Origin of the sequence: Mycobacterium celatum, from assembly GCF_002101595.1 — a bacterium.
In the GTDB taxonomy this organism is placed as follows: domain Bacteria; phylum Actinomycetota; class Actinomycetes; order Mycobacteriales; family Mycobacteriaceae; genus Mycobacterium; species Mycobacterium celatum.
The window spans coordinates 1-55,477 of record NZ_LQOM01000035.1 but is presented as its reverse complement, the minus strand read 5'-3'; the positions used below and the strand labels follow the sequence as shown (position 1 = coordinate 55,477).

At 68.0% G+C, this 55,477-nt stretch carries 58 protein-coding genes and 1 pseudogene (1 of these 59 cut by a window edge); 39 read left to right on the top strand and 20 right to left on the bottom strand.

The genetic code is table 11. From position 1 onward, the window contains the following. The 8 genes from AWB95_RS15595 to AWB95_RS15560 form a co-directional block, all read right to left on the bottom strand. Positions 1-798: the 5' portion of a hypothetical protein gene (locus AWB95_RS15595; RefSeq protein ID WP_062541117.1), read on the bottom strand. The gene continues 555 nt to the left of window position 1, outside the view; 798 of the gene's 1,353 nt are visible here — the first part of the coding sequence; the start codon lies at positions 796-798; the stop codon falls past the left edge of the window. Beyond that, positions 795-1,442, bottom strand: coding sequence for a DUF6084 family protein (locus AWB95_RS15590; protein WP_062541116.1), 648 nt, complete (start codon positions 1,440-1,442; stop codon positions 795-797). The genes AWB95_RS15595 and AWB95_RS15590 overlap by 4 nt, the downstream gene beginning before the upstream one ends. Beyond that, positions 1,439-2,065: a DUF5947 family protein gene (locus AWB95_RS15585; protein WP_062541115.1), complete on the bottom strand. Its 627-nt coding sequence runs from the start codon at positions 2,063-2,065 to the stop codon at positions 1,439-1,441. The genes AWB95_RS15590 and AWB95_RS15585 overlap by 4 nt, the downstream gene beginning before the upstream one ends. Next, positions 2,062-2,946, bottom strand: coding sequence for a NifU family protein (locus tag AWB95_RS15580; RefSeq protein ID WP_085168379.1), 885 nt, complete (start codon positions 2,944-2,946; stop codon positions 2,062-2,064). The genes AWB95_RS15585 and AWB95_RS15580 overlap by 4 nt, the downstream gene beginning before the upstream one ends. Positions 2,947-2,949: 3 nt before the next feature. Next, positions 2,950-4,743 carry a nickel-dependent hydrogenase large subunit gene (locus AWB95_RS15575; RefSeq protein WP_085168378.1) on the bottom strand — a complete coding sequence of 598 codons (1,794 nt, stop codon included), beginning with the start codon at positions 4,741-4,743 and terminating at the stop codon, positions 2,950-2,952. Positions 4,744-4,782: 39 nt separating this feature from the next. Then, positions 4,783-5,838 carry an NADH-quinone oxidoreductase subunit B family protein gene (locus AWB95_RS15570; RefSeq protein WP_062541074.1) on the bottom strand — a complete coding sequence of 352 codons (1,056 nt, stop codon included), beginning with the start codon at positions 5,836-5,838 and terminating at the stop codon, positions 4,783-4,785. 338 nt (positions 5,839-6,176) lie between these two features. Next, a complete protein-coding gene (hypB, locus tag AWB95_RS15565) occupies positions 6,177-6,950 on the bottom strand; it encodes a hydrogenase nickel incorporation protein HypB (RefSeq protein WP_062541075.1) in 774 nt (257 codons plus the stop codon). A gap of 12 nt (positions 6,951-6,962) precedes the next feature. After that, complete coding sequence (locus AWB95_RS15560) at positions 6,963-7,298, bottom strand: hydrogenase maturation nickel metallochaperone HypA/HybF (RefSeq protein ID WP_062541076.1); 336 nt, start codon at positions 7,296-7,298, stop codon at positions 6,963-6,965. Between the two features lie 158 nt (positions 7,299-7,456). Between AWB95_RS15560 and AWB95_RS15555 the strand changes: the two genes are divergently transcribed. The 4 genes from AWB95_RS15555 to AWB95_RS15540 all read left to right on the top strand — a co-directional run bounded on the left by AWB95_RS15555 (position 7,457) and on the right by AWB95_RS15540 (position 9,404). Continuing rightward, entirely contained in the window at positions 7,457-7,762 is a 306-nt protein-coding gene (locus AWB95_RS15555) for a hypothetical protein (protein WP_062541077.1), read from the top strand. A 117-nt stretch (positions 7,763-7,879) separates the two neighbouring features. Continuing rightward, positions 7,880-8,839, top strand: coding sequence for a hypothetical protein (locus AWB95_RS15550; RefSeq protein WP_085168377.1), 960 nt, complete (start codon positions 7,880-7,882; stop codon positions 8,837-8,839). A gap of 114 nt (positions 8,840-8,953) precedes the next feature. Next, positions 8,954-9,196, top strand: coding sequence for a DUF6400 family protein (locus AWB95_RS15545; RefSeq protein WP_085168376.1), 243 nt, complete (start codon positions 8,954-8,956; stop codon positions 9,194-9,196). Next, positions 9,183-9,404, top strand: a complete 222-nt coding sequence (locus AWB95_RS15540; RefSeq protein ID WP_062541079.1) for a hypothetical protein — start codon at positions 9,183-9,185, stop codon at positions 9,402-9,404. The genes AWB95_RS15545 and AWB95_RS15540 overlap by 14 nt, the downstream gene beginning before the upstream one ends. 7 nt (positions 9,405-9,411) lie before the next feature. Here AWB95_RS15540 and AWB95_RS15535 read toward each other — a convergent pair whose 3' ends face one another. Then, the gene (locus AWB95_RS15535) at positions 9,412-10,584 is read right to left on the bottom strand and encodes an alkaline phosphatase family protein (protein WP_085168375.1); all 1,173 of its coding nucleotides are present in this window, start codon (positions 10,582-10,584) and stop codon (positions 9,412-9,414) included. A gap of 48 nt (positions 10,585-10,632) precedes the next feature. On the opposite strand from AWB95_RS15535, the gene AWB95_RS15530 reads away from it, so the two are divergent. Then, positions 10,633-11,109, top strand: coding sequence for a Fur family transcriptional regulator (locus AWB95_RS15530; RefSeq protein WP_062540048.1), 477 nt, complete (start codon positions 10,633-10,635; stop codon positions 11,107-11,109). Here AWB95_RS15530 and mtr read toward each other — a convergent pair. Both mtr and AWB95_RS15520 read right to left on the bottom strand, forming a co-directional pair. Continuing rightward, the gene (gene mtr, locus AWB95_RS15525) at positions 11,092-12,471 is read right to left on the bottom strand and encodes a mycothione reductase (RefSeq protein WP_062540049.1); all 1,380 of its coding nucleotides are present in this window, start codon (positions 12,469-12,471) and stop codon (positions 11,092-11,094) included. The two genes, AWB95_RS15530 and mtr, sit on opposite strands and share 18 nt — an antisense overlap. Before the next feature lie 2 nt (positions 12,472-12,473). After that, positions 12,474-13,478 carry an alpha/beta hydrolase gene (locus tag AWB95_RS15520; protein ID WP_085168374.1) on the bottom strand — a complete coding sequence of 335 codons (1,005 nt, stop codon included), beginning with the start codon at positions 13,476-13,478 and terminating at the stop codon, positions 12,474-12,476. 60 nt (positions 13,479-13,538) lie between these two features. Here AWB95_RS15520 and mqo point away from each other — a divergent pair, with 60 nt between their 5' ends. The 8 genes from mqo (at position 13,539) to AWB95_RS15480 (ending at position 24,135) form a co-directional block, all read left to right on the top strand. Continuing rightward, positions 13,539-14,996 (top strand): malate dehydrogenase (quinone), encoded by a 1,458-nt coding sequence (gene mqo, locus AWB95_RS15515; protein ID WP_062538987.1) that lies wholly within the window; start codon positions 13,539-13,541, stop codon positions 14,994-14,996. Continuing rightward, the gene (locus tag AWB95_RS15510) at positions 14,993-15,520 is read left to right on the top strand and encodes a GNAT family N-acetyltransferase (protein WP_062538986.1); all 528 of its coding nucleotides are present in this window, start codon (positions 14,993-14,995) and stop codon (positions 15,518-15,520) included. Before mqo ends, AWB95_RS15510 begins: the two co-directional genes overlap by 4 nt. Further along, positions 15,517-17,322 (top strand): magnesium chelatase subunit D family protein, encoded by a 1,806-nt coding sequence (locus AWB95_RS15505; protein ID WP_062538985.1) that lies wholly within the window; start codon positions 15,517-15,519, stop codon positions 17,320-17,322. Before AWB95_RS15510 ends, AWB95_RS15505 begins: the two co-directional genes overlap by 4 nt. A 20-nt stretch (positions 17,323-17,342) precedes the next feature. Further along, a complete protein-coding gene (cobO, locus tag AWB95_RS15500; RefSeq protein WP_062538984.1) occupies positions 17,343-17,957 on the top strand; it encodes a cob(I)yrinic acid a,c-diamide adenosyltransferase in 615 nt (204 codons plus the stop codon). A gap of 88 nt (positions 17,958-18,045) precedes the next feature. After that, positions 18,046-19,407: a cobyrinic acid a,c-diamide synthase CobB gene (locus tag AWB95_RS15495; protein ID WP_085168373.1), complete on the top strand. Its 1,362-nt coding sequence runs from the start codon at positions 18,046-18,048 to the stop codon at positions 19,405-19,407. After that, entirely contained in the window at positions 19,404-20,600 is a 1,197-nt protein-coding gene (cobA, locus tag AWB95_RS15490; protein WP_062538983.1) for a uroporphyrinogen-III C-methyltransferase, read from the top strand. The genes AWB95_RS15495 and cobA overlap by 4 nt, the downstream gene beginning before the upstream one ends. A 33-nt stretch (positions 20,601-20,633) precedes the next feature. After that, complete coding sequence (locus AWB95_RS15485) at positions 20,634-22,229, top strand: MFS transporter (RefSeq protein WP_062538982.1); 1,596 nt, start codon at positions 20,634-20,636, stop codon at positions 22,227-22,229. Positions 22,230-22,386: 157 nt separating this feature from the next. Then, the gene (locus AWB95_RS15480) at positions 22,387-24,135 is read left to right on the top strand and encodes a proline--tRNA ligase (protein WP_062538981.1); all 1,749 of its coding nucleotides are present in this window, start codon (positions 22,387-22,389) and stop codon (positions 24,133-24,135) included. Positions 24,136-24,141: 6 nt separating this feature from the next. On the opposite strand, the gene AWB95_RS15475 is transcribed toward AWB95_RS15480, so the two are convergent. Together AWB95_RS15475 and AWB95_RS15470 are read right to left on the bottom strand one after the other, a co-directional pair. Beyond that, the gene (locus tag AWB95_RS15475; protein ID WP_062538980.1) at positions 24,142-24,576 is read right to left on the bottom strand and encodes a ferritin-like domain-containing protein; all 435 of its coding nucleotides are present in this window, start codon (positions 24,574-24,576) and stop codon (positions 24,142-24,144) included. Continuing rightward, positions 24,573-25,088, bottom strand: a complete 516-nt coding sequence (locus AWB95_RS15470; protein ID WP_084706967.1) for a hypothetical protein — start codon at positions 25,086-25,088, stop codon at positions 24,573-24,575. The genes AWB95_RS15475 and AWB95_RS15470 overlap by 4 nt, the downstream gene beginning before the upstream one ends. 148 nt (positions 25,089-25,236) lie before the next feature. Here AWB95_RS15470 and rimP point away from each other — a divergent pair, with 148 nt between their 5' ends. The 8 genes from rimP (at position 25,237) to AWB95_RS15430 (ending at position 33,378) form a co-directional block, all read left to right on the top strand. Beyond that, a complete protein-coding gene (rimP, locus tag AWB95_RS15465; protein ID WP_062538989.1) occupies positions 25,237-25,797 on the top strand; it encodes a ribosome maturation factor RimP in 561 nt (186 codons plus the stop codon). After that, positions 25,797-26,840, top strand: coding sequence for a transcription termination factor NusA (gene nusA, locus AWB95_RS15460; protein WP_062538978.1), 1,044 nt, complete (start codon positions 25,797-25,799; stop codon positions 26,838-26,840). Before rimP ends, nusA begins: the two co-directional genes overlap by 1 nt. Before the next feature lie 147 nt (positions 26,841-26,987). Continuing rightward, entirely contained in the window at positions 26,988-27,266 is a 279-nt protein-coding gene (locus tag AWB95_RS15455; protein WP_420799440.1) for a YlxR family protein, read from the top strand. Positions 27,267-27,334: 68 nt separating this feature from the next. Next, positions 27,335-30,025 (top strand): translation initiation factor IF-2, encoded by a 2,691-nt coding sequence (gene infB / locus AWB95_RS15450; RefSeq protein WP_085168372.1) that lies wholly within the window; start codon positions 27,335-27,337, stop codon positions 30,023-30,025. A 2-nt stretch (positions 30,026-30,027) separates the two neighbouring features. Then, positions 30,028-30,510, top strand: a complete 483-nt coding sequence (gene rbfA, locus AWB95_RS15445; protein ID WP_085168371.1) for a 30S ribosome-binding factor RbfA — start codon at positions 30,028-30,030, stop codon at positions 30,508-30,510. Further along, entirely contained in the window at positions 30,485-31,486 is a 1,002-nt protein-coding gene (locus tag AWB95_RS15440) for a DHH family phosphoesterase (RefSeq protein WP_062540815.1), read from the top strand. Before rbfA ends, AWB95_RS15440 begins: the two co-directional genes overlap by 26 nt. Continuing rightward, positions 31,483-32,802: an MATE family efflux transporter gene (locus tag AWB95_RS15435; RefSeq protein WP_085168370.1), complete on the top strand. Its 1,320-nt coding sequence runs from the start codon at positions 31,483-31,485 to the stop codon at positions 32,800-32,802. The genes AWB95_RS15440 and AWB95_RS15435 overlap by 4 nt, the downstream gene beginning before the upstream one ends. Before the next feature lie 6 nt (positions 32,803-32,808). After that, a complete protein-coding gene (locus AWB95_RS15430; protein ID WP_062540087.1) occupies positions 32,809-33,378 on the top strand; it encodes a sugar O-acetyltransferase in 570 nt (189 codons plus the stop codon). A gap of 10 nt (positions 33,379-33,388) precedes the next feature. Here the strand turns inward: AWB95_RS15430 and AWB95_RS15425 are convergent, their stop codons facing one another. Beyond that, the gene (locus tag AWB95_RS15425; RefSeq protein ID WP_062540086.1) at positions 33,389-33,715 is read right to left on the bottom strand and encodes a hypothetical protein; all 327 of its coding nucleotides are present in this window, start codon (positions 33,713-33,715) and stop codon (positions 33,389-33,391) included. Positions 33,716-34,173: 458 nt separating this feature from the next. On the opposite strand from AWB95_RS15425, the gene AWB95_RS15420 reads away from it, so the two are divergent. Continuing rightward, entirely contained in the window at positions 34,174-34,428 is a 255-nt protein-coding gene (locus AWB95_RS15420; protein WP_062540085.1) for a hypothetical protein, read from the top strand. Positions 34,429-34,548: 120 nt separating this feature from the next. Next, positions 34,549-35,265 carry a DUF5642 family protein gene (locus AWB95_RS15415; RefSeq protein WP_169714687.1) on the top strand — a complete coding sequence of 239 codons (717 nt, stop codon included), beginning with the start codon at positions 34,549-34,551 and terminating at the stop codon, positions 35,263-35,265. Positions 35,266-35,305: 40 nt separating this feature from the next. Here AWB95_RS15415 and AWB95_RS15410 read toward each other — a convergent pair whose 3' ends face one another. Then, positions 35,306-36,052, bottom strand: coding sequence for an enoyl-CoA hydratase (locus AWB95_RS15410; RefSeq protein ID WP_062540084.1), 747 nt, complete (start codon positions 36,050-36,052; stop codon positions 35,306-35,308). A gap of 36 nt (positions 36,053-36,088) precedes the next feature. On the opposite strand from AWB95_RS15410, the gene AWB95_RS15405 reads away from it, so the two are divergent. Next, positions 36,089-36,337, top strand: coding sequence for a DUF2277 domain-containing protein (locus tag AWB95_RS15405; RefSeq protein ID WP_062540083.1), 249 nt, complete (start codon positions 36,089-36,091; stop codon positions 36,335-36,337). After that, complete coding sequence (locus AWB95_RS15400) at positions 36,334-36,894, top strand: DUF1802 family protein (protein WP_062540082.1); 561 nt, start codon at positions 36,334-36,336, stop codon at positions 36,892-36,894. The genes AWB95_RS15405 and AWB95_RS15400 overlap by 4 nt, the downstream gene beginning before the upstream one ends. Here the strand turns inward: AWB95_RS15400 and AWB95_RS15395 are convergent. Both AWB95_RS15395 and AWB95_RS15390 read right to left on the bottom strand, forming a co-directional pair. Continuing rightward, positions 36,853-38,511 carry a CocE/NonD family hydrolase gene (locus AWB95_RS15395; protein ID WP_099539625.1) on the bottom strand — a complete coding sequence of 553 codons (1,659 nt, stop codon included), beginning with the start codon at positions 38,509-38,511 and terminating at the stop codon, positions 36,853-36,855. The genes AWB95_RS15400 and AWB95_RS15395 overlap by 42 nt on opposite strands. Before the next feature lie 37 nt (positions 38,512-38,548). Then, a complete protein-coding gene (locus AWB95_RS15390; protein ID WP_062541296.1) occupies positions 38,549-39,121 on the bottom strand; it encodes a DUF3558 domain-containing protein in 573 nt (190 codons plus the stop codon). Positions 39,122-39,208: 87 nt separating this feature from the next. Between AWB95_RS15390 and AWB95_RS15385 the strand changes: the two genes are divergently transcribed. Genes AWB95_RS15385 through AWB95_RS15370 form a run of 4 tightly spaced genes read left to right on the top strand, consistent with a single transcriptional unit; the run spans position 39,209 to position 42,936 of the window. Further along, positions 39,209-40,168 (top strand): metallophosphoesterase family protein, encoded by a 960-nt coding sequence (locus tag AWB95_RS15385; RefSeq protein ID WP_062541294.1) that lies wholly within the window; start codon positions 39,209-39,211, stop codon positions 40,166-40,168. Then, positions 40,165-40,839, top strand: a complete 675-nt coding sequence (gene pptT / locus AWB95_RS15380) for a 4'-phosphopantetheinyl transferase PptT (RefSeq protein ID WP_062541293.1) — start codon at positions 40,165-40,167, stop codon at positions 40,837-40,839. The genes AWB95_RS15385 and pptT overlap by 4 nt, the downstream gene beginning before the upstream one ends. After that, positions 40,836-41,714 carry a tRNA pseudouridine(55) synthase TruB gene (gene truB / locus AWB95_RS15375; protein WP_085168368.1) on the top strand — a complete coding sequence of 293 codons (879 nt, stop codon included), beginning with the start codon at positions 40,836-40,838 and terminating at the stop codon, positions 41,712-41,714. Before pptT ends, truB begins: the two co-directional genes overlap by 4 nt. A 31-nt stretch (positions 41,715-41,745) precedes the next feature. Further along, positions 41,746-42,936 carry a lipid-transfer protein gene (locus tag AWB95_RS15370; RefSeq protein ID WP_062541291.1) on the top strand — a complete coding sequence of 397 codons (1,191 nt, stop codon included), beginning with the start codon at positions 41,746-41,748 and terminating at the stop codon, positions 42,934-42,936. Positions 42,937-42,995: 59 nt separating this feature from the next. Here AWB95_RS15370 and mntR read toward each other — a convergent pair whose 3' ends face one another. Beyond that, on the bottom strand, positions 42,996-43,685 hold the full coding sequence (mntR, locus tag AWB95_RS15365) for a manganese-binding transcriptional regulator MntR (protein ID WP_062541290.1): 690 nt from the start codon (positions 43,683-43,685) through the stop codon (positions 42,996-42,998). Between the two features lie 38 nt (positions 43,686-43,723). Here mntR and AWB95_RS15360 point away from each other — a divergent pair, with 38 nt between their 5' ends. The 6 genes from AWB95_RS15360 (at position 43,724) to AWB95_RS15335 (ending at position 50,514) form a co-directional block, all read left to right on the top strand. Further along, a complete protein-coding gene (locus AWB95_RS15360; protein ID WP_062541289.1) occupies positions 43,724-44,704 on the top strand; it encodes a bifunctional riboflavin kinase/FAD synthetase in 981 nt (326 codons plus the stop codon). A 144-nt stretch (positions 44,705-44,848) separates the two neighbouring features. Further along, positions 44,849-45,118: a 30S ribosomal protein S15 gene (gene rpsO / locus AWB95_RS15355; RefSeq protein ID WP_062541288.1), complete on the top strand. Its 270-nt coding sequence runs from the start codon at positions 44,849-44,851 to the stop codon at positions 45,116-45,118. A gap of 13 nt (positions 45,119-45,131) precedes the next feature. Next, positions 45,132-45,638, top strand: a complete 507-nt coding sequence (gene lppU, locus AWB95_RS15350) for an LppU family putative lipoprotein (protein ID WP_062541287.1) — start codon at positions 45,132-45,134, stop codon at positions 45,636-45,638. Between the two features lie 272 nt (positions 45,639-45,910). Next, the gene (locus AWB95_RS15345) at positions 45,911-48,172 is read left to right on the top strand and encodes a polyribonucleotide nucleotidyltransferase (protein ID WP_084707299.1); all 2,262 of its coding nucleotides are present in this window, start codon (positions 45,911-45,913) and stop codon (positions 48,170-48,172) included. After that, positions 48,150-49,496: a M16 family metallopeptidase gene (locus AWB95_RS15340; RefSeq protein ID WP_062541285.1), complete on the top strand. Its 1,347-nt coding sequence runs from the start codon at positions 48,150-48,152 to the stop codon at positions 49,494-49,496. The genes AWB95_RS15345 and AWB95_RS15340 overlap by 23 nt, the downstream gene beginning before the upstream one ends. Positions 49,497-49,500: 4 nt before the next feature. Next, positions 49,501-50,514 carry a nitronate monooxygenase gene (locus AWB95_RS15335; RefSeq protein ID WP_085168367.1) on the top strand — a complete coding sequence of 338 codons (1,014 nt, stop codon included), beginning with the start codon at positions 49,501-49,503 and terminating at the stop codon, positions 50,512-50,514. On the opposite strand, the gene ald is transcribed toward AWB95_RS15335, so the two are convergent. Beyond that, positions 50,503-51,621 carry an alanine dehydrogenase gene (gene ald, locus AWB95_RS15330; protein WP_062538171.1) on the bottom strand — a complete coding sequence of 373 codons (1,119 nt, stop codon included), beginning with the start codon at positions 51,619-51,621 and terminating at the stop codon, positions 50,503-50,505. The genes AWB95_RS15335 and ald overlap by 12 nt on opposite strands. Before the next feature lie 80 nt (positions 51,622-51,701). On the opposite strand from ald, the gene aldR reads away from it, so the two are divergent. Genes aldR through AWB95_RS15310 form a run of 4 tightly spaced genes read left to right on the top strand, consistent with a single transcriptional unit; the run spans position 51,702 to position 54,588 of the window. Then, positions 51,702-52,217 (top strand): HTH-type transcriptional regulator AldR, encoded by a 516-nt coding sequence (gene aldR / locus AWB95_RS15325; protein WP_062538170.1) that lies wholly within the window; start codon positions 51,702-51,704, stop codon positions 52,215-52,217. A 5-nt stretch (positions 52,218-52,222) separates the two neighbouring features. Continuing rightward, positions 52,223-53,836, top strand: a complete 1,614-nt coding sequence (locus AWB95_RS15320; RefSeq protein WP_062538169.1) for an AMP-binding protein — start codon at positions 52,223-52,225, stop codon at positions 53,834-53,836. Positions 53,837-53,843: 7 nt separating this feature from the next. Next, positions 53,844-54,314 (top strand): SRPBCC family protein, encoded by a 471-nt coding sequence (locus tag AWB95_RS15315; RefSeq protein WP_062538168.1) that lies wholly within the window; start codon positions 53,844-53,846, stop codon positions 54,312-54,314. Positions 54,315-54,369: 55 nt separating this feature from the next. Continuing rightward, complete coding sequence (locus AWB95_RS15310; RefSeq protein WP_084706880.1) at positions 54,370-54,588, top strand: hypothetical protein; 219 nt, start codon at positions 54,370-54,372, stop codon at positions 54,586-54,588. 243 nt (positions 54,589-54,831) lie between these two features. On the opposite strand, the pseudogene AWB95_RS15300 reads toward AWB95_RS15310, so the two are convergent. Further along, positions 54,832-55,477 (bottom strand): annotated as a pseudogene (locus tag AWB95_RS15300) (HNH endonuclease signature motif containing protein); the annotation flags it as partial.

Genomic DNA, 55,477 nt, shown 5'->3' with positions numbered 1-55,477 from the left:
GAGTGCGCCTTCGCTCTGCTCGGCGATCTCGGGGTGGTCGTAGAGGATGATCGGCGAGATCAGCAGCAGGTCGTGCTCGCCGGGTGGGCCCGCCAGCACCGGAAAGCACCGGTGTTGCCGGCAGCGCGCGGCGGCGACCGAGGCGGATTCCGGTGGCTCCAGCAACGAAACAAATTCTCCGCCAACGGCGTCGACGATCAGGTGAGTGCCGATCAGCGATCTGGCGATGGCGTCGTGCTTGTCGGTCGCTGCGGTGCCGCCGTTGCGCACAGACACCGTGACTCGGTCCAGGCCGTGGTCACGCTCGACGTCGACGGTCAGCGACGCGCGTACTTCTTGGCGGGTGCGCACCAGCCTGCCACCTGGGACCGCCTCGATGTCGGTTCCCGACGACACCGTCACCGGCAACGTCCATCGACGGTCCGGCTCGTCGAGTTCGAAAGGCCCGAAAGACAACTCACGTTCGACAGCCTCATCCCAGGAAAGCCAGCGGCCGGACGGCGTGCTCAGCTCGTCGACCGGTCGGTAGCGCCCACCGCCCGTGTCTTGTTCGGCTCCCCGGTGCTGAAGGTGAAGGAAGCGCAGCACCAGCGTGATGGCATCGGCGGCCACCAGGAATTGCGCCGAGAGCCCGTCGTCCTCGCCGACGCCCGCCTCGACCGCACCCGGTGGGCCCAGAACGCCCCACTGCCAACGTGATTGGTTCCTGCTCGACGAGGCGCGGTACGGGTAGAGCAGGTAACCCTCGTAGAGCACCGCGTCGGCAACCGCGCGGGCCCGGTCCCAACCGGTGCTCATGGGACCTCCTGGCGAGCCGTTGCCAGCAGCGCGGTGATGGCGTCGTCGATCGACAACAGGCCGTGCACCGACTTGTAGGCGGCCAGCGCCGTCGCCGTGTCGTGGCCCAGCCGCACCCACCCGCTGTCGGGGTAGTGCTGCCGGATGAGATCCCGCCACACCGCCACCGGCATGTCGTAGCGGCCTTCGCAGTCCCACGGCACCTGCTGGACGGACAAGCCACGCGTGCCGGCCCTGAACACCGTTCCGCTGAACAGGAAAAGCAGCGGCACGGCGCCGTCCCGTAACGCGTGGAAGTACTTGGCCGCGGCGACCTCGAAGTCGTATGTGCACGGCAACGAGAGCGTTACGTCGGTGGCACCGGTGAACCCCGGCACCATCGCGGTGCAGTGCTGCCAGAGGAATGTGCGCTGGGTGGTTGCCCAGCGCTCCCGGGGCCCGAACAGATCGGTCAGTCCGGCAGCCTCGTCATCGGAATAGCCGCGCCGCAAGGGCTCGATCCGTACCTGGCAGCGCAGTGCGATCGCGTGCACCTGTTCCTGCGTGGACGTCGAAACGTCGACACGCGCAGTCAGCGCAGGGGTGACGGCGTATGGTTCCGGGGCGACGTCGACGACGGCGAACGCCAGATCTGCTGCGCTCATCGTCGTCGCTCCACACTGCGCGAGGCCAGCGTCGCGAAGAATTCGTCGATGTACTCGCGAGCCTCCTGCCCACCGTCGAAGCCGCGCCACAACTTTCGCAACCGGCCCACGAATTCGTAGCAGGCATCGATCGGGACCAGATAGCACAGGGGCGGTCCCTCCTCGGGCACGCGCACCAGCAGAGCCTCGACGTCGTCGGCGACCAGGCTCACTCGAGGTTCGGCGGCACTGATCGCGGTCCACGCGTCGAGGTCGAGTTCGGATTCGCATGCTCCCGCCGGCCCCGGATAGAACGCAACAGTGCGGTCCAGCGCCGAGTTGCGGAAGAAGAACGCCAGCCCCACGGGAATCTGCAGCGCCTCCCACGCGCGGCGATCCAGCGCGAAGTCCGGGAAAGCCAGATACCGGTCGGGCACTGCACGGTAGCGCAGCTCGGCCTGGGAGTCGGTGAACAACAGATAGCACCCGCGGCAGACGCACATCAGCTGGCGGGCAGCAATGTTCACGACGTGCTGATGCGCATCGGCGATGCACTCCGAGCACATCTCGCACCGCTGACCCGCAGGCTCGGGCGCACGGCGGTTGCCGCTGATGCGGGCCAAGACGTCGTAGGGACTGGTCATGCCGACACACCCGTCGACTCGGCGGGAGCCGCTAGCGACAACACCCCGTCACGCACCAGGAGTGGGATGGGATCCAGGTGTGCTGTCGTGTCGTCCAGCCCGGCACCCGCGTGCACGACGTCGAAACGGGCGTGACAGCGGGGGCACCGCAACAGTGCGTCCTGCAGTTGCGCGCCCGCGAGCGAACCTTCGCAGCCCGGGCAGTGGTCGCGGTAGGCGTAGAGCCGGTCACCTACCCGGCATGCCAGCACCGGCACCCCGGCGACCACGAAGCCGCCGATTTCGCCGGGCGCGAGCTCGGCAAAGCCGGGCACCGGATGCCACTGCGGCCCACTGCCGTTGGAATGGACCTTGGTCAGCAGGGACTCCGCCGGGATCACCGCGTCGGCATCGGCGGCGATGACTTCGATCGACGAAACTTCGGGTGCCGCAGCGCGAATCGCGTCCTCGACGGCCAACTCCAGCGTCACCGCCGACGACGGACAACTCTTGCAGCTGCCCGAGAACTGAAGGCGCACCGTATCGCCGACGATCTCGAGCAGGTGCACGTCCCCGCCGTGCGACCCCAGGTATGGACGCACCCGGTCCAGCGCATCGGAGATTCGGCGGTGCACGTCGTGCGGGTGCAGCCCGTGCACCAGCAGCAGACTGGCCACCAAGTCGTCGCCGGCCAGCCGTTCGATCACCGCCGCGTCCGCGACCAGATCCACGATCCGCGACAGGGCCGCACCGTAGAGTCCGACTACCTCGCGGACCAGTTGTTCGGCGCGCTCACGCGCGGCCACCCCGCCCGTCGAGGTCGCGTCCAGCAGCGTCTGGATCCGATCGCCCGCCGTGCGCCATTGCGCGTCCCCCTGTGACTGCTCGGGGCGATCTGCCATGCATCACTCCGTCGCTTGGGTCGGCGAGTGCAACCGCTCCAGCGTCTTGCCCTTGCCCAAATACATGTGCACCCCGCAGGGCAGACACGGGTCGAAGCTGCGCACCGTGCGCATGATGTCGATGCCCTTGAAGTGCTCTCGGTCGTTCTCCTCGAAGATCGGCTGGCCCTGTACCGCATCCTCGTACGGTCCCGGCGTGCCGTAGACATCGCGCGGGTTGGCGTTCCACGGCGTGGGCGGGTAGGGGTGGTAGTTGGCGATCTTGCCGTCGCGAATCACCATGTGATGGCTCAGTACTCCGCGCACCGCCTCGGTGAACCCGCAGCCGATGCCTTCCTTGGGCACCTCGAAGCGCTCCCAGGTCTTGGTGCGGCCGGCCCGGATCTCGCCGAGTGCCTGCTCGCAGAAGTGCAGTGCGCAGGCCGCCGAATAGGCCTGGAAGTAGGTCCGCGCCCGGTCGCGCTCGATCGTGTTGGACCCGTGCCGCGGGATCTTCCACTCCAGTTCGACGGGTCCCTTGAGCGCGGTCTTGGGCAGGTTGATCTGCACGCTCTGTCCGGTCGACTTGACGTAGCCGATGTCGACCAAGCCGGCCAGCGCGGTTGCCCACAGCCGGGCCAGCGGCCCGCCGCCGGTGTCCAGCGCGAGGTGGTCTTTGCCGTCGAACCAGCGCGGGGACATCACCCAGCTGTAGTTGCCGCCGTCCATGTCCCGCTTCTGCGGGTGGGGGTTGGTGTGCTGGTTCCAAGGATGACGACGATCCACCGGATTGCCCAGCGGGTCGGTCTTGACGAACATCTCCTGGTCGGTCCAGTCGTCGTAATACGAACTGCCCAAGAGGATCCGGATGCCGAGGTTGATGTCGACCAGCGATGTGGTGACCAGCTTGCCGTCGACGACCACCCCGGGCGTGACGAACATCTTGCGGCCCCACGACTCCATGTCCTTGTAGGAGAAGTTGCAGTACTCAGGATCCTGGAAAGAACCCCAGCAACCCAGCAGCGTGCGGCGCAGGCCGACTTTCTCGTAACCGGGGATCGCTTCGTAGAAGAAGTCGAACAGGTCGTCGTGCATGGGAACGACCTTCTTCATGAACTCGACGTAGCGCATGAGCCGGGTCATGTAGTCGGTCATCAGTTGAACTGTCGCGACGGTGCCGACCCCGCCGGGGTACAGCGTGGAGGGGTGGACGTGCCTGCCCTCCATCAGACAGAACATTTCCCGGGTGTAGCGGCTGGTTTGCAGCGCTTCGCGGTAGAACTCGCCGGAAAACGGGTTGAGCGACCGCATGATGTCGGCGATCGTCTTGTAGCCGTGCATGTCGGCGTGCGGCGCCGGGGTGTTCTCGGCCTTGCTCAGCACGCCCGGATTGGTTTCGGAGACCATTTTTTCGCAGAAGTCCACGCCGACCAGGTTCTCCTGGAAGATGTTGTGGTCGAACATGTATTCCGCGGCCTCGCCGAGGTTGACGATCCACTCGGCCAAATGCGGCGGCTTGACCCCGTAGGCCATGTTCTGGGTGTAACACGAGCATGTGCAGTGGTTGTCACCGCAGATCCCGCAGATGCGGCTGGTGATGAAGTGCGCGTCGCGAGGATCCTTGCCCTTCATGAACAATGAGTAGCCACGGAAGATCGACGACGTGCTGTGGCATTCGACTACTTCTTTGTTGTCGAAGTCGATCTTGGTGTAGATGCCCAGGCTGCCGACGATCCGGGTAATGGGGTCCCAGGCCATCTCCACCAGTTGGCCGGGTTCGCGCTTGGCCTGGGACGGCTCGGGGATGATCGTTGTCATCGAAATTCACTCTCTAATCTGTGGTGAGCGTTTGGGCCGCTACCAGGTGCGCCGGGCGCCCGTGGTGAGTTCGGTGCCCTTGTGCCGCCAGCGCGGCTCCTTGTCGACGGTGCGCCCGGTGATGCCGCGCAGGTTGCGGATCAGCGAGCCGTAAAGCCCAGACGCGGTTGTCGAAACTTTGCCGCCCGGCGGCTCGTCCATGAACGGCATGAACTTGTCCGGGAATCCCGGCATGGTGCATCCGATGCAGATGCCACCGACGTTGGGGCAACCGCCAATACCGTTGATCCAGCCGCGTTTGGGTACGTTGCATTTGACGACTGGACCCCAACATCCAAGCTTCACAATGCATTTGGGAGATCCGTACTCGGTGGCGAAGTCGCCCTGCTCGTAGTAGCCGGCCCGGTCGCAACCTTCGTGCACGGTGTGGCCGAACAGCCACTGCGGCCGCAGCGCGTCGTCGAGCGGGATCATCGGCGCCTGTCCGGTGGCCATGTACAGCAGGTAAGTCAGCGTTTCGGACAGGTTGTCCGGATGGATCGGGCAGCCCGGGACGCAGACGATCGGGATTCCCGCCTTGCTCTTCCAGTCCCACCCGAGGTAGTCCGGTACACCCATCGCCCCGGTGGGGTTGCCGGCCATCGCATGAATGCCGCCATAGGTGGCGCAGGTCCCTACCGCGACCACCGCGGTCGCCTTGGGCGTAAGCCGGTCCAGCCACTCGCTGGTGGTCATCGGTTGTCCCGTCGCGGGGTTGTTCCCGAACCCGCACCAATAGCCTTCGCTCTTGATGGCCTCGTTGGGGATCGATCCCTCGACGACCAAGACGAATGGTTCAAGTTCGCCGCGATCGGCTTTGAAGAACCACTCGAGGAAATCGTCGGCCCCACCGGTGGGCCCACATTCGAAATCGATCAGTGGCCAGTGGACGGCGATCTTGGGCAGACCGGGGAGGGCGCCCAGCGCGATCTCCTCGACGCTGGGCTGGGTGGCGGCAGTCAACGCCACCGAATCGCCATCGCAACTCAGACCCGCGTTGATCCACAGGACGTGGATCAATGTTTCTTCTGCCTTGACTGCTGCTTCCGTTGGCATACCGCAGCTTTCCGGGGCCAGGGGGCTCTGGGCTGTGGCCCCTGACACCGCCGGGGTCGACGGTCGGCCCGCTTACGCGGCGCTAATTTTCGGGTCTACTCCCGTCTAGTTGCATTGTCAACGGCTTTCGGCAATCGTGAAAACCTTTGATGGGCTTATCGAATTCGCCGTATCTCGCCGCGGGACAGGGTATCCTGAACGCACATCATCAGCGGCGGGGCGCTGCTTTTCACGTGTCAAATTAATCGGGTCGTTCCGTGGTCCTGCGAATCGATTGCATCTGAAAAGGTAATCGAGTCATTCCCTTTCACCGGTCACGAACTCTGGGACCCGCCCCGTCACCCCGCCACGAATCGCCGCAGCCAGCCGAACCATGCCGGCATGCCGGCGCCCGTGCGGGCGCTGACCGGCAGAACCGTCGCAGTCGGGTTGACCTCGCGGACGCGGGCGATATACGTGTCGACATCGACGTCCAGATACGGGACCAGATCGATCTTGTTGAGTAGCACCACATCCACGGCGCGGAACATCACCGGATACTTCAGTGGCTTGTCGTCACCTTCGGTCACCGAGTAGACCATGGCTTTGGCATGCTCGCCGACGTCGAACTCTGCCGGGCACACCAGATTCCCGACGTTTTCGATGATCACCAGATCCAGCGTGCCCAGGTCCAGACCCTGCAGCGCGCGGTTGACCATCGGCGCGTCGAGGTGGCATTCACCGCCGAATCCGTTGCCGGTGTTCAGCAGCGATATCTGAGCGCCGCGGCCACCGAGCTTGGCCGCGTCGAGGTCGGTGGCGATGTCGCCTTCGATCACCCCGACCGCGAACTCGCCGGCGAGTTCGTCGAGGGTGGCTTCCAAGATCGTCGTCTTGCCCGAGCCAGGTGAGCTCATCAGGTTGAGGGCTCGAACCCCGTTGCGCTCGAACGCCTCCCGGTTATAGCCGGCGCGGATGTCGTTTTCGGCGAAGATCGACTCCAGCACGTCGATGCGCTGCGTGCCGGTGTCGTAGCCGCTGTGGTCCCCGTGGTCGTGCTCGTGGGTGTGCGGCGCGTCGTCGTGGTCGTGGGTGTGCACGGTTCCGTCGTCGTGGCGATGAAACCTACCCATGGTGAGCGCCTTTCATGAAACGTCCAGTGAGGTCACCAAAAACTCGTCACCGCGCAGCACCTCGACGTCCCCACTCTCGCAGAGCGGGCACAACAAACACCACTGCGAGGCAACCGTCGAGCGCCGTCCGCATGACCGGCAGTGCACCTCCGCGGCGACGAACTCCAGCTCCAGCTCGGCGTCGGGCATGTCCTCGAAATCGCGGACAAGCGTCCAGCAGAACGACAGCGATTCGGGAACCACCTGACGCAGGGCGCCGATCCGCACACGGACGACGTCGACATGGCGGCCGTCGGCATACGGTTTGACCACCCCTGCAATGGCCTGACACAGCGACAGCTCATGCACGGTGACTCACCGCCATTCCCACAGAGCCTTGATCGCCGGCAGGCCCATGAACACCGTTCTACACCTGGCAGCTCGTCGCCGGAGGCCAACTATCCGCAACGGCTTGCCACGCGATCTGGCGGAATGGCAGCGCTATCCTGAACCCGGCGGGGCGCACCATGAAGCGTGACGAGTTGTTCGCCTCGATCGAGGCGGCGCGCCCCGGTCGCGATGACATCGTGTATCTCGCCCGGCGCGGCGACGAATACGAGTGGCGGATCGTGCCGCCGGGCAAAGCGGGCAGCGGTGTTCGGCCCGCGGTTGAACCCGATGTGTGGATGTCGCTCTCCGCGGAGTGGCCCCTCGACGACCCGCAACAGTTGCAAGCGTTCTTCGACGATCTGCTCGCCGAGCTGGAGTCGATGGCGGTCCACACCGATCGATGCCGCTGGCCGATTGACGACCCGTGGCCGCACACCCACTGATCGGGACCACCCATGGACTACCGGATTACTCCAGACGACCGCGCCCGATTCAAACGCTGTCGGCGGCAGTGGGATTTCGCCTCGCCGCACCGCCGCGGACTTGAGCCTGTCGGAGTTGTGGATGCCTTGCCTGCCGCGCTCAGTGATGCGCTCGCTGTCTACTACTACCCGGGCACCTGGGACTGGCCGCACGAATTGAAGCAATCGTTGGTCCACAAGGCCGCCGAACGCGCACTCAACGATGCCCGCGTGCCGGACCGGCTGCCGACCGCGACGGCGTTGCTCGACACCTATGACGCCTGGGCGCGCACCGTCGACGACTTCGCGCCCGTGAAGATCGACCATGACGTTCAAGGGCTGGTGCCCGATCCGCGTGATCCCGAACGCGGGTTGATGACCGCGGACGGATCTCCGGTGATCTACGCCTGCAGGATCGACTTGCTGGCAGTCGACGCCGCCGACGAGTACTGGGTGGTCCGCCACCTGATCGTTGAGCAGTGGCGGGACCTGGATGCGTTGATTCGCGACGAGGCGGCCATCGCAGCCTGTTGGGCCTGGGAGCAGGAATACCTGAGCATGGAGATCGTCGGCACGATCCATAACGAGCTGTGCATCGCTGGCGCGCCTGAGCCGCCGGCTACCGGTCCCACGAGCGGTGCGTCGAGTCGGGTTCGCCAAAACGAGCCCAGCGGCGGCGGCCGGGCGATACCGCAGCACCGGCGGGTATCGGCGCGCACTGCGCGAACCGGCGAGACGAACCGCGTCGAGCAATGCACCGCGGGCCTGCTGCGGCGGACCCACATCCGCCGCAGCGGAGCCGAGATCGGCGCGGTCGGCATGTTGATCGGCGCCGAAGCCATCGACATGACCAGTGAGCCGGCGATCTATCCGACATTCGCCCCCCACTGCCAGACATGTGAATTCAGCGGCCCGTGCCGCGCCCAAACCGAGGGAACCGACCCCGAGCCGCTGCTGGCACGACGATTTCGCCGGCGCCCGGCCGACGATCCGCGCAAGCCAAGGCTGGGCCAGTCGACGTGGGGCTTCGGCAGAGGAGCCGCACCCCCGACGTGGTGAACCCGCGCGGAATTGTGACCAATGTCAAGGGCCGAATGTGACCGAGGCCATTGCCGGGCCCGGCCCTCATTACCCACCCTGACTCGATCGACATTCTTGTTCAGGGGAGAACCGGTGGCTGTTGAGCCAAGTCATGTGGCGTTTGCATACGACCTGACCCTTGATGAGGCACGTCGGCGCGCCGCCGTGCTTGAGGCGATCGGGGACGACTGGGATCCGCTGGAGGTGCTGGCCGAGGAGGATCGCGCTTACGCGATGCTGTACTCCGGCCTGGATGACGAACAGCAGCGGATCTACGACGATCTGGTGGCCGCCGGCGTGCTTCCGGATCGGAGGGCCGGGCGTGTTCCCGATTGACCCCACCGCCGATGGGAGTCGCCGCGCCTGGTTCGGCTGCCCACAGTGCAACCACGGCGTCGGTTGCGACGAGTGCATCAGTGGCCGCAATTGCGGTGACCACTGGCAGTACCTGCTGAGCAACGAGGCGTGGTTGCTGCACCTGCAATGCCCCGACTGTGGCCATCTGTGGTCGATCGACAGCCGGCCGGCGACCGGCGCGGCCTAGCCCGCCGTCAACCGCGGAAGCTGATCAGCGGGATCGCCATTTCGGCAGCCGTCGCGGCGCCGTGCATGCCGACAAGCTGCGCCACTTCCGGTGGTTCGTAACCGGTGGCCAGCACCGCGGTGTCGCCGGTGCAGCTGACCACGACGTCGCCGATCCGCTGCAGGTGGTCGGCGCGCACCGGTCCGAACAATCCGGCCACTACCGCGTCGTCGCGGCTGTATACCTCGGCCCGGCCGGCCAGCACCTCGCTCCAGGCGGCAACCACGTCGGGCGTCGCGCCGTCGACGGTGTGCAGGTAGCGCACCCGCGGATCGCCGGCCACCATCCGGACGCCGGCGCCCAGCTGCGGGTCGGCGTCGAGATCGAACCGCGCCGCCGTCGGCACGTTCAGCCCGCCGTGATCGGCGGTGACCAGCAACGCCGCATCGGCCGGCAGTGCCTCGACCAGCCGTGTCAGCAGCGCGTCGACATTCGCTGCCGCGACGTGCCATTCGGGGGAACCGATACCGAACACATGCGCGGCGGTGTCGAGTTCGGCGGTGTAGCCGTACACCAGACCCGGCTCCGCGGCCAGCAGGTCGGCCAAGTGTCCCGCGTAGTCCTCGCGGGTAGTTGTCGCGTGGAACTCGGCGCCTCGATAGGCCGCCTCGGTGAGCCCGCTGCCGATGAAGTGCGCCGGCAGCAGGGCCCGCGCGCGGACCCCGGCCCGGCCCAGCCGCTCGAACCAGGTGGGGACCGGCTGCCACTGATCGGGCGGCGGATCGTCGCGCCAAAAGATGTGGTTCAGCACCCGGTCGGAGTCGGGCAGCTTGACGGTGAAGCCCAGGATCCCGTGCTCGCCGGGCAGCGCCCCGGTGCCAAGGGATACCAGGCTGGTCGGTGTCGTCGAGGGGAACGTGCAGGCCAGCTCGTCGAGCCGGCCCACTTCGCCGGCCAGCACCGACGCGAGCAGTGGAGCATCGGCGGCCAACTCCGGCAGCAGGTGCCCGCCCATCCCGTCGACCAGCACCACCGCGACGCGACGCACGTCGCCTATCCGCTCGGTCACCCCCAGCGTGTCGACCGCATCCGGCGCCCCGAGCAGCGCAGCGGCAGCCGGAAGTATGTCGCAGATGGAACGCGGCGATCGCAAGCGCGGCGGAGCCGGGCGCAGCGGGTCGGCGCGCGACAAACTCGGCACGACGTCAGTCTGGCAGCCGCGTTTCGCATCCTGGGCGATACTGGAAGTGTGACCAGGCCATCGGCGTTGGATCCGGCCGTCACCGAGCGGATCGGTGAGGTGCTGCGCGCCCACGGGCTACGGCGGATGGCGTCGCGGATCGCGGTGCTGGCGGTGCTCGAGCCGGTCCACGGCCATCTGTCCGTCGCGGAGATCGACCAGCGGCTGCGGGACTGCCTGCCTGCCGGCGAACCGCCCCCCGACCTGGCGACGATCTATCGCACGGTGACCACCCTGGTCGAGCAGGGCGTGCTGCATGCGCTGACCCTCGAAACCGGTGTCACCACCTACGGTTTGGCCACAGACCCACACCATCACGCGGTATGCACGCGCTGCGGGTCGATCATCGAAGTGCCGGCGCAGCAGCTGACCTCGGCGCTGGAACACGCAATGGCCGGCAGCTCCTTCTCGCTGTCGGAGCGGGCCGGCCTGACCCTGCACGGCCTGTGCCCGCAATGCCAGGACGGCTCAGCGCAATCCGAGTAACGCGTTCTCGACGACTTCCGGCAGCGCCGGGTGAATCCAGTACTGGCCGCGGGCCATCTGGTGGGCAGGCAGCCCGAAACTCATCGCACCGATCAGCGGCTGAATGATCGACGACGCTTGATGGCCCATGATGTGCGCGCCCAGCAGTCGACCGGTACCGCATTCGGCGACGAGCTTGACAATGCCGGTGGTGTCCTCCATCGCCCAGCCGTAGGCCACGTCGCCGTAATCCTGGATCTTTACTGACACGTCGAAACCCTTTGCTACAGCTTGGTTTTCAGTTAGACCCACACTGGCGATCTGCGGGTCGGTGAACACCGCGGAAGGAACGTAGCGGTGGTCGGTGGCCACCATCGCCTCGATGTCGTCCCAGTCGCAGAGCAGATTGTGCTGCACCACGCGGGCCTCGTGGTTGGCGACATGCTTGAGCTCGTACGGCGACGACACGTCGCCCAGCGCGAAAACGTCACGCGCGGAGGTTCGTTGGTATTCGTCGACCACCACCCGGCCGCCGGCGATCTCGATTCCTGCCTGCTCGGCCTCCAGCAGGTCACCGTTGGGTTTGCGGCCGGTGGCCACCAGCACCGCGTCGGTGGTCAGCGTCGACCCGTCGTCGAGTTCCAGCACGATCCGCGAGCCCCGATGATGCGCTCCGACGACGTTGCGGTGGGTGCGCAACTCCCATTTCGTCGACGCGATGCGGGTAAACCGTTGGCACAGCGTGTCGTCCAGGTGCCGCAGCAGCGTGCCGCCCCGTATCACCAGCGTGATCCGTACGCCCAGCGCGGAGAAGATGTGCGCGAATTCGGCTGCCACGTAACCGCCGCCGATGATCACCAGATGCTCGGGCAGCTCCGCGATGCGCATGATCGTGTCGCTGGTGTGGTATTCGACGCCGCACTCGAGGACGGCCGGCGGTGCGACGGGCCGCGATCCGGCCGCGACCACCACCTGGTCGGCGGTGAACTCGTCGCCGCCGTCGGTGCGCAGCAGGTAGCGCCCGTCCGGCTGGACCGGACCGAATCGGGTGTGCTGGCCGTAGACGTCGACGTTGGGGGAGGACCGCCGGTAGTCTTCGCCGCTGATCGCGATCGGGTCGATACGCCCGAAGATGCGCGAGACGATATCGTCCCAGCGCAACCCGTCGATGCGCGCGTCGACGCCGTAACGGGCTGCGCCACGGATGGTTTGGGCGACCTCGGCGGCGTAGACGAACATCTTGGTGGGGATGCATCCCACGTTGAGGCAGGTGCCGCCGAAAGTGCCCTGCTCGCAGATCGCGACGCGCTTACCGGCGTACCGTTCGTCGAGAATGCTGTTGCCCGAACCGGTTCCGATGATCGCGAGGTCGTAGGTTTCCATCTTCATCCATTCGGCGACGGTACGGGTTGAGTGGCACCGAGGTAGTCGTCCAGCCAGGTGTCGAGCTGCTGGTAGGCCGCCTGCCTCGGCCCTGGCATGGACAGAAACACGTCGTGCTTGGCGTCTTTGACCGGGACGACGGTGGACCAGTTTCCGATACAGCCGGCCCACCGGGCGATCTGGGTGACGTCGAGAACCGCGTCGCCGCATTGCAGTTCGACCGAATCGGCGTCCTCGGGAACGCTGTGATCCGAACGCAGAATCAGGTTGGGCACCCCCACGTCGAGTCCGCGGTGCAGCCGGGCCTGGCCTCGCCGAACGGCGTGCAGCCAGCCGAAGGTGATCGGGAAACCGCCCAGCGGCTTCCATGCCAGGTCGTACTCGAACTCCCCGTGGTAGTCGCGGTGCAGGCTGGCCCCGTACCCGCCTGGCCCGGGCGCCCGGGCCACCCGCCACTTGGCGACCCGCGCAATGGCGGCGATCATCGCCGAGGTCAGCGGCCAGCGCAGCACGGCCGGCCCGGGCAGGTCCAGCAACGGACTGTTGAGCACCAGCCCGCCGACACCTGCCCGCTCGATGGCGCCGCGGCGTCGCAGCCGGTCCAGCCACAGCGGCACGATCAGCCCGCCGGTCGAATGGCCGTACGCCAGCACCCGGGCCGATTCGGTCTGCTCGCCGATGACACGCAGCGCGTAGTCCAGTTCGGCGTCGTAGCGGGCCAGGTCGGTGGTGAAGTGCGGGGTTTGGCCGGCCCGTCGCGAGCGGCCGCATTTCTGCAGGTCCAGCGCGTAGAAGGCGAAGCCGCGGTCGGCGAAGTGGTCGGCCAGCGCGGTGTGGAAGAAGTAGTCGGTGTAGCCGTGCACGGCCAGCACCGCGTCTGCCGCCGGCGCGGCGTCCCCGCGGCGCACCAGGGTCGCAAAGAGCTCACCCTCGCCGTCGGGATCGGGGCCCAGGCCGATGGTGTGCTGCCAGTAACCGGGCAGGACATCGCGCTGCCAGCCAGTCACGTCCGCCAGCTTAAAGCGTGCCCGATCCCGCCCGACCCCGCCGGGATAACCTGAGGACCAATGACCACGACCGCGAAGACCGACGTCGTGCTGGTGGGCGCGGGCATCATGAGCGCCACGCTGGGCGCGTTACTGCGGCGGCTGGAACCGGACTGGTCCATCACGATCGTCGAGCGCCTCGACGGCGCCGCCGCCGAAAGCAGCGCGGCATGGAACAACGCCGGCACCGGCCACTCCGGACTGTGCGAGCTGTTCTACACACCCGAACGGCCCGACGGCTCGATCGACATCTCCAAGGCGGTGCGGGTCAACGAGCAGTTCCAGGTCACCCGCCAGTTCTGGGCGTACGCGGCGGAGAACGGCATGCTCACCGACGTGCGGGAGTTCTTGAGCCCGATCCCGCACGTCAGCTTCGTGCAGGGCGCCGACCGGGTCGACTACCTGCGCCGGCGCCGCGAGGCGCTGGCCGCCAACCCGTTGTTCGCCCACACCGAATTCATTGTCGGTGCCGACGAGTTCGCGCGGCGGCTGCCTCTCATGGCGGCCGGGCGCGACTTCACCGAGCCGGTGGCGCTCAACTGGGCCACCGACGGCACCGACGTCGACTTCGGTGCGCTGGCCCGCCAACTCATCGGCTACGGCGAGCAGCGCGGCACCGCGGCGCTGTTCGGGCACGAGGTGCGCAACCTGCACCGTCAGCGCGACGGCAGCTGGACGCTGATGGTCCGCAACCGCCGCACCGACGAAAATCTCATGCTGAACGCAAAATTCGTGTTCGTCGGCGCCGGCGGCGGCGCGCTGCGGCTGCTACAGCGCTCCAGCATCAAGGAGGTCGGCGGATTCGGCGGCTTCCCGATCGGCGGGCAGTTCTTGCGCAGTGGCAATCCCGCGGTTGCCGGTGGGCACCGGGCCAAGGTGTACGGCCTTCCCGCGCCCGGCGCGCCCGGCATCACCGCGCCGCATCTGGATGCGCGGATCGTCAATGGCAAGTCCTGGTTGTTGTTCGGGCCGTTCGCCAGCTGGTCGCCGAGGTTCCTCAAACAGGGCCGAGTCAGCGATCTCCCGCGCTCGGTGCGGCCGGACAACCTTGCGTCGCTGCTGAGGGTCGGCGTCCGCCAGCGCAGGCTGGTGAACTACCTGATCGGCCAGCTGCCCCTGTCGCACCGCGAGCGGATGGACGCGCTGCGCGAATTCGCCCCCAACGCAACGGATTCCGACTGGGAGCTGGTCGTCGCCGGCCAGCGGGTGCAGGTGATCCGGGGCGGAGCGCTCGAATTCGACACCACGGTCCTGATCGGTGCCGACGGCAGCATCGCGGGACTGCTCGGGGCCTCGCCGGGCGCGTCCACGGCCGTGTCGGCAATGTTGGAGGTGCTGGAGCGCTGCTTCGGCGGGCGCTACCAGTCGTGGCTGCCGACCCTCAAGGAGATGGTGCCGTCGCTGGGGGCTACGTTGTCGCACGAGCCGGCGCTGTTCGAGGAGGTGTGGTCGTGGGGCAGCAAGGTGTTGGGCTTATGACGGTCTCGCTGCGCCGCGCGTGGGCCAAAGACCTTGACGCACGCACCCTTTACGAGCTGCTCAAGCTGCGAGTGGAGGTGTTCGTCGTGGAGCAGGCATGCCCGTATCCCGAGCTTGACGGGCGTGATCTGCTTGCCGAAACCCGGCACTTCTGGCTGGAAGCTCCCGACGGAGAAGTGATCTGCACGTTGCGGCTGATGGAAGAACACGCCGGCGGCGAGAAGGCGTTCCGCATCGGGAGGCTGTGTACCCAGCGCCGCGCTCGCGGACAGGGGCACACCACTCGGCTGCTGCGCGCCGCACTGGCCGAGGTGGGCGATTACCCGTGCCGCATCGACGCACAGGCATACCTGGCGGACATGTACGCCCGGCACGGCTTCGTCCGCGCCGGTGAGGATTTCGTCGAGGACGGCATTCCGCACGTGCCCATGCTGCGGCCGGCCAGCCCGCCTCCTCCTCAGGCCGTTCCACGGCCTGCATCGTCGGCGGGCGGGCCCGGGACCGGAGCCGAGGCCCACCCGTGAAGCCCTATCCGTTCAGCGCGATCGTCGGCCACGAACAGCTGCGCCTGGCGTTGATCCTGTGCGCGGTGCGCCCGGAGATCGGCGGGGTGCTGATCCGCGGCGAGAAGGGCACCGCCAAGTCCACGGCCGTGCGCGGGCTGGCCGCGCTGCTGTCGGCCGCCTCCGAAGACGCTCGGCTGGTCGAACTGCCGATCGGCGCCACCGAAGACCGGGTTGTCGGCTCGCTGGACTTGCAGCGGGTGCTGCGCGACGGCGAGCACGCCTTCTCGCCGGGGCTGCTGGCCCGCGCCCACGGCGGCGTGCTCTACGTCGACGAGGTCAACCTGCTGCACGACCATCTGGTCGACCTGCTGCTCGACGCGGCCGCGATGGGCCGGGTGCACGTCGAACGCGACGGCATCTCGCATTCCCACGAGGCGCGGTTCGTGCTGATCGGAACGATGAACCCGGAGGAGGGGGAACTGCGTCCGCAGTTGCTGGACCGCTTCGGGCTGACCGTCGACGTTCACGCCTCGCGCGACGTCGACGTGCGGGTGCAGGTGATCCGGCAACGAATGGCGTACGAGTCCGATCCGGAGGGCTTCGCCGCCGGGTATGCCGACGCGGACGCCGAGCTGGCCAACCGCATCGCCACGGCCCGGGCTCAGGTTGACGATATCGTGTTGCCGGACACCGAGTTACGCCGCATCGCGGCGCTGTGCGCGGCATTCGACGTCGACGGGATGCGCGCCGATTTGGTGGTGGCGCGCACCGCGGTGGCGCACGCCGCCTGGCGCGGCGCCGACACGGTCGACGAGTCCGACATCCGGGTGGCCGCCGAGTTGGCGTTGCCGCACCGGCGCCGCCGCGACCCGTTCGACGAGCCCGGCATCGACCGCGAGCAACTCGACACGGCACTCGAGCAAGCCGGCCAGGATGACCCGGAGCCCGACCCTGACCCGCCGGGCGGTGGCCAGAGCGCCGAAGATGCGGCGCCACACCAGAGTTCCGCACCGCAAGCCCCGAAACCCAGTGCACCGCCGTCGGCCACCTTCCGGATCCGCGCGCTCACCGTCCCCGGCGTCGGCGAAGGAGCACCGGGCCGCCGATCCCGGGCCCGCAACGCCACCGGCGCCGTGGTGGCCTCCAGCGACACAGACGGTCACGGCCTGCACCTGTTCGCCAGCGTGCTGGCCGCCGCCGAACACTCGGACGGGGCTGGCCGGCTTCGGTTGCAGCCCAGCGATATTCGTCGTGCCGTGCGCGAAGGCCGAGAAGGCAACCTGGTGATCTTCGTCGTCGACGCGTCCGGCTCGATGGCCGCGCGGGACCGGATGGCCGCGGTGAGCGGCGCCACGCTCTCGCTGCTGCGCGACGCCTATCAGCGCCGCGACAAGGTCGCGGTGATCACCTTCCGCCACGACGGCGCACGACTGCTGCTCCCGCCGACGTCGTCGGCGCACATCGCCGGACGCCGATTGTCCCGGTTCGACACCGGCGGCAAAACCCCTCTCGCGGAGGGGCTGCTGGCCGCCCGCGAACTGGTGCTCCGCGAGAAGATCCGCGACCGGTTACGCCGCCCGCTGGTGGTGGTGCTCACCGACGGCCGGGCCACCGCCGGTCCGGATCCCTTGGGGCGCAGCCGCGCCGCGGCCGCTCTGCTCGTCGCCGAAGGCGCTGCCTCGGTGGTGGTGGACTGCGAGACGTCGTTTGTCCGGCTGGGTTTGGCGGAGCAGCTGGCCCGTGAGCTCGGAGCGCCGACGGTGCGGCTGGAGCAGTTGCGGGCAGACTGTCTGACCCGGGCCGTGCGCGGCGCGGCCTGAGCATCGGAAGGTAATCGCTTATGCCCCAAGGCCGTCCACTGCAGGTTCCCGATGACGGGTTGACCACCCGGGCCCGGCGCAACACGCCGGTGCTGGCGGTACACACCGGCCCGGGCAAGGGAAAGTCGACGGCCGCCTTCGGCATGGCGTTGCGGGCGTGGAATTCCGGGCTGAGCGTGGCGGTCTTTCAGTTCGTCAAGAGCGCTAAATGGAAGGTCGGCGAGGAGGCGGCATTTCGACAGCTCGGCCGCCTGCACGACGAGCACGGCGTCGGGGGAGCGGTGGAATGGCACAAGATGGGGGCCGGCTGGTCCTGGTCGCGTAAGGCCGGCAGCGACGACGACCACGCCGCGGCGGCCGCCGACGGCTGGGCCGAGATCGCGCGGCGGCTGGCCGAACATCGGCACGACTTCTACGTGCTCGACGAGTTCACCTATCCGCTCAAGTGGGGCTGGGTCGACGTCGACGAGGTGGTGGATACCCTGCTGGCGCGCCCCGGCAGCCAGCATGTGGTGATCACCGGACGCGACGCCCCGCCGCGGCTGGTCGACGCCGCCGATCTGGTCACCGAGATGACGAAGGTCAAGCATCCGATGGATGTCGGTCGTAAGGGCCAAAAGGGCATCGAGTGGTGACCCCCTTTTGCCGCGAGCGTGCGTGTCCCCGGCCGACACGCCGTGTCGAGGGCCGGGTTTGCGCACGCTCGCGGCAGGGGGGGACACCATGACCCCGCCCGCGGTCGTCGTCGCCGCCCCCGCCTCGGGCAGCGGAAAGACCACGGTCGCAACGGGTTTGATCGGCGCACTCCGGCAAGCCGGCCACGTCGTCGCGCCGTTCAAGGTCGGCCCGGACTTCATCGACCCCGGTTACCACACGCTGGCCGCCGGCCGCCCCGGCCGCAACCTGGACCCGGTCCTGGTGGGCGAACACCTCGTCGGACCGCTGTACAGGCACGGCGCCGCCGGTGCCGACATCGCCGTGATTGAGGGCGTGATGGGGCTTTTCGACGGCCGCATCGACGCGGGCGCCGGCCTGCCGGCGACGGGGTCCACCGCGCACGTCGCCGCCCTGGTGGGTGCCCCGGTCGTCCTGGTGGTCGACGCCCGCGGGCAGAGCCACAGCGTCGCCGCACTCCTGCACGGGTTTTCGACCTTCGACAGCAAGACCCGGATCGCCGGTGTCATTCTCAACCGGGTCGGTTCGCCCAGACACGAACAGGTATTGCGGCAGGCCTGCGAGCATGCGGGCATCCCGGTGCTGGGCGCCATTGCGCGCAGCGACGAAATCGAGGTGCCGACAAGGTATCTCGGGTTGGTCACCGCGGCCGAGTACGGCCGTCGCGCGCAGCGGTGCGTGGAGGCGATGACGGCGCTGATCGCTCGCCATGTCGACGTCGAAGCCGTATTCGCCGCAGCCCGAAACCGGGTGACCGACGCGCCGTGGGATCCGGCGGCTGAAATCGGCGCGGCCCCCCACGGCATCACCGTCGCGCTGGCCAGTGGAAAGGCGTTCACTTTCGGCTACGCCGAACATGCGGAGTTGCTGCGGGCCGCCGGGGCGGACGTGGCCGAATTCGATCCGCTGGTCGACCCACTGCCCGACAACGCCGACGCAGTGCTCCTGCCCGGAGGTTTCCCCGAGCAGTTCGCCGCGGAATTGTCCGGCAACGACGTCGCCCGCCGGCAGATCAATGCACTGGCCGCGGCCGGGGCTCCGGTGCACGCCGAATGCGCCGGGCTGGTGTATCTGGTGTCCGAACTCGACGGGTACCCGATGTGCGACGTGCTGGCCGGATCGGCGTGGTTCACCGAGCGCCTGACCTTGGGCTACCGCGACGCGGTCGCAGTGGCCGATTCGCCGCTGTACAGGGCCGGCCAGCGGGTGGTGGGACACGAATTCCACCGCACCACAGTCACTTTCAGCACAACCTACGAGCCGGCGTGGGTTTACCGGGACAACGGCACGCGTGACGGCGCCGTGCACGACGGCGTGCACGCCGCATACCTGCACACCCATCCCGCGGCGGCGCCGGATGCGGTGGCGCGCTTCGTGGCCCGCGCCGCGGCCTCTAGAGTTAGCCGATGACCGAGAACGCCTACCTGGCCGGGTTGCGGCTGACCGGCAAGAAGGTCGTCGTGGTGGGCGGCGGCACCGTCGCGCAACGCCGGCTGCCGCTGCTGGTTGCCAGCGGCGCCGACGTGCACGTCATCACCCGCTCGGCCACCCCCGCGGTTGAAGCGATGACCCGAATCCAGTTGTCGCTGCGCGAGTATCGCGACGGCGACCTCGACGGCGCCTGGTATGCGATCGCGGCCACCGACGACGCGCAGGTGAACGCGGCGGTGGTCGCCGAAGCCGACCGGCGGCGGATCTTCTGCGTGCGCGCCGACATCGCCGTCGAGGGCAGCGCCGTAACCCCGGCGACATTCGACTACGCCGGGCTGTCGGTAGGCGTGCTGGCCGGCGGTGAACACCGCCGATCGGCGGCGATCCGCTCGGCCATCCGGGAGGCGCTACAGCGTGGGCTCATCACCGCCGAAAGCGACGACGTGATCCGCGGCGGGGTGGCGCTGGTCGGCGGTGGCCCCGGCGACCCGGAACTGATCACCGTGCGCGGCCGCCGGCTGCTCGCCCAGGCCGACGTCGTCGTCGCTGACCGGCTGGCGCCACCGGAACTGCTCGCCGAGCTGCCGCCGCACGTCGAGGTGATCGACGCCGCGAAGATCCCATACGGGCGGGCGATGGCCCAGGACACCATCAACGCGGTGATGATCGAGCGGGCCAAGGCCGGGCAATTCGTGGTGCGCCTCAAAGGAGGCGACCCGTTCGTGTTCGCGCGCGGCTACGAGGAAGTCCTGGCCTGCGCCGACGCCGGCGTTCCGGTGACCGTCGTGCCGGGTGTGACGAGCGCCATAGCGGTGCCCGCATCGGTGGGTGTGCCGGTCACTCATCGCGCCGTCAACCACGAATTTGTGGTGGTCAGCGGGCATATTGCCCCGGGGGAGCCCGAATCGTTAGTGAATTGGGACGCATTGGCCGCGCTATCCGGCACGATTGTTTTGCTGATGGCCGTCGAGCGCATCGAACTTTTCACCACAGCCCTGCTGAAAGGCGGCCGACCTGCGGATACACCGGTGCTCGTGGTAGAGCACGGGACGACGGCTGCCGAACGCACGTTGCGGGCGACGCTCGGCGACGCGCCGGAAAAGATTCGAGCGGAAGGTATTCGACCTCCGGCGATCATCGTGATCGGCGCAGTGGCCGCTTTCGGTACTTAAGCGAATATTAAGATTACTGTAGGGTAGCGCCTTATGACGGCTCTTAATGACGCAGAGCAGGCTGTCCAGAGCTGGACAACCGAACGCCCCGAACGAGCGGTCCCGATGCCTTCCATGCCTACGCCCACACCGCAATCGGTGTTAGGCCGTTTCAGCAAATACTTGCCGGAGTGGCGCCCGTCGCGCCGGTTCTTCGCCGCAGTGATCGCTATTGCCGGCATGCAGCTGATGGCGACGATGGACGGCACCATCGCCATCGTCGCGCTGCCGAAGATCCAAAACGAGCTCAGCCTGTCCGACGCCGGGCGAAGCTGGGTGATCACCGCTTACGTGCTGACGTTCGGCGGATTGATGCTGCTCGGTGGCCGGCTCGGCGACACCATCGGCCGCAAGCGCACGTTCATCGTCGGCGTAGCCCTGTTCACGATCGCGTCCGCGCTGTGCGGGATCGCGTGGGACGAGGCCACCCTGGTCATCGCCCGGCTGCTGCAGGGCATCGGCGCGGCGATCGCCTCGCCGACCGCTCTGGCGCTGGTGGCGACCACGTTCCCGAAGGGGCCGGCACGCAACGCCGCGACGGCAGTGTTCGGCGCGATGACCGGCGTCGGCTCGGTGATGGGCCTGGTGGTCGGCGGGGCGCTGACCGAGGTGTCCTGGCGGCTGGCGTTTTTGGTGAATGTGCCGATCGGGCTGGTGATGATCTACCTGGCCCGCACCACGCTGCGGGAAACCGTCAAGGCGCGGATGAAGCTTGACGCCACCGGGGCCGTGCTGGCCACGCTGGCCTGCACGGCTGCGGTGTTCGCGTTCTCGATGGGACCGGAGAAGGGCTGGATCTCGGTCACCACGATCGGTTCGGCTCTGGTGGCCATGGCCGCGTTCGTGGCGTTCGCGGTCGTGGAGCGCACCGCCGAGAATCCCGTCGTGCCGTTCGACCTGTTCTTCGACCGCAATCGGCTGGCCACGTTCGCGGCCATGTTCCTAGGCGGCGGCGTGCTGTTCACCCTGACCGTGCTGATCGGGCTGTACGTGCAGGACATCATGGGCTACAGCGCGCTGCGCGCCGGCGTCGGCTTCATCCCGTTCGCGATCGCCATGGGCATTGGCCTGGGCGCGGCGTCACAGCTGGTGTCGTGGTTCCCGCCGCGGGTTGTGGTGATCAGCGGCGGCATCCTGGTGCTGGGCGCGATGCTGTACGGCTCGACGCTCAACGCCAGCATCCCGTACTTCCCGAACCTGGTGATGCCGGTCGTGGTCGGCGGCATCGGCATCGGCATGATCATCGTCCCGCTGGCGCTGTCGGCCATCGCGGGCGTCGGGTTCGACCGCATCGGCCCGACCTCGGCGATCGCGCTGATGCTGCAGAACCTGGGCGGGCCGGTGGTGCTGGCCGTCATCCAGGCCGTCATCACGTCGCGCACGCTGTACCTGGGCGGCGTCAACGGGCCGGTGAAGGACATGAACGCCGCCCAGCTGCACGCGCTGGACCACGGCTACACCTACGGGCTGCTGTGGGTGGCCGGCGTGGCACTCCTCGTCGGCGGGGTGTCACTGCTGATCGGCTACAGCGCCCAGCAGGTGGCGCACGCCCAGGAAGTCCAGCAAGCCCTCGACGCCGGCGAGCTGTAGCCTCCCTCCCGCGAAACGGAAGCCACGGTCGTGATTCGCCGCGGATCACAGCCGTAGCTGCTGTTTCGCGGATCGTCAACGCTCACAGAAGCCGTTGGCGGCGACCTGCCGCGCCCGGCTTCGCCGCGCTCGCAGCCGCCGCTTAGGCTTGCGCGCTGTGATCACCCGGATGTCCGAGTTGTTCCTGCGCACGCTGCGCGACGATCCCGCGGACGCGGAGGTCCCCAGCCACAAGCTGCTGATCCGGGCCGGCTACGTCCGCCCGATCGCGCCCGGCCTGTACAGCTGGCTGCCGCTCGGGCTGCGCGTGCTGCGCAAGATCGAACGGGTTGTCCGCGAGGAGATGAATGCGATTGGCGGGCAGGAAATCCTGTTCCCCGCGCTGTTGCCGCGCGGCCCGTACGAGACCACCAACCGGTGGACGGAATACGGCGACACCATCTTTCGGCTGCAGGACCGCCGTCGCAACGACTACCTACTGGCCCCCACCCACGAAGAGCTGTTCACGTTGACGGTGAAGGGGGAGTACAGCTCCTACAAGGACTTTCCGCTGGTGCTGTACCAAATCCAGAACAAGTACCGCGACGAGGCGCGCCCCCGGGCCGGCATCCTGCGGGTCCGGGAGTTCGTGATGAAGGACTCCTACTCCTTCGACATCGACGACGCCGGACTCAAGGCCGCCTACCACTCGCACCGCGAGGCGTACCAGCGCATGTTCGACCGGCTGCAGGTCCGCTATGTCATCGTCTCGGCGGTGTCCGGCGCGATGGGCGGCAGCGCGTCGGAGGAGTTCTTGGCCGAAAGCCCCATCGGCGAAGACACCTTCGTGCGCTGCCTGGAATCCGGGTATGCGGCCAATGTCGAGGCGGTCATCACGGCGCGCCCGGAGAGCCGGCCCATCGACGGGCAGCCGGAGGCCGTTGTGTACGACACCGGCGACACCCCGACGATCGCGACCCTGGTGGACTGGGCCAACCGCGCTGACCTGGGCCGCACGATCACCGCCGCCGACACTCTGAAAAACGTGCTGCTCGAGGTCCACCACCCCGGCGGCGAGCGGGAGTTGCTGGGCATCGGGCTGCCGGGCGATCGCGAAGTCGACGAGAAGCGGTTGGCCGCCGCCCTCGAACCGGCCGAGTACACAATGCTCGACGAGGACGATTTCGCCAGGTACCCATTCCTGGTCAAGGGGTATATCGGCCCGAAAGCACTGCGCGACAACGGGATTCGCTATCTCGTCGACCCGCGGGTCGTGGACGGCACCAGCTGGATCACCGGCGCCGACCAACCCGGCAAACATGTGGTCGGACTGGTCGCCGGCCGTGACTTCACCGCCGACGGCACCATCGAGGCCGCCGAGGTGCGCGACGGCGACCCGTCACCGGACGGCGCTGGGCCGCTGGTCGCGGCCCGGGGCATCGAGATCGCTCACATCTTCCAGCTCGGCCGCAAATACACCGATGCGTTCAGCGCCGACGTGCTCGGCGAGGACGGCAAACCGGTCCGGCTGACCATGGGCTCCTACGGTGTCGGGGTATCGCGGCTGGTGGCCGTGATCGCCGAACAACACCACGACGAGCTGGGTCTGCGTTGGCCGTCGAGCGTTTCGCCGTTCGACGTGCATGTGGTGATCGCCAACAAGGACGCCGAAGCGCGCACCGGAGCCACCACCCTCGCCCGCGATTTGGACCGGCTGGGCATCGAGGTGCTGCTCGACGACCGCCAGGCATCGCCCGGGGTGAAGTTCAAGGACGCCGAACTGCTCGGGGTGCCCTGGATAGTCGTAGTGGGCCGTGGCTGGGCCGACGGCGTGGTCGAGCTGCGCAACCGATTCACTGGCGAAACCCGGGAACTGTCGGTAACCGCCGGGCTGCCCGCCGACATCACGACAACGGTGGCGGGGTAGCCCGCTTTAGTCGTTGCCGCCTGGGAACGCGGTGGTGACCGGCCAGGCGCCCACCACCCGGTTCCACCGCGCGGCCAGCACGGCGCTCTGGATCAATGCGGTCACGCCGAACTCGCGGTCCTGCGGGGTTTCCGCCTGCTCGACCACCGCCCGCCAGGCCACCTCGGTGTCTTTTTCCATCCGCGCCGCGAGCCGGGCCGCATCGATGGCGTTGTCCACCCGCATGGGCAGCTGGTAGCCGGCGGCGGCAACGGGTGCGGTGACCTTTCGCGCGTCCAGCATTTCGATGGCCTGGTCCCGACGTTCGCGGTGCTGCGTCATCGCGGATGCCACCAAGTCGTTCACGGCCGGCGCGCAGCGGGCAGAGACGATGCCGTAGCCGTAGATGACGCCATGCTCGGTGGACAGCGCCGCGCACAGCGCGTCGTCGGAGGCGCTCACGGCGCGGCGTCTCCGAACACCAGCCCGACGGTGTACGCCGCGGTGCAGGCGGCGGCGATCGAACCCATCAGCCCGGCCCGGTATCCCGACTCTGTCGTGGCCAGCTGACCCGCGCTGGCGGCCGACGCGCGCAGCGAGCCGACGACGTCGGACAGTGCCGGCGGCGGTCTGGTCGCCGCGCTGGTCGTGGTCGTTGTCGTCGTCGAACTGGAGGTGCTGCTGGTGATGCCCGCGACTCGCGCGATCTCGGCCGACAGCGCGGTCGCATGCTGCTCACGCTCGGAGGCGACCTGCTTCAACGCGGCGGCAACGCGCGACGACTCGGTGGTGGCCGCGGCCGCGGCCAGGTCGCTGTCGTGGCGGGCCAGCGTCAACTGCGCTTCCAGTGGGTCGACGGCGGGGGGCTGGTCCTGGCGCGAACCGCATGCCGTCGCGGTGATGCCCAACGCCGCCAATACGGCACCGCCGGCTAGCACGCGTCGCCTGGTCACGACCGGCACTGTCGGTGGCACAGCAACATCCTGCCATTGCGCGCGGCGCAGGTACTAAGCGGTGAGCGGGCGCTCGCAGTCCACGGCTGACGGCGGATTCCTGGCGTATCGTTGGTTGCTGGTTCCCTGGAACTTCGATGACCGGACAACTCAAGATGAGGAGCTCGCCGTGGCCACCGGGCTACCTTCGCAGACGCAGGTGATCGAGCTACTCGATGGTGAGTTCGCGCGTGCAGGCTACGAGATCGAAGACGTCGTCATCGACACCCGGACCCGTCCACCGCGGATCACGGTGATCGCCGACGGCGACACCGCCTTGGACCTGGACACCATAGCCGCGTTGTCCCGATCGGCGTCGAGGGTGCTCGACGGCGTCAAAAGCATTCACGGCCAATACGTGCTCGAGGTCAGCTCGCCCGGTGTGGAGCGCCCGCTGACCAGCGAAAAGCATTTTCGTCGCGCCCGCGGCCGCAAGGTCGAAGTGGCCCTGGCGGACGGATCCCGGCTGGTCGGCAGGCTCGGCGAAACGCGGGACAACACGGTGACGGTGGTCGTCCGCGACGGCCGCGACTGGGTGCTGCGTAGCGTCGCGCTCGATGAGATCGTGGAAGCCGTTGTGCAAGTTGAGTTTTCGTCGCCGGCCAAACGCGAGCTGGACCTGGCGACGCAATCGGGCCGGCAGAGCGATGTGGGGGTACCTCCCGCTTGCGGGGGAGAGGAGCGGCGCTGATGAACATCGACATGGCCGCGCTGCACGCGATCGAAGCGGACAAAGGCATTTCCGTGGATGTGGTGGTGGAAACCATCAAATCGGCATTGCTCACCGCCTACCGGCACACCGAAGGACATCAGCAGGACGCCCGTATCGACATCGACCGCAAGACCGGCGTCGTGCGCGTGATCGCCCGCGAGGTCGACGAAGACGGCAACGTGCTCTCCGAATGGGACGACACCCCAGAGGGTTTCGGCCGGATCGCCGCCACCACCGCCCGCCAGGTGATCCTGCAGCGCCTTCGCGACGCCGAAAACGAGCGCAATTACGGCGAGTTCTCCACTCGCGAGGGCGAAATCGTCGCGGGGGTGATCCAACGCGACAGCCGCGCCAACGCACGCGGTCTGGTCGTCGTGCGGATGGGAAGTGAGACCAAGGGCTCCGAAGGGGTGATCCCGGCGGCCGAACAGGTTCCCGGGGAAGCCTACGAGCACGGCGATCGGCTGCGCTGCTACGTGGTCGGGGTGACCCGCGGTGCCCGCGAGCCGCTGATCACGCTGTCGCGCACCCACCCCAACCTGGTGCGCAAGCTGTTCTCGCTGGAGGTCCCCGAGATCGCCGACGGTTCGGTGGAGATCGTCGCGGTGGCCCGGGAGGCGGGGCATCGGTCCAAGATCGCCGTGCGGTCGAACGTTCCCGGCCTCAACGCCAAGGGAGCCTGCATCGGCCCGATGGGCCAGCGGGTGCGCAATGTGATGAGCGAGCTGTCCGGCGAGAAGATCGACATCATCGACTACGACGAGGATCCCGCCCGCTTCGTCGCCAACGCGCTCTCGCCGGCCAAGGTGGTGTCGGTCACGGTCATCGACCAGTCCGCGCGGGCCGCGCGGGTGGTCGTACCCGATTTCCAGTTGTCGCTGGCCATCGGCAAGGAGGGCCAGAATGCGCGGCTGGCCGCCAGGCTGACGGGCTGGCGCATCGACATCCGCGGTGATTCGCCGGAGCACCCCGCCGGACAGCCGGACCGCGGCGCCAGCCACGGCATGGCCCACGACCGGTAGCAGCGTCGTAAGCCAACGGGCCAGCCGGTGCTGAGCTCCGGCCCGGTGCAGGTAAACTGAGCCGTGATCCAGCGCGAGACTTCGGCCTCGGCGCATCGACGCACCGAAGGACCGGTGCGGACATGCGTCGGCTGCCGGAAGCGAGAGTTGGCCGTCGAGCTGCTTCGAGTGGTGGCGGTGTCGAGCGGGAACGGCAAATACGCCGTAATCGTCGACACAGCAGGTAACCTGCCGGGGCGGGGTGCGTGGCTGCATCCCTCACCGCAGTGCACGCGCGAAGCGATCCGGCGGGGAGCTTTCACCCGAGCGCTGCGCATCACCGGTTCACCGGACACATCCGCGGTGGTCGAGCATGTCGATTCGCTCGGCGCACCCGGCAACAGGACAGGTAGCAAAGAACATGAGCACACCGTGAAGTCCCGATGACCATGCGTCATAGCTAAACCCGAGGCGCGGCCCACCACACCGCTGTCGCCTCATGGACAGGAGAAGTAGTGGCAGGCAAGGCCCGCGTACACGAGTTGGCCAAGGAACTCGGTGTTACCAGCAAGGAAGTTCTCGCCCGGCTGAGCGAACAGGGCGAATTCGTCAAATCGGCATCCTCGACCGTCGAGGCGCCCGTCGCGCGCCGGTTGCGCGAGTCGTTCGGCGGCGGAAAGGCAGCGGAGAAGGCGGGCGGCAACGGCGCGGCGGCAAAGGCCGCTGCCAAGGCCGCCCCGGCGCCGGAGAAAAAGCCGTCGGCGCCTGCCGCTGAGCCGCCCACGCCGCCGGCCCCGCCCACTGCGCAGCCGCAAGCCCCGCAACCTCAGGCCGCGCCGCCCCCGACGCGCCCGGGCCCCACGCCGGGCGCGACTCCCGGGCATCGTCCTGGTCCGGGTCCCAGCCCGGCACCCAAGCCCGCCGCCCGCACCCCGCGCGTCGGCAACAACCCGTTCTCGTCGGCGCAGCCCGTTGAGCGGCCCATTCCGCGTCCGCCCGCGCCGCGTCCAGGGGCCCCCAGGCCGGGCGCGCCGCGTCCCGGCATGTCGCCGGGCAGCATGCCGCCGCGTCCGGGTGGAGCCGCAGGTCAGGGCCGTCCGCCGCGTCCCGGCGCCCCGCGGCCCGGCGGGCCAGGCGGTCGTCCCGGCGCGCCCACCGGCGGTCGTCCCGGCGGCGGTGGCGGCGGCTACCGAGGCGGCGGCGGGGGCGGCGGCGTCGGAGCCCCGCCCGTGGGCGGTTTCCGCGGCCGCCCAGGTGGCGGTGGTGGTCGTCCCGGTCAGCGCGGTGGCGCGGCCGGCGCCTTCGGCCGTCCCGGCGGCGCACCGAAGCGTGGCCGCAAGTCCAAGCGGGCCAAACGTGCCGAATACGAAAACATGCAGGCCCCCGTCGTCGGTGGCGTGCGGCTCCCGCACGGCAACGGCGAAACCATCCGGCTGGCCCGCGGGGCGTCGCTGTCCGACTTCGCCGAGAAGATCGACGCCAACCCCGCAGCGCTGGTGCAGGCGCTGTTCAACCTCGGCGAGATGGTGACCGCCACCCAGTCGGTGGGCGACGAAACCCTCGAGCTGCTCGGCAGCGAGATGAACTACAACGTGCAGGTCGTCAGCCCAGAGGACGAGGACCGCGAGCTGCTGGAATCGTTCGACCTCACCTACGGGGAAGACGAAGGCGGCGAGGAAGACCTGCAGACCCGCCCGCCGGTGGTGACCGTGATGGGTCACGTCGACCACGGAAAGACCCGCCTGCTGGACACCATCCGCCAGGCCAACGTCCGCGAGGCCGAGGCCGGCGGCATCACCCAGCACATCGGCGCCTACCAGGTGCCGGTGGAGCTCGACGGCAACCAGCGGCTGATCACCTTCATCGACACCCCTGGTCACGAGGCGTTCACCGCGATGCGGGCCCGCGGTGCCAAGGCCACCGACATCGCGATTCTGGTGGTGGCCGCCGACGATGGCGTGATGCCGCAGACGGTGGAGGCCATCAACCACGCCCAGGCCGCCGACGTGCCGATCGTGGTGGCGGTCAACAAGATCGACAAGGAAGGCGCCGACCCGGCCAAGATCCGCGGGCAGCTCACCGAATACGGTTTGGTGCCAGAGGAATTCGGCGGCGACACGATGTTCGTCGACATCTCCGCCAAGCAGGGCACCAACATCGAGGCACTGCTCGAGGCGGTGCTGCTCACCGCCGACGCGGCACTGGACCTGCGGGCCAACCCCGACATGGAGGCCCAGGGTGTGGCGATCGAGGCACACCTGGACCGCGGCCGCGGGCCGGTGGCCACCGTGCTGGTGCAACGTGGCACGCTGCACGTCGGTGACTCGGTGGTGGCCGGCGACGCCTACGGCCGGGTGCGCCGGATGGTCGACGAATACGGCGAGGACGTCGAGGCGGCGCTGCCGTCGCGGCCGGTTCAGGTCATCGGCTTCACGTCGGTGCCCGGCGCCGGTGACAACTTCCTCGTGGTCGACGAGGACCGCATCGCCCGCCAGATCGCCGACCGGCGCAGCGCGCGCAAGCGCAACGCGCTGGCGGCGCGGTCGCGCAAGCGGATTTCCCTGGAGGACCTGGACTCGGCGCTGAAGGAAACCAGCCAGCTGAACCTGATCCTCAAGGGCGACAACGCCGGTACCGTCGAGGCGCTGGAAGAGGCGCTGATGGGTATCCAGGTCGACGACGAGGTGGCGCTGCGCGTCATCGACCGCGGTGTCGGTGGCATCACCGAGACCAACGTCAACCTGGCCTCGGCGTCCGACGCGGTGATCATCGGGTTCAACGTGCGCGCCGAGGGCAAGGCCACCGAGCTGGCCAACCGCGAGGGCGTGGACATCCGCTACTACTCGGTGATCTACCAGGCGATCGACGAAATCGAAAAGGCCCTGCGCGGCATGCTCAAGCCGGTCTACGAGGAGAACCAGCTGGGCCGCGCCGAGATCCGGGCGCTGTTCCGCAGCAGCAAGGTCGGCCTCATCGCCGGCTGCCTGGTCACCTCCGGTGTGATGCGCCGCAACGCCAAAGCGCGGCTGCTGCGTGACAACATCGTGGTCGCCGAGAACCTGACGGTGGCCTCGCTGCGACGGGAGAAGGACGACGTCACCGAGGTCCGCGACGGCTACGAATGCGGTTTGACGCTGGGCTACAACGACATCAAGGAAGGCGACGTCATCGAGACCTACGAGCTGGTCGAAAAGGAGCGTCACTAAGCATGGCTGATCCGGCCCGCGCACGCCGGCTCGCCAAGCGGATCTCGACGATCGTCGCGTCGGCGATCGAGTACGAGATCAAAGACCCGCGGCTGGCCGGTGTCACGATCACCGACGCCAAGGTGACCGCCGACTTGCATGACGCGACCCTGTACTACACGGTGATCGGTCGCACCCTCGACGACGAGCCGGATTACGCCGGAGCGGCCGCGGCGCTGGAAAGCGCCAAGGGTGTGCTGCGCAGCAAAGTCGGGGCGGGCACCGGCGTGCGGTTCACTCCCACGCTGACGTTCACCAGGGACACGGTGCCCGATGCCGCAAATCGGATGGAGGAGCTGCTGGCCCGCGCCCGCGCCGCCGACGCCGATCTGGCCCGGGTCCGCGCGGGTGCCAAACCGGCGGGCGAGCCCGACCCCTACCGCGTGAGTCCGGCGGACGCCGGCGGGGAGGGAGACGCCGGTGACGACGGTCGATCCGACGACTGAACCGGCCACCACCGGCCGGCGCGTCGATGCCCTCGGTGCCGCCGAGTTGCTGTCCGCCGCCGCCAGCGTCGGGGTGGTCTGTCACGTCTACCCCGACGCCGACACCATCGGCGCCGGGTTGGCGCTGGCGCTGGTGCTCGACCAGTGCGCCAAAGAAGTACAGGTCAGCTTCGCCGCGCCGGCAACCCTTCCGGAGTCGTTGCAATCGCTGCCCGGTGGTCGGCTGCTGGTCGATCCGGAGGTTTTCCGCCGCGACGTCGAACTGGTTGTGACCGTGGATATTCCGAGCGTCAACCGGCTCGGTGGGCTGCGTGACCTGGCAGGCGCAGGGCAGGAGCTTTTGGTCATCGACCACCATGCCTCCAATCAGCTGTTCGGCACCGCGAACTTCGTCGACCCGTCGGCGGATTCCACCACGATGCTGGTCGCCGACCTGCTCGACGCGTGGGACAAGCCGATCGATATCGAAGTCGCGCATTGTCTTTACGCGGGGCTGACCACCGATACCGGGTCGTTCCGGTGGGCCAGCGCTCGCGCGCATCGATTGGCGGCTCGGCTGGTCGAACTCGGTGTGGACAACGCCTCGATCAGCCGCGCCCTGCTGGACACCCATCCGTTTGCGTGGCTGATGATGCTGTCGCGGGTACTGGGCTCGGCGCAGTTGATGTCCGACGCCGTGGGCGGCCGCGGCCTGGTGTACGCGGTCGTTCCGAACGAGGAGTGGGTCAGGGCCCGCCCGGAGGAAGTCGAGAGCATTGTCGACATTGTCCGCACCACCGCGCAGGCCGAAGTGGCTGCGGTGTTCAAAGAGGTTGCGCCGCAACAGTGGACGGTGTCGATGCGGGCGAAGTCCGCGGTGGATCTGGCCGCGGTCGCGTCGACGTTCGGCGGCGGCGGTCATCGGCTGGCCGCGGGATATTCGATCACCGGCCCGGTCGACGACGTGGTGACCAGACTCCGCGCCGCCCTCGGGTGAGCGAGGCGGGACAACCCGCCGCCGGCGGCCGCCAGATCGCCGGTTTGGCATTGCCCGCGCTGGGTGTGCTCGCGGCCGAACCGCTCTATCTGTTGTTTGACACCGCGGTCGTCGGCCGGCTGGGCGCGCTGAGCCTGGCCGGGCTTGCCGTCGGCGCGCTGATCCTCGGGCTGGTCGCGTCCGACCTGACGTTCCTGTCTTACGGCACGACGGCCCGATCGGCCCGGCATTTCGGTGCCGGGGATCGGGTTTCGGCGGTCTCCGAAGGTGTGCAGGCGACGTGGTTGGCGCTGGGTCTGGGTGCGTTGGTCGTCGTCGTGGTGCAGGCCGCAGCGGTGCCGTTGGTGTCGGTGATCGCGTCCGGCGGGGACATTGCCTCGGCGGCAGTGCCGTGGTTGCGGATCGCGATCCTCGGTGCCCCCGCCATTTTGGTGTCGCTGGCCGGCAACGGGTGGCTGCGCGGCGTGCAGGACACCGTACGGCCGCTGCGCTACGTGGTCGCCGGTTTCGGGCTTTCGGCGCTGCTGTGTCCGCTGCTGGTGTACGGCTGGCTCGGGCTGCCGCGCTTGGAGCTGGTCGGTTCGGCGGTGGCCAACCTGGTGGGACAGTGGTTGGCCGCATTGCTGTTCGGGCGCGCGCTGTTGGCGGAGCGGGTGGCACTGCGACTCGACCGCGCCGCGCTGCGGGCGCAGCTGGTGATGGGCCGCGACCTGATGCTGCGCACGCTGGCGTTCCAGGCGTGCTTCGTGTCGGCGGCAGCGGTGGCGGCCCGGTTCGGTGCCGCCGCGCTGGGCGCACACCAGGTGGTGTTGCAGTTGTGGACTTTCCTTGCGCTGGTGCTGGATTCGTTGGCGATTGCGGCGCAGGCGCTGGTGGGTGCCGCGCTGGGGGCCGGCCGCGTCGAACACGCCAAGTCGGTGGCGCGGCGGGTCACGGTGTTCTCGGCGGTGGCCGCGGCGCTGCTGGCCGTGGTGTTCGCCGCCGGCGCCGCGGTGCTGCCGCAGCTGTTCACCGACGACCGTGCGGTGTTGGCCGTGATCGGTGTGCCGTGGTGGTTTCTGGTGGCCCAATTACCCGTCGCGGGAATCGTTTTCGCCCTTGACGGGGTGCTGCTGGGCGCCGGCGACGCCGCGTTCATGCGCAGCGCGACGGTAATCAGTGCGCTGGTCGGGTTCCTGCCGCTGACATGGCTTTCGCTGGTTTTCGGTTGGGGTCTCGCCGGAATCTGGTCCGGCCTGACCAGTTTCATCGTGCTACGGCTGTTGTTCGTCGGCGCCCGCACCGTCTCGGGCCGCTGGGCGGTGATCGGAACGTGAGGATGCATGGACAGTCAGCGTGATCGAATGCTCAGTGGAGCGCTCTACCGGGCGAGCGACGCCGAGCTCGTCGCAAGCCGTCGGGCCTGTCAGCGTCTGCTCGACACCTTCAACACGACCCTGGCCGACGACGACGAGCGCCGAGTGCAGCTGCTTCACGAGCTGCTCGGATCGTTGGGGGAGGGTTCGGTGATACTGCCGCGATTCCAATGCGATTACGGGACTTACATCAGCATTGGCGCCAACAGTTTTCTCAACTACGACGCGATTCTGCTGGACTGCGCGCCGATCACCATCGGCGATGACGTGTCTATCGGTCCCCGAGTGCAGCTGCTCACGGCGCAGCACCCGGTCGACGACTACGAAACCCGCCGAGCGGCTTGGGAATCCGCGTCTCCCATAGCGGTCGGCAACAATGTATGGCTCGGAGGCGGAGTCATCGTCTGTCCCGGGGTGTCCATCGGTGACAACGCGGTTGTCGGCGCCGGCAGTGTCGTGACCAGGGATGTGCCGGCGGGAGTCGTGGCGGCCGGCAATCCGTGCCGAGTCATCAGGAAAATTGGCGACCGGCGCTAGTCGCGGGAGTTCAGCGCCGCCCGGCTTGGATGGCGCGTTGGATCCGGGCGGAGAGCTCGCGATCCACCAGCAGCTGGTCGATCAGCGCGGTCAGCACCTCTTGTCCGGTCACGCGGGCAAGACCGAGGCGATCGGCGGCATCTCGTTGCCAGATGTCGAGGGCTCGGTGCTGGGTCGGGGTGAGATCGACCGTACGGCGTGTTCGGCGGCCGCGCGTTTGGCCGACGGCGATGCGTTCGGTTGCCGCAGCCGAGCCCGGGAACGTGGGCGGGGCGGCCCTGCCAGGTGTGCGGGACCGTTCGGCGTCGGCCTCGAAGCGATCGGCGGCAGCGCTCATTGATGCGAACCTTCCATTGGCTGACGGGACATTAGTTGAGCCGGACTGGTGAGTCAGCATATCAGTATGTCTTCCGAATGGAAGTCGGCGACCCCGAAGCGCTGCTGAATAAGTCCGTCTAATTAGCATTGCTGGACAAACGACAGCCGACTTCAACAAATTGTTGTCGGCACCACGGTCAACCGCTTAATGTCTCCGCCGATCATGGGATACTGAAATACGACAATCCTATGTTCAGGCGACCAGTAGATGCTGGTAATCAAGCATATTGAGCGGGTAAGCACTGGAACGCAGTGTCTACTGAATTCCTGAAATTCAAATTGCAGCGGTCCTGAGATGCCAAATCGAGATGAAAACTTGTGAAATTGCTTAAAGGTCGCTGCAGAGGTTGCTACATGTCAATTTGCTGCATTAAGTTCGTTATCGAACCAGCAAGGAATTGTCTCAAGGAGGTTGTTATGTCGAGTTGGGCGGGTTCGGCGCGCCGGGCGGTCGTCGGTGCTATCGGTGCCGGTGCGCTCAGTGGTGCGATGCTCTTTGGCGCCCTCCCGTCGGCGCAGGCCGCGCCGACCGCGGCAACCACCACAGTCATCCCGGCTTCCCTCGGCAATCCGTCCGGCCCCGTCGCCGCGGGTTGGCACGACGCACCCATGCCGGAGCACTGGTGGCGCCATCACCACCGTTGGTGGCATCACTGGTGGTGGTGGTGGTGACCCGCGCGATGCCCAGCCTCGCCGAAGCGAACACCCGGCCCGAAGGGGGCCGGGTGTTCGCCCGTCGGGCGCAGCGGCTTCGCAGACCTTCCAGGCAGACCTACCTTTAAGGATCATGCAATGACTTCCCGTCAAATCCCTTGCCTGCTGGTAGCACTCGGCGCAACACTTGCCATCTCGGCGTGCAGCCATTCGGCGGAACAGTCGCCGCCCGGCACGTCGTCGTCGCAGTCGCAACCGCCATCGGCGACCAATGCGCCGGCTGCTGCAGCACCCGCGGCCTACGACATCGGACGCGTCGACAACGTCAAAAACGACTTTCCGGTCGGGTTCGCGCCGACGGCCGAACCACCAAAAACGTTGGCGCAACACGATATCGAGAGCTCCGGCATCACCGCGTTCACCGGCGCTCAGATCGATCCGCCGCAATGCCGCTCGATGGTCATCCCGCCCAACGTCGAACCTTCCGTCGGCGCCCAGGCGGCCGGTGTCCGGGGCGAAGGCGATCAGGGCAACATCTACGTCGTCGCGCTCCGGTTGCCCCAGCCGGTGCCGGCCGGCCAGGCCCCGGCGGGCTGCGACCGCGTCACCTTGTCCGGCGACCCGCAGGCGGCCGGAACGGCCGAGCGCATCCCCGCCCCGCACATCGACGGCGTGACCACCACCGGGGTCAAGTTGAGCGCCGATGCCTCGGACGACCCCGACTACCTCTACACGGCGGCGCTCGACAACCAGACCTCCGTCGTGGTGATGGGGAGTACCGACACGCAGCTCAATCCGCAACAGCTGCTGTCGGACCTGCTGGTCAAGGCCACCTCGGCGGTTCGTGGCCAGTAGGCCGTCGCCGAATTGGGGTAACGGTGGCCGCCCCGGCGGCTTACCGCACCTGCGCCCGGCCGCGCTGCAACACGGCTTCCCGATTGGCGGCAATGTCGTCACCGGTGGTCCGGTACTGCCTGGCCGCGCTTGCCTCCAACCAGAGCCCGGCGCTGGTCTGCGACTCGTCGATGCGGTGGTAGGACGCCAACAGTGCGCGCACCGCGTTCTGGTTGTTGCCGACGATCGAGGCGGCCACCTGCCGGGCGGCGGGCAGCAATTGCTCGTGCGCCACCACTTCGGTGACCAGCCCGGCCCGCAGTGCGTCCTGGGCGGACAGGTAGTCGCCGGTGAGGCTCATCCGGCGGGCCAGGCCGACCCCGACCTTCTGCGGGAGCCGCACGCTCAGCCCCCACGTCGGCAGCAGGCCCACCCGCGCATGCGTGTCGGCGAAACGGGCGTGCTCCGAGGCGATCAGGATGTCGCAGTACAACGCCAGCTCCAGCCCGCCGGTGACGGCCGCGCCGTTGATCGCGCCGATGACCGGTTTGGTCATCGCGGGCCAGCGCGGCGAGATGTCCGGCAGCGCCGATTGCCCGCCCAGCTCTTTGAGATCCAGTCCCGCGCAGAACACCGGGTCGGCGCCGGTGAGGATCACGACGTCGACGGTGTCGTCCTCCTCGGCCTGCGCCAGAGCGGCGAAAAACCGGTCCCGCAGTTGCGCGGACAGCGCATTGCGCGACTCGGGGCGGTTCAGGGTCAGCGTGCGGATGCGCTCGTCGGTGTCGATCAGCAGAATGTCGCTCATCGCAACACCGTAACCAGCCGCACCTATGGTTGAGCCATGTGCCGGAACATCACCGAACTGCGCGGCCTCGAGCCGCCGGCCACGGCCGTGGAGATCGAGGCGGCGGCGCGGCAATACGTGCGCAAGGTCAGCGGCATCACCCGCCCCTCGGCGGCAACCGCCGAAGCCTTCGAGTCCGCGGTCGCCCAAGTCACGGAGGCGACGACGCGGCTGCTGGCCGCATTGCCGGCGCGGCGTCAACCTCCGACAACCATGCCGCCGCTGCGCCGGCTCGCGGCGACATGACGCAGACCGCGACCGTGCCCGCGCTCAAGGAGTGGAGCGCGGTCGTGCAAGCGCTGCTGGACGGTCGCCAGACTGTGCTGCTGCGCAAAGGCGGGATTCACGAGAAGCGCTTCGATGTCGCCGCCGACGAGTTCGTGTTGTTCCCGACAGTAGCGCACAGCCACACCGAGCGGGTCCGGCCCGAGCACCGCGATATGCTCACTGCAGCGGCCGCCGACAGCACCGACGACCGATTGGTTGTCCGTGCCGCCGCGAAAGTTGTTGCGGCGCTGCCGGTTAACCGGCCCGAGCACCTCGAGGCGATCGAGGACCTGCATATCTGGACCACCGCATCGGTCCGCGCAGACCGGCTTGATTTCCGGCCCAAGCACAGGCTGGCCGTGCTGGTCGTGCAGGCCATCCCATTGGCCGAACCGGTAACGCTGGCACGGACTGCGGACTACGCGGGATGCACCAGTTGGGTGCAGGTTCCGATCACGCCGAGGCTGGCGTCACCCGTGTACGACAAGGCCGTGCTAGCGCGAATCGCCGCCCGGGTCCGCGACGCCGTCGGCTGACGTCCGCTCGACGGGGAGCAGCAGCCGCGACATGCCGAAGTGCACGCTATGGGTGGTCGGTGTCATTCGGCTGCCGCTCACTACCGGCTCACCGAAGCCGAGGTTGCGCGCATACCGGGGATGCCAACCGCCGGCAACGAGAACGCGGATACGGGAGCCGGCGCGAAACCGGTGCGCGACGGGGTCGAGTTCCAGCCGCACGCTGTCGGACGGCTCGGCCAGCCGCCGGTAGCCGTCGCTGACATTGCGCGAGCGCCCCCGCGGGTCGACCTCGCTGACCCGGACGAACACGTCGACGTGCGGATTGTCCGAGGTGTGTGCCAGCTCGACGGCCGGGGTGCCGTGGATGCAGAGATCCTGGGCGAGTGCGTCGCCGGTGAACACCAGCACGTCGTCGCGTCGGGCGAGCCGGCTGTCGTCGCGGTATCCGCTGTTCGGCGAGAGCAGCGGGCCGCCGATCGTGGGCGTCGGGTTGGCCGGGTCGAACCGGAAGGACGCCGGCGCGGCAGGGCCGGGCGGACTGCCCGCCAGCCCGCCGCCGGGTTGGAGGTACAGCGGCCGCACCGCGGTGGCCGGCGGCCAGTCCGGCAGCTCGCGCCAGCCTTCGCCGGTGACGAAGACACGCACGGCGCTGCGCCGCGGCCTGCCCGGCGTGCCGCCCACGTGGGTGTCCAGCCAGGCCAGGGACTCGCGCGAGATGGTGCCCAGCGCCCGGGTGAGCAGCTGGGTGTGGGTCCACGGCCCAACGGTCAGCCCTACGTCGACGGAACGGTCACGCAGGCGCCGGTACTGCTCGAGCGTCTGTCGCAGGAACAGGTCCTGCCAGCCGCCGAACAGCAGCACCGGGACCTGCACCTTGTCCAGCGCCGCGGTGAACCGCATCGGCTCCCAGAACGGGTCGTCGCGGTCCTGGTGTTGCAGCCAGGACTCGTACCACGGTGCGCCGTCGCCGAGCAGCGCCCGGCCCGCCGCACCCAGCGGCAACCCACCGGCCGCGCGGACCACGCGGCGCCGGGCGAGCAACTGGCGGATCCCGGCCCGGATCCGGGGCTCTTCCTGGTGGGCGATCAAGTCACTCCAACCCAGGAAGTCGTTGAGCCCGAACGAGCCGGTTCCCCATGACGATGCACAGAAGTCGTGGGGGCCTGCGGTGATCACGGCCGCGGCCAGTTCCGGCGGCGGATCCTGCAGGATGGCCCACTGGGTGAACCCCAGATACGACAGTCCGACGGTGCCGAACCGGCCGGTGAACCAGGGCTGCTGACGCAGCCACGCCACGGTGTCGGCGCCGTCGTCGGCCTCACGGACCATCGGCTCGAACACCCCCGCCGACCCGAACGTCCCCCGGACGCTCTGCAGCACCACGTGGTAGCCGCGGGCGGCGTACAGCGCGCCGAATATCAGCGAGAACGGAAACCCGCGACCGTAGGGCCCGCGCACCAACAGCGTGCCGACGGGCTCAGTGCCGGTGGGCGCGTAGTGGTCGGCGGCCAGCTCGGCGCCGTCGCGCATCGGGATCCCGACCCGGCGCACCGTGTAACCGGTGGTTTCCGGCGGAAGGTGCAGCCACCGGCGCAGGACACGGCCGCCGGCGCGGCGGGTGAGCGTGCGCAGCATCGACTCGGGAGACCGGGTGGCTGCCGTCGTCACCGCATCAGAACACGTAGTAGGGCGAAAGGTCTTTTGCCCGTTGCAAATTGGTGGCTGGGCAGTCGACGTCGGGTTCGGAGTAGACCGTCGAGTAGAACAGCGCCTGCTGGATCAGCCCGTAGCTGGTCTTGAACGCCACCATGCAGGACACGTACCAGTAGCTGTTGTGGTAGGTGGGCTTCAGCACCCAGTACTGCGCGACGCGGTGACCGTTGACCGTGGTCTCGAGGGCGTCGGCCGGCAACGTCTGCTCGTAGCTGCGCCAGATGATCGGCTCGACGGCCAGCTGATAGTTGCCCGCGTCGTAGTGGCAGCGCAGGCCCTCCTCGTGCTCGGGGGGCGTGAACGACAGGCCGAGCCGCTGGATGACGTCGAACGGGATGTCCTCGCAGGGGTCGAACGGCCGGGGGTCGGTGGTGGCCACGACCGGGCTCTTCATCGTGGTGGCCGGCTCCAGCGGTGCGCCGGTGGAGCGCAACTGCACAGTCGTGCCGCCGCCTGTGCCGGCCGGCGGGGCGCTCTGCCAGACCACGATCACCGCCATCAGCAGTGCGCCAAGCGTGGCGGTCCGACGCATCTTGACGAGCCAGTTTCCGGCCATGGCGGGCAGTCTAACGAGAACGTGTTCCAGTCCGCACCCGGTTGGCAGTTACGCTGAGGAGTCGTGGCTGGGGAAACGACGCGGCACGAGCCGACGCTGTGGGCTGTCTCCGACCTGCACACCGGTCACCTCGGCAACAAGCCCGTCACCGAATCGCTGCACCCGTCGTCGCCGGACGATTGGCTGATCGTCGCCGGTGACGTCGCCGAACGCACCGACGAGATCCGTTGGGCCCTGGATGTGCTGCGGCGGCGGTTCGCCAAGGTCATCTGGGTGCCCGGTAACCACGAGCTGTGGACCACCGGCAAGGACCCGATGCAGGTGTTCGGCCGCGCCCGCTACGACTACCTGGTCCACATGTGCGACGAGATGGGCATCGTCACGCCGGAGCATCCGTTTCCGGTGTGGACGGAGCGGGGCGGCCCGGCCACGATCGTGCCGATGTTCCTGCTCTACGACTACACATTCCTGCCCGAAGGTGCGACGACCAAACCCGAAGGCCTGGCGATCGCACGCGAGCGCAACGTGGTCGCCACCGACGAATTCCTGTTGTCGCCCGAGCCGTACGGCACCCGCGAGGCCTGGTGCCGGGATCGGTTGGCGGCCACCCGCAAGCGCCTGGAAGACCTCGACTGGATGACCCCGACCGTGCTGGTCAACCATTTCCCGCTGGTGCGCGAGCCCTGCGACGCGCTGTTCTACCCCGAGTTCTCGCTGTGGTGCGGCACCACCGAGACCGCCGACTGGCACACCCGCTACAACGCGACCTGCTCGGTCTACGGACACCTGCACATTCCCCGCACCACCTGGTACGACGGGGTGCGATTCGAGGAGGTATCCGTGGGCTACCCGCGAGAATGGCGGCGTCGCAAGCCGTTCAGCTGGCTGCGTCAGGTGCTGCCCGACCCGCAGTATGCCCCCGGCTATCTCAACGATTTCGGCGGCCACTTCGTCATCACCCCCGAAATGCGCAAGCAGGCCGAACAGTTCCGGGAACGGTTGCGGCAGCGGCAGTCCCGATGACCGAGACGACGCTGATGTCGTCGGTGCTGCCCGACGCTCGTGATCTGGCTTTTGCCGAGCTCTATTCCGACCCGCCCGGACTGGCGCCCCTGCCCGAAGAGGAGCCGCTGATCGCCCGTTCGGTGGCCAAGAGGCGCAACGAATTCATCACCGCCCGCCATTGCGCCCGGGTCGCGTTGGGCGAACTCGGGTTACCGCCGGTGCCGATTCTCAAGGGCGAGAAGGGCGAACCGTGCTGGCCGGACGGCGTGGTCGGCAGCCTCACACACTGCACCGGCTATCGCGGCGCCGTGGTTGGCCGCAGCAGCGCCGTGCGTTCGGTGGGCATCGACGCCGAACCGCACGACGTGTTGCCAGACGGGGTGCTGGACGCGATCACGCTGGCCGAGGAACGCCACGAAATCGGTGCGCTGCCCGCGGGGCTGCACTGGGACCGAGTCTTGTTCTGCGCCAAGGAGGCGACGTACAAAGCCTGGTTCCCGCTGACGCGGCGATGGCTGGGTTTCGAAGACGCCCATATCGTGTTCGACGTGGATCCGGAGGGCTCCACCGGGGCGTTCGTCTCGAAGATCCTGATCGACGGCGCCGCGCTGTCTGGCCCGCCGTTGACCGCCCTGCGGGGGCGGTGGTCGGTGCGAAACGACTTGGTACTCACGGCGATCGTGTTATGACAGCTGGCCTTGTCATCGTCGACAAGCCCGCCGGAATGACGAGCCACGACGTGGTGGGCCGGTGTAGACGCATCTTCGCCACCCGCCGGGTTGGCCACGCCGGGACGCTGGACCCGATGGCCACCGGCGTGCTGGTGATCGGGGTCGAGCGGGCGACCAAGATTCTCGGACTGCTCAGTGGGGCGTCGAAGTCCTATGCTGCGACGATCCGCCTCGGCCAGTCGACGTCCACCGACGACGCCGAAGGTGAAGTGCTGCAAGAGGTTTCGGCCGCACGTCTGACCGACGAGGCGATTGACGCGGCGATGGCCGGACTGCGCGGCGACATCATGCAGGTGCCGTCGGCGGTCAGCGCGGTCAAGGTCGGCGGCCAGCGGGCCTATCGGCTCCCGCGCGAAGGCCAGACAGTCGAGCTGGCCGCGCGCCCGGTGCGCATCGACCGATTCGACCTGCTGGCAGCGCGCCGCCACGACCGGCTGGTCGACCTCGACGTCGAGGTGGACTGCTCGTCGGGCACCTACATCCGCGCGCTGGCCCGCGATCTCGGCGACGCGCTGGGAGTCGGCGCGCATTTGACGGCACTGCGGCGCACCAGGGTAGGCCGCTTCGGACTGGAGCAGGCTCGCACCCTCGAGGAGCTGGCTGAGCAGCCGCGCCTGAGCCTGGACCTCGACGAGGCGTGTCTGCAGCTGTTTCCGCGCCGCCAGCTCACCGCTGAGGAGGACGAGGCTGCTGCCAACGGGCGGGCCTTGGCGCCGGCCGGACTCGACGGCGTCTACGCCGCCTGTGCCGCCGATGGCCGGGTGATCGCGCTGCTGCGCGACGACGGTCCCCGAACGAAATCGGTCGTCGTCATCCGCCCGGCCACGCTGTAGGTGCGCGAGGAACAAGCCGTACGCTAGGGCGATGACAAACAAGGTTTACGTCGTCGGCGTCGGGATGACGAAATTCGAGAAGCCGGGCCGCCGGGAAAACTGGGACTACCCGGACATGGCGAGGGAGTCCGGTACCAAGGCGCTCGAAGACGCGGGCATCGACTACCGCGAGGTCGAGCAGGGTTACGTCGGCTATGTGGCCGGCGATTCGACGTCCGGGCAGCGGGCGCTCTACGAGCTGGGCATGACCGGGATTCCGATCGTCAACGTCAACAACAACTGCTCGACCGGCTCGACGGCGCTTTTCCTTGCGGCGCAGGCTATCCGCGGCGGGCTCGCCGACTGCACGATCGCGCTGGGCTTCGAGAAGATGCAACCCGGGTCGTTGGGCGGCGGCGCCCAGGACCGTGAGTCGCCAATGGCCCGGCACGTCAAGGCGATGGCCGAGATCGACGAGTTCGCGATGCCCGTTGCACCGTGGATGTTCGGCGCCGCCGGACGCGAACACATGCGCCAATACGGCAGCACCGCAGAGCATTTCGCCAAGATCGGCTACAAGAATCACAAGCACTCGGTGAACAACCCGTTCGCGCAGTTCCAGGAGTCCTACACCCTCGAGGACATCCTGGCGGCGCGGATGATCTCCGATCCGCTGACCAAGCTGCAGTGTTCGCCCACCTCGGACGGTTCGGGCGCGGCGATCCTCGCGAGCGAAAAGTTCGTCGACAAGCACGGGCTCGCCGGCCAGGCGACCGAGATCGTTGGCCAGGCGATGACGACCGACTTCGCCTCGACCTTCGACGGCACCGCCAAGAACCTGATCGGCTATGACATGAATGTCCAAGCCGCACAACGTGTTTACGAGCAATCCGGCCTCGGTCCCGAGGACTTCCAGGTGATCGAGCTGCACGACTGCTTCTCGGCCAACGAGTTGCTGCTCTACGAGGCGCTGGGCCTGTGCGGTCAGGGCGAGGCACCCAAGCTGATCGACAACGGCGACACCACTTACGGCGGCCGCTGGGTGGTCAACCCGTCGGGCGGCCTGATCTCCAAGGGCCACCCGCTGGGGGCGACGGGTCTGGCGCAGTGCGCCGAGCTGACCTGGCAGCTGCGCGGCACCGCCGACAAGCGTCAGGTCGACAATGTGAGCGCTGCGCTGCAGCACAACATCGGGCTCGGCGGCGCGGCCGTCGTCACCGCCTATCGGCGCGCGGAGCGTTAGGTTCCGGGCGGCGACCCGCAGCGCCCGCCTTCGGCGCGCTTGCGATCACCGCCAGGGATCTAGACCACCCAGATCGCGCACGCGGCGGGGCTGCCCAGGTCGACGGTGTTGGCCACGCCGTCACCGGACTCGACGGCCACCGAGATCATTCCGGCGAACTCGCGGCGGGCCAGCACCCGCAGCCGCGAATCCAGGCTGATGCCGATGGAATCGAAGTACCGCAGCATCTCCGGATCGGCGTCGGAGATGCGGGCCACCGTGCCGGCCTCGCCGTCGTGGCAGGCCCACAGCTGGCGCGCCGGCGGCGTCGGCACCTGGCCGTCGGACGCCGGGATCGGGTCGCCGTGCGGGTCGCGGTGCGGATAGCCGAGTTTGGCGTCGATACGGGCCACCAGCCGGTCGGACACCGCGTGCTCGAGCACCTCGGCCTCGTCGTGCACCTCGTCCCAGCTGTAGCCCAGCTCGTTGACCAGAAAGGTTTCCAGCAGCCGGTGCCGTCGCACCATCGCCAGTGCCGCGCGGCGGCCGGACTCCGTCAGCGTCACCGCGCCGTACTTTTCGTGGTCGACCAAGCCCTGCTCGGCGAGTTTGCGGATGGACTCCGAGGCGGTGCTGGCCGACACCCCGATCCGGTCGGCCAGCATCTTGGTGCTGACCTTGTCCCGAGACCACTCCTGGGCGTTCCAGATGACCTTCAGGTAGTCCTGGGCAACGGGGGTGAGCTCGCCAGGCTCGTCATCGGGGCGCACACACCGAAGTTTAAGCCCCGCGCCGTAGGCTTGCGGTTGTGCAACGGTGGCGTGGCCAGGACGAGATACCCACGGACTGGGGCAGATGCGTGCTCACCATCGGGGTGTTCGACGGGCTGCATCGGGGCCACGCGGAGCTGATCGCGCACGCGGTGAAATCGGGCCGGGCGCGCGGCGTGCCGACCGTGTTGATGACCTTCGACCCGCATCCGATGGAGGTGGTGTTCCCCGGCAGTCACCCGGCGCAGCTGACCACGTTGACGCGGCGCGCCGAGCTGGCCGAGGAGTTCGGCATCGACGTGTTCCTGGTGATGCCGTTCACCACCGACTTCATGAAGCTGACTCCGGAGCGCTACATCCACGAGCTGCTGGTCGAGAACCTGCACGTGGTGGAAGTGGTGGTCGGCGAGAACTTCACGTTCGGCAAGAAGGCCGCGGGCACGGTCGAGACGCTGCGCCGGGCCGGCGAGCGGTTCGGCTTCGCGGTGGAATCGATGTCGCTGGTGTCAGAGCACCACGACAGCGAGACGGTCACGTTCTCGTCGACCTACATCCGCTCCTGCGTCGACGCCGGCGACGTGGTGGCCGCCGCCGAGGCGCTGGGCCGCCCGCACCGGGTCGAGGGTGTGGTGGTCCGCGGCGACGGGCGGGGCAAGAAGCTGGGCTTTCCCACCGCCAACGTGGCCCCGCCGATGTACTCGGCCATCCCCGCCGACGGGGTGTATGCCGCCTGGTTCACTGTGCTGGGCCATGGACCCGTGACCGGCACCGTCGTGCCCGGCGAGCGCTACCAGGCCGCGGTGTCAGTGGGCACCAACCCGACGTTCTCCGGACGGACCCGGACCGTCGAGGCGTTCGTGCTGGACACCACCGCCGACCTGTACGGCCAGCATGTGGCGCTGGACTTCGTCGCCCGCATCCGCGGCCAGGAGAAGTTCGAATCGGTCGACGAGCTCATCGCCGCGATGGGCGCCGACACCGAACGGGCGCGCGCCCTGCTCACCGCCCGCTCGGCCTGATTGCCCGGCTTCTCCTCATCGCGCTACGCGCTCTGCATCGGCGCCGGGCGCCACTGCTAAACTGCCCCACGACACGGCGCGTGCTGCGGTTCGCGGCGGCCGCGCCGAATTCAAAGATCGCGGACCAATTGATGGAGATATTTCGTGGCGCTGACTGCCGAGCAGAAAAAAGAAATCCTGGGCTCTTACGGCCTGCATGAGACCGACACCGGATCGCCGGAGGCGCAGGTCGCGCTGCTGACCAGGCGGATCGCAGACCTGACCGAGCACCTCAAGGTGCACAAGCATGACCACCACTCGCGGCGGGGGTTGCTGCTGCTGGTGGGCCGGCGCCGCCGCCTACTCAAGTACGTGGCCCAGATCGATGTCGAGCGGTACCGCTCGCTCATCGAGCGGCTGGGTCTGCGTCGCTGATCCACCGGTCGCCATGCGCGCGTGGCCCGCGGCCGTAATCACGGCACTCGTCATCATCGGGGGGCTGACGGGTTGCACGGCGTCTGCGGCCAACGCCGCGGACCTCAAGGTCGGTGATTGCCTCCGGCTTGGTGGCACCGCCGATCGGCCGGAGGCGGCCAAGGTGGCGTGCGGAAGCCGGACGTCGAACTTCAAGGTCGCGGCCAGAGTCGCCGACCGGGAACAGTGCCCCGCCGACGTCGACTCGTCGTATTCGATGCGCAACACATTCAGCGACTCCAACAACACCGCTTGCCTGGACATCGACTGGGTGGTCGGCGGCTGCATGAGCGTGGACCCGGACCACAACGCCGACCCGGTCCGCGTCGACTGCAACGACAAATCGGCGCCGCATCGCCAGCGCGCCACCCAGATCCTCCGCGACCTCGGGGATCCGGTCAGCGTCGACCAGTGCGCCAGCGGCGTGGGCTATGCGTACTCCGAGCGGCGGTTCGCGGTCTGCGTCGAGGACCTGGCATAAAGCGCCAGGTCGGCGTGTAGAGTAAGGGCGTTCTGGACCGGATAGGCCCGAACAGGTGCGGTTCGTGCGATCCGCGCGCACCGTCCCAGCGAGTGTCACGACGGGACCCGAAAAGGAAAGCCAAGTCTGTATCGGGCGGTCTTCGGTAGTGGCGGCCGGGGCTTTCTCCGGCCGCTTCGATCGACGGCCGTAGCCGCATCCAGGCAAGGTTCTGCGGGCTGTGCGTGTCCACGCAAAACAGCTGAATAAACCAGAGAGGCCGCACGGACGTCATGTCTGTAGCTGAAATTGAACAAGGCGTGTTCGAGACGACCGCCGTCATCGACAACGGGAGCTTCGGCACCCGCACCATCCGCTTCGAAACCGGCCGGCTGGCCCAGCAAGCCGCCGGCGCCGTCGTCGCCTATCTCGACGAGGAGAACATGCTGCTGTCGGCGACCACCGCCAGCAAGAACCCCAAGGAGCATTTCGACTTCTTCCCGCTGACGGTCGACGTCGAGGAGCGCATGTACGCCGCTGGGCGCATCCCCGGCTCGTTCTTCCGCCGCGAGGGCAGGCCGTCCACCGACGCGATCCTGACCTGTCGGCTCATCGACCGACCGCTGCGCCCGTCGTTCGTCGACGGCCTGCGCAACGAGATCCAGATCGTGGTGACCATCCTGAGCCTGGACCCCAACGACCTCTACGACGTGCTGGCGATCAACGCCGCGTCGGCCTCCACCCAGCTGGCCGGCCTGCCGTTCTCCGGCCCCGTCGGCGGTGTGCGAGTCGCGCTCATCGACGGCACCTGGGTGGCCTTCCCGACGGTCGAGCAGACCGAGCGCGCCGTGTTCGACATGGTGGTGGCCGGCCGGGTGGTCGACAGTGATGTGGCGATCATGATGGTCGAGGCCGAGGCCACCGAGAACGTCATCGAACTGATCGACGGCGGTGCCCAGGCCCCGACGGAAACCGTTGTGGCGCAAGGCCTGGAAGCCGCCAAGCCGTTCATCGCGAAGCTGTGCGCCGCGCAGCAGGAGCTGGCCGACGCGGCCGCGAAGCCGACCGCCGAGTACCCGTTGTTCCCCGACTACGGCGACGACGTGTACTACTCGGTGTCCTCGGTGGCCACCGAGGAGCTGGCCAAGGCGCTGACCATCTCCGGCAAGACCGAACGCAACAACCGCACCGAGGAGATCAAGGCCGAGGTGCTCGAGCGGCTTGCCGACACGTACGCCGGCCGCGAGAAAGAGGTCGCCGCGGCCTTCCGCGCGTTGACCAAAAAGCTTGTGCGCCAACGTATCCTGACCGACCACTTCCGCATCGACGGCCGGGGTATCACCGACATCCGCGCTTTGAGCGCCGAAGTCGCCGTGGTGCCGCGAGCCCACGGCAGCGCGCTGTTCGAGCGCGGCGAGACCCAGATCCTGGGCATCACCACGCTGGACATGATGAAGATGGCCCAGCAGATCGACTCGCTCGGGCCGGAAACATCGAAGCGCTACATGCACCACTACAACTTCCCGCCGTATTCGACCGGTGAAACCGGCCGGGTCGGCTCGCCCAAGCGCCGCGAGATCGGGCACGGCGCGCTGGCCGAGCGGGCGCTGGTTCCGGTACTGCCCAGCGTCGAGGAGTTCCCGTACGCGATCCGCCAGGTCTCGGAAGCGTTGGGCTCCAACGGTTCCACGTCGATGGGCTCGGTATGCGCGTCGACGCTGGCGCTGCTCAATGCCGGGGTGCCGCTCAAGGCGCCGGTCGCCGGCATCGCGATGGGCCTGGTCTCCGACGACGTCGAGATCGACGGTGGCGGAACCGAGCGGCGGTTCGTCACCCTGACCGACATCCTCGGCGCCGAAGATGCCTTCGGCGACATGGACTTCAAGGTCGCCGGCACCAAGGACTTCGTCACCGCGCTGCAGCTGGACACCAAGCTCGACGGGATCCCGTCGCAGGTGCTGGCCGGCGCGCTGTCGCAGGCCCGCGACGCGCGGCTCACCATCCTCGAGGTGATGGCCGAGGCCATCGACCGCCCCGACGAGATGAGCCCCTACGCTCCGCGGGTTACCACGATCAAGGTGCCGGTCGACAAGATCGGCGAGGTGATCGGCCCCAAGGGCAAGATCATCAACGCGATCACCGAGGAGACCGGCGCGCAGATCTCGATCGAGGACGACGGCACCGTGTTCGTCGGTGCCACCGACGGCCTGTCGGCGCAGGCCGCGATCGACAAGATCAACGCGATCGCCAACCCGCAGCTGCCCAAGGTCGGCGAGCGGTTCCTCGGAACCGTGGTCAAGACAACCGATTTCGGCGCGTTCGTGTCGCTGCTGCCCGGGCGTGACGGGCTGGTGCACATCTCCAAGCTCGGCAAGGGTAAGCGCATCGCCCAGGTCGAGGACGTCGTCAACGTGGGCGACAAGCTGCGGGTGGAGATCGCCGACATCGACAAGCGCGGCAAGATCTCGTTGATCTTGGTCGCCGAAGACGCCGCTTCCGGGGGCTCTGCCGACTCGGGGGCCGCGCCGGCCGATGCCGCGACCACCGGCAGCTAAGACGGGCGCGTTGCGCCGCGGCAGGAACGGCGCCGAGCCGTCTGCCGCGGTGTGTCGCACCACCTTGCCGGGCGGTCTGCGCGTCGTCACCGAATACCTGCCCGCGGTGCGATCCGCGTCGGTGGGTGTCTGGGTGGGCGTCGGCTCGCGCGACGAGGGCGCCACAGTGGCCGGCGCGGCGCACTTCCTGGAGCACTTGCTGTTCAAGGCCACCCCCACCCGAACCGCGGTCGACATCGCGCAGGCGGTGGACGCCGTCGGCGGTGAGCTCAACGCGTTCACCGCCAAGGAACACACCTGCTACTACGCGCATGTGCTCGACAGCGATCTGGAGCTGGCCGTGGACCTGGTCGCCGACGTGGTGCTCAACGGGCGCTGCGCCGCCGAGGACGTCGAGCTGGAACGCGACGTGGTGCTCGAGGAGATCGCGATGCGCGACGACGACCCCGAGGACGCGCTTGCCGATGTTTTCCTTGCCGCGCTGTTCGGGGACCATCCGGTGGGCCGCCCGGTGATCGGCAGCGTCGCGTCGGTGTCGGCGATGACGCGCGCCCAGCTGCATTCGTTTCACCTGCGCCGCTACACACCCGAGCGGATGGTGGTCGCCGTGGCCGGCAACATCGACCACGACGAGGTAGTGGCGTTGGTCCGCGAACACTTCGGGCCGCGGCTGGTCCGCGGGCGCCGGCCGGTGGCGCCGCGCAAAGGCACCGGCCGGGTGACCGGGCGACCCCGGCTGGCGGTGGCAAACCGGGACGCCGAGCAGACGCATCTGTCGTTGGGTGTGCGCACGCCGGGCCGGCACTGGGAGCATCGCTGGGCGATGTCGGTGCTGCACACCGCGCTGGGCGGTGGGTTGAGTTCCCGGTTGTTCCAACAGGTTCGCGAGTCGCGCGGGCTGGCCTACTCCGTCTACTCGTCGCTGGACGTGTTCGCCGACAGCGGCGCGCTCTCGGTGTATGCCGCCTGCCTGCCCGAACGTTTCGACGAAGTGGTGCGCGTGACGTGCGACGTGCTGGAGTCGGTCGCCCGCGACGGCATCACCGAAGCCGAGTGCCGAATCGCGAAGGGGTCGTTGCGCGGCGGGCTGGTGCTCGGGCTGGAGGACTCCAGTTCACGGATGAACCGGATCGGCCGCAGCGAACTGAATTACGGCGAACACCGCAGCATCGAGCAGACGCTGCACGAGCTCGACCAGGTGACCGTCGACGAGGTCAACGCGGTGGCGCGGCGACTTCTGACCAAGCCCTACGGTGTGGCCGTTGTCGGTCCGCACCACTCGAAACGATCACTGCCGCAACGGCTTCGGGCGATAGTACAGTAACCCCATGGTCTTGGGCTTCTGGGATCTCGCGGTGCCGGTGGTGGGTGCGCCGATGGCAGGCGGCCCCGGGACGCCGGAGCTGGCCGCGGCCGTGTCCAATGCTGGCGGCATGGGTTTCATCGCCGGCGGATACGTGAGCCCGGAGGAATTCGCCGACGACATCGCGGCCGCGCGGGCGGCCACCAACGGGCCGATCGGCGCCAACCTGTTTGTGCCGCAACCCAGCGCGGCCGACTACGTCCAGTTGGACCACTACGCCGAGGCGCTCGACGAGCTCGCCGAGCACTACGACGTCGAGGTGGGCCGGCCCCGGTTCAGCGACGACGACTGGCAGCGCAAGCTCGAGGTCATCGCGGATGTACGTCCGGAGGTGGTGTCGTTCACCTTCGGCGCGCCGCCACCGGACGTCCTACGGTGGTTCGGCGCGTTGGGGATCGTGTTGCTGATCACCGTCACGTCCGCGTACGAGGCGGGCATTGCGGTGGCCGCGGGCGCCGACGGGCTGGTGGTGCAGGGACCCGGCGCCGGCGGGCATCGCGGCACGTTCGCGCCGGACATGCCGCCCGGCGAGGAGTCGCTGGGCGAACTGCTGGACCGGATCGGCGCCGCGCACAAGGTCCCGCTGATCGCCGCCGGCGGGCTGGGCACCGCCGACGACGTCGCCAAAGTGCTGAGCAGGGGAGCGGTGGCTGCTCAGGTCGGCACCGCGCTGCTGCTGTCGGACGAAGCCGGGACCAACTTCGCGCACCGGACCGCCCTGCAGAACCCGCAGTTCGGCAAGACGACGGTCACCCGGGCCTTCTCCGGACGGTATGCGCGCGGCTTGGAGAATGACTTCACCCGCTTGCTCGACGACGTCGCACCGCTGGGCTACCCCGAGGTCAACCACATGACGTCGCCGATCCGTAGGGCCGCGGTCGAGGCCGACGACCCGCACGGCACAAACCTCTGGGCCGGAACGGCATTCGCCTCTGCCCGGACCGGCCCCGCCGCGGACATCGTGGCCTCACTCGTGTAGCGCGCTGGCGGGGTCGGTGAACGGCAACCCCAGGTCCGCGGCCACGCGCTCCGACAGCAGTGCGCCCTCGTGCGTCGAAAGCCCTTTTGCCAGTGCGGGATACGATCGGCAGGCGGCTTGCCAGCCGCGGTCGGCCAGCGCAAGCACATACGGCATGGTGGCGTTGGTCAACGCCTGCGTCGACGTCTTGGGCACCGAGGCCGGCATGTTCGTCACGCAGTAGAACACGGTGTCGTGCACGGCGAATGTCGGGTTGTCGTGGGTGGTCGGGCGGGAATCCTCGAAGCAGCCGCCCTGGTCGATCGCGATGTCCACTAGCACTGCTCCCGTCTTCATTTGCGCGACAAGCGAATTCGGCACAACCGTGGGGGCTTTGCGGCCCGGCACCAGCACCGCCCCGATGACCAGGTCGGCATGCCGGACAGCATCCTCGAGCTCGTAGGCCGACGAATAGCGGGTGTGCACCCGGCCGCGGAATTCGGCGTCCACGGCGCGCAACTTGTCGATGTCGACGTCGAGAACTGTGACGGTGGCACCCATTCCGCTGGCGACCCTGGCGGCGTTGCGGCCGGCGGTGCCGCCACCGATCACCACGACATCGGCCGGCTCGACGCCCGGTACCCCACCCATCAGCACGCCGCGACCGCCGCGGGTGCGCATCAGGTGATAGGCGCCGACTTGGGCGGAGAGTCGGCCGGCGACCTCGCTCATCGGCGCCAGCAGCGGCAGCGCGCCGTCGACGGTCTGGACCGTCTCGTAGGCGATCGAGGTTGTCCCAGATGCCAACAGCGCGTCGGTGCAGGATCGGGACGCGGCCAGATGCAGGAAAGTGAACAATGTCTGCCCGCGACGCAGGCGCGAGTACTCGGCCGGCATGGGCTCCTTGACCTTGAGCAAGAGGTCCGCCTCGGCCCACACTTGCTCGGCGGTGCTGATCAGTTGCGCGCCAGCCGCCTTGAAGTCGCCGTCGCTGATCGCCGAGCCCTCGCCGGCGCCGGACTGGACGAGGACGTCGTGGCCGCGGTGGGTGAGTTCGGCGACCCCTGCCGGGGTGATCGCCACCCGGAACTCGTTGTTCTTGGTCTCGGTGGGAATGCCGACTCGCATGATGGCTCCTTCTTCATCAATTGTGAAGAAAGTTCGGTAGGTCAGCAAACAGAGCGACGATAATTCTGTAGAGTCGGTATATGCCGGTGCGGACAACGGATACAACGGGCGGGGCCGGTAGCTCACCGAAGAATGTTCGGCCTGTCGAGCTGGACGACGTCGATCGCAGAATTCTGGCCCTGCTGCACGCCGACGCGCGGATGACCAACAGCGCCCTGGCCGAGAAGGTCGGCCTCGCTCCGTCGACCTGCCACGGTCGCCTGCGGCGCTTGCTGGACCTAGGCGTGATCCGCGGCTTCTACACCGACGTCGACCCGGTGGCGGTCGGGTTGCCTTTGCAGGCAATGATTTCGGTCAACCTGCAGTCCACCGCCCGCGGCAAGATCCGCAGCTTCATTGCGCAGATCCGGCGCAAGCCGCAGGTGATGGACGTCTACTTCCTGGCCGGGCCCGACGACTTCCTGCTGCACGTCGCCGCCCGCGACACCGAGGACCTGCGCGCGTTCGTCGTCGAAAACCTCAACGCCGACGCCGACGTCGCCGGCACGCAGACGTCGTTGATCTTCGAGCATTTGCGTGGGGCGGCACCGATCTGACGCCGATGAAGTCGTACGACGCCGGCCCGACGGACACGCCGATCCTCGAGGAGACCATCGGCGAGAATTTCGAGCGCGTGGTGGCGGCGGACCCGGACGCCGAAGCGCTGGTCGAGGTTGCGCGGCAGCGCCGCTGGACCTATGGCGAGCTCGATGCCGAGGTCGATCTGATTGCCCGGGGACTGATGGCGCTCGGGGTCGCGCGCGGTGAGCGGGTTGGCATTTGGGCGCCGAACTGTGCCGAGTGGACGATCGTGCAGTACGCGACGGCGAAGATCGGCGCCATCCTGGTCAACATCAACCCCGCGTACCGCACGCACGAATTGGCCTACGCGCTCAACCAGTCCGGTGTCAGGACGCTGATTTCGGCAACCGCATTCAAGACCTCGGACTACGCCCGCATGGTCGACGAGGTGCGGCCCGAGTGGGGCACCATCGCAGAGGTCGTCTTCCTCGACACCGACGACTGGGACGCCCTGTGCAACCGCGCAGCCGAAGTGCCCGTCGACGAATTGCGCAGCCGCAGCGCGGCTTTGAACAACCGCGACCCGATCAACATCCAGTACACGTCGGGAACCACCGGATTTCCCAAGGGCGCGACACTGTCGCATCGCAACATCCTCAACAACGGCTTTTTCACCACCGAACTGATCGGCTTGGGGCCTGCCGATCGGCTGTGCATACCAGTGCCGTTCTACCACTGCTTCGGAATGGTGCTGGCCAACCTGGGCTGCACCACACACGGCGCCACCATGGTGATCCCCGCACCAGTGTTCGACGCCGGGGCTACCCTGGCGGCGATCGAGGCCGAACGCTGCACGGCTGTCTACGGCGTGCCGACGATGTTCATCGCGATGCTGGGCCATCCCGACTTCGCGGCGTTCGACCTGTCGTCGCTGCGCACCGGGATCATGGCCGGCTCGGTCTGCCCAATCGAGGTGATGAAACGCTGTGTGGCCGAGATGAATATGACCGAGGTGGCCATCGCCTACGGCATGACGGAGACGTCACCGGTGTCGTGTCAGACCCTCATCGACGACGACCTCGAACGGCGCACCGCGACGGTCGGCCGGGCGCACCCGCATGTGGAGATCAAGATCGTCGATCCGGAGAGCGGCGAGATTGTCGAGCGCGGGCAGCCGGGGGAGTTCTGCGCCCGCGGGTATTCGGTGATGCTGGGCTACTGGCGGGACGAGGCTCAGACGCGCGAAGTGATCGACACCGACGGGTGGATGCACAGCGGCGATCTTGCCGTGATGCGAGAAGACGGCTACTGCAACGTCGTTGGGCGGCTCAAGGACGTGGTGATCCGCGGCGGGGAGAACGTGTACCCGCGAGAGATCGAAGAATTTCTGCTTACCCATCCAGACATCGACGAGGCGCAAGTGGTCGGCGTGCCCGACGAGCGCTATGGCGAAGAGATCTGCGCGTGGATTCGGATGAAGCCCGGGCGGCGCCCACTCGACGCCGGGGCAGTGCGCGCCTTCGCCACCGGCAAGCTGGCGCACTACAAAATCCCCCGCTACGTCCACGTCGTCGACGAGTTCCCGATGACCGTCACCGGCAAGGTCCGCAAAGTCGACATGCGCGAGGAGAGCATCAGATTGCTGCGCTTATGATCACCCGATGACTGACCCCGGATCGCCGTCCGCCACAGCCACTGTGGACATCAACGCCAGCCCGGATGCGGTGTACGCGCTGGTCACCGACCTGCCGACGCTGGCGTCGATGGCCGAGGAGACCGTCGCGATGCGGTGGCGCAGGGGTGACGCCGCCCACCCGGGTGCGGTGTTCACGGGCCACAACCGAAACGGCGGACGGCGCTGGAGCACGACGTGCACCGTCACCGACGCCGGGCCGGGGCGGTTGTTCGCATTCGAGGTGCGCTCGGGCGTAATCCCGGTGGCGCGTTGGCAATACGACTTCGCCGCTGTCGACGGCGGGTGCCGTGTCACGGAGAGCACCTGGGACCACCGGTGGCGCTGGATCCGCTGGGTAACGCCATTGACTACCGGTGTCCGTGACCGCACCGCCGCCAACGCCGAGCACATCCGGCTCACCTTGCAGCGGTTGAAGGAACGCGCCGAGGCCGGCTAGCGCCCGACTGCCCGAATCCGCGACCATCGTCGAGAATCGCCGTTAACATACGGGTGTGCTCACCGCGATTGAACGGCTACTGAACTTTCAGCTGACCATCGTCGAAATCCTGTGCATCGGTGCGGTGTTGGGCGTTCCGTACCTGGCTATGGGCATTGCCTGGACCAGCACCCACACCGCTCATCTGGATCAGCTGCACGGCGTGGACCTGATGATGTCGCTCCTTTTCTCGATCCTGCTGTGGCCGGCGCTGGGATTGGCGGGGTGTGCCTGATGCTGCTCTCCGTCGTGCGCAGGGTGCTGAACTATCCGGTCAGCATTGGGGCGCTCGTCGAAATTGCGCTGCTGGCCGCGATTCCGTATCTGGTCGTCGGCGCCGTCGTGTCGGGCGCGTACGGCGAGGGATTGCGTCAAGTACAGGTCGAGCAGGGCAACGACGCGTTGGTGAGGCTGATGGCGTCCATCGTCTCGTGGCCAGTGCTGCTGTTCTCCCACTCGCGCGGGAGCTGATCAGCTGGCGTTCGGGGTGGTGGTAGTTGTTGGTGCGGGGTTGGCCGTGGTCGAGGTGTGGTGGGGGGATCCATTGGGTTTGGCCGTCGGCTGTTTGTATTGTGAGCCAGCCGTTTTCGGCGATGCCGTTGTCGGGGTTGCAGGCTAGGGTGAGGTTGGTGATGTCGGTGGTGCCGCCGCGGGCCCAGCTTTTCTTGTGGTGGGCTTCGGTCCAGTAGGCGGGTACGTCGCAGTTGGGGCGGGTGCAGCCGCGGTCTTTTGCGTAGAGCACGATGCGTTGATCGGGTGAGGCGATGCGTTTGGTGCGGCCCAGATACAGCGGGCGCTCGGTGTGGTGGTCGAAGACGGCCAGGTAGTGGTAGGCGTGGCTGGCCATGCGGATCAGATCGCGCATGGGGAGCAGGGTGCCGCCGGCGGTGATGGCGTGCCCGGTGCCGGCGAGTAGTTCGGCCAGGGTGGTGGACACGATCACGGTGACGGGCAGGCCCTTGTGCACGCCGAGTTTGGGGTTGCCGAGTTGGCCGCGCACCAGGGCGTTGAGGGCGTCGTGTTGGCGTTGGGCGTGTCCGCGGGTGTCGGTGCGGGCCAGTTCCTCGGGTGGTTCGCCGGTGGTGCAGGGGTGGGGGTCGTCGGGGTTGCACATGCCGGGGGCG

Bases quoted from the DNA above. Each gene is read 5' to 3' on its own strand.
- AWB95_RS15345 (WP_084707299.1), top strand. From the start codon at position 45,911: ATGTCTGTAGCTGAAATTGAACAAGGCGTGTTCGAGACGACCGCCGTC.
- AWB95_RS15580 (WP_085168379.1), bottom strand. From the start codon at position 2,946: ATGGCAGATCGCCCCGAGCAGTCACAGGGGGACGCGCAATGGCGCACG.
- AWB95_RS15315 (WP_062538168.1), top strand. From the start codon at position 53,844: ATGACTGACCCCGGATCGCCGTCCGCCACAGCCACTGTGGACATCAAC.
- pptT (WP_062541293.1), top strand. From the start codon at position 40,165: ATGACCGAGACGACGCTGATGTCGTCGGTGCTGCCCGACGCTCGTGAT.
- AWB95_RS15425 (WP_062540086.1), bottom strand. From the start codon at position 33,715: ATGAGCGCTGCCGCCGATCGCTTCGAGGCCGACGCCGAACGGTCCCGC.
- AWB95_RS15570 (WP_062541074.1), bottom strand. From the start codon at position 5,838: ATGCCAACGGAAGCAGCAGTCAAGGCAGAAGAAACATTGATCCACGTC.
- AWB95_RS15400 (WP_062540082.1), top strand. From the start codon at position 36,334: ATGACGCAGACCGCGACCGTGCCCGCGCTCAAGGAGTGGAGCGCGGTC.
- aldR (WP_062538170.1), top strand. From the start codon at position 51,702: ATGCCGGTGCGGACAACGGATACAACGGGCGGGGCCGGTAGCTCACCG.
- AWB95_RS15590 (WP_062541116.1), bottom strand. From the start codon at position 1,442: ATGAGCGCAGCAGATCTGGCGTTCGCCGTCGTCGACGTCGCCCCGGAA.
- hypB (WP_062541075.1), bottom strand. From the start codon at position 6,950: ATGGGTAGGTTTCATCGCCACGACGACGGAACCGTGCACACCCACGAC.
- AWB95_RS15495 (WP_085168373.1), top strand. From the start codon at position 18,046: ATGACCCCGCCCGCGGTCGTCGTCGCCGCCCCCGCCTCGGGCAGCGGA.
- truB (WP_085168368.1), top strand. From the start codon at position 40,836: ATGACAGCTGGCCTTGTCATCGTCGACAAGCCCGCCGGAATGACGAGC.
- rbfA (WP_085168371.1), top strand. From the start codon at position 30,028: ATGGCTGATCCGGCCCGCGCACGCCGGCTCGCCAAGCGGATCTCGACG.
- AWB95_RS15410 (WP_062540084.1), bottom strand. From the start codon at position 36,052: ATGAGCGACATTCTGCTGATCGACACCGACGAGCGCATCCGCACGCTG.
- AWB95_RS15575 (WP_085168378.1), bottom strand. From the start codon at position 4,743: ATGACAACGATCATCCCCGAGCCGTCCCAGGCCAAGCGCGAACCCGGC.
- AWB95_RS15395 (WP_099539625.1), bottom strand. From the start codon at position 38,511: ATGCTGCGCACGCTCACCCGCCGCGCCGGCGGCCGTGTCCTGCGCCGG.
- AWB95_RS15555 (WP_062541077.1), top strand. From the start codon at position 7,457: ATGAAGCGTGACGAGTTGTTCGCCTCGATCGAGGCGGCGCGCCCCGGT.
- AWB95_RS15485 (WP_062538982.1), top strand. From the start codon at position 20,634: ATGACGGCTCTTAATGACGCAGAGCAGGCTGTCCAGAGCTGGACAACC.
- AWB95_RS15415 (WP_169714687.1), top strand. From the start codon at position 34,549: ATGACTTCCCGTCAAATCCCTTGCCTGCTGGTAGCACTCGGCGCAACA.
- cobA (WP_062538983.1), top strand. From the start codon at position 19,404: ATGACCGAGAACGCCTACCTGGCCGGGTTGCGGCTGACCGGCAAGAAG.
- AWB95_RS15320 (WP_062538169.1), top strand. From the start codon at position 52,223: ATGAAGTCGTACGACGCCGGCCCGACGGACACGCCGATCCTCGAGGAG.
- mqo (WP_062538987.1), top strand. From the start codon at position 13,539: ATGACCACGACCGCGAAGACCGACGTCGTGCTGGTGGGCGCGGGCATC.
- AWB95_RS15510 (WP_062538986.1), top strand. From the start codon at position 14,993: ATGACGGTCTCGCTGCGCCGCGCGTGGGCCAAAGACCTTGACGCACGC.
- AWB95_RS15420 (WP_062540085.1), top strand. From the start codon at position 34,174: ATGTCGAGTTGGGCGGGTTCGGCGCGCCGGGCGGTCGTCGGTGCTATC.
- nusA (WP_062538978.1), top strand. From the start codon at position 25,797: ATGAACATCGACATGGCCGCGCTGCACGCGATCGAAGCGGACAAAGGC.
- AWB95_RS15390 (WP_062541296.1), bottom strand. From the start codon at position 39,121: ATGCGTCGGACCGCCACGCTTGGCGCACTGCTGATGGCGGTGATCGTG.
- AWB95_RS15430 (WP_062540087.1), top strand. From the start codon at position 32,809: ATGGACAGTCAGCGTGATCGAATGCTCAGTGGAGCGCTCTACCGGGCG.
- AWB95_RS15340 (WP_062541285.1), top strand. From the start codon at position 48,150: ATGCCGCGACCACCGGCAGCTAAGACGGGCGCGTTGCGCCGCGGCAGG.
- AWB95_RS15335 (WP_085168367.1), top strand. From the start codon at position 49,501: ATGGTCTTGGGCTTCTGGGATCTCGCGGTGCCGGTGGTGGGTGCGCCG.
- ald (WP_062538171.1), bottom strand. From the start codon at position 51,621: ATGCGAGTCGGCATTCCCACCGAGACCAAGAACAACGAGTTCCGGGTG.
- AWB95_RS15370 (WP_062541291.1), top strand. From the start codon at position 41,746: ATGACAAACAAGGTTTACGTCGTCGGCGTCGGGATGACGAAATTCGAG.
- mtr (WP_062540049.1), bottom strand. From the start codon at position 12,471: ATGGAAACCTACGACCTCGCGATCATCGGAACCGGTTCGGGCAACAGC.
- AWB95_RS15405 (WP_062540083.1), top strand. From the start codon at position 36,089: ATGTGCCGGAACATCACCGAACTGCGCGGCCTCGAGCCGCCGGCCACG.
- lppU (WP_062541287.1), top strand. From the start codon at position 45,132: ATGCGCGCGTGGCCCGCGGCCGTAATCACGGCACTCGTCATCATCGGG.
- AWB95_RS15585 (WP_062541115.1), bottom strand. From the start codon at position 2,065: ATGACCAGTCCCTACGACGTCTTGGCCCGCATCAGCGGCAACCGCCGT.
- cobO (WP_062538984.1), top strand. From the start codon at position 17,343: ATGCCCCAAGGCCGTCCACTGCAGGTTCCCGATGACGGGTTGACCACC.